Here is a 57,671-nt window from a genome sequence, read left to right on the forward strand (position 1 = left end):
ATCGACTGGCGCGCCGCCGAGGCCGCGCCGTTCTACCAGGCGACCGCGCTGAACCCGCGCGGCGTGCGCCGCCGCCGCCACCTGATGCTCTCCGGGCGCACCGTGGCAGGCATCGAGGACGACGTGCTGGACGAGACCTGGCTTGACGAGGGCCACACCCACCACGGGGAAGGCTCGCTCATGGCGGCGCTGCGCGAAAAGCGCACCGGCCGCATGGGCGACATCGTGGGCACCATCCAGGCCGAGCAGGACGCCATTATCCGCGCGCCGCTGCCCGGGGCAGTGGTGGTCCAGGGCGGGCCGGGCACCGGCAAGACCGCCGTGGCGCTGCACCGCGCCGCCTTCCTGCTCTACGAATACCGCGAACGGCTGAAGAACGCCGGCGTGCTGATCGTCGGGCCCTCGAATTCCTTCATGCGCTACATCGAGCGCGTGCTGCCCTCGCTGGGCGAGACCGGCGTGGTCATGTCCTCCGTGGGCGAGCTGTACCACGGGGTGCAGGCAGTGCCGGAAACCAACCGCACCGTGGCCCGGCTCAAGGGCCGGCCCTCCATGGCCCGGGTCATCTCCGCCGCCGTGCGCAACCGCCAGCGCGTGCTTCCCGAGGACCGCACCGTGGTGGTCGAAGGCACGCGGCTGACGTTGACCCGCAAGATGGTGCTCAACGCGCGCGAACGCGCCCGCCACACCCACAAGCCGTACAACCAGGCCCGCGAAACCTTCGTGAAGGTGCTCGTGGGGGACCTGGCCGAGCAGCTGCGCCGCAAGCTGGAGGAATCGGCCGGGCAGTCCTCGACCACCGACCGCTCCTACCTGCCGCAGGAAGTGCGCGAGTCCTGGGACGTGCGCGTGGCGCTGAACCTGTGCTGGATGCCGATGACCCCGCAGAAGCTGGTGCGCGAGCTGTTCGCCAACCCGCACCTGCTGGCCGCCGCCGCGCCGAAGCTTTCCGAAGCCGACCGCGACGCGCTCTACCGCCGCGTCGATGCGCCGTTCACCGAGGCCGACGTGCCGCTTCTTGACGAGGCCGCCGAGCTGCTGGGCGAGTTCGAGGACCCGCACGCCGCCAGCAACCAGGCCCAGTACGACCGCGACGTGGAAAACGCGCAGGCCGCGCTGGTGAACATGCATACCATGCTGGAAAACGCAGGCATCGACGGGGTGGTCACCGCGGAGCAGGTCGCCGGCGTCAACCAGGAGACCGCCGCCCGCCAGACCGCAGCCGAGCGTGCGGTCGCCGACCGCACCTGGGCCTACGGGCACATCGTGGTGGACGAGGCGCAGGAGCTCTCGCCCATGCAGTGGCGCCTGCTGCTGCGCCGCTGCCCGATCAAGTCCTTCACCATCGTGGGGGACATCGCCCAGACCTCCGCGGCCTCGGGCGCGACCAGCTGGGCGCAGGCGCTGTCGCCGTTCTTCGGCGAACGCTTCACCTTGGAGGAGCTGACGGTCAACTATCGCACGCCGGCGCAGATCGCCGACGCCGCGGTGCGCGTGGCCCAGGCCGCCGGGCTGAACATCACCACCCCGCGCGCCGTGCGCGAGGGCGACTGGCCTCCGCTGCTGACCAAGACCACGGGCGCGCAGCTGGATGACACGTTGCGCGCGGCCTTGGCCGAGGAATTGGAGTATTCCGCCGGAGGCCTGCAGGCGGTCATCGTCCCGCAGGACCAGCTGGCCCATACGCGCGACGTGATTTCCGCAGCCTACGGGGACCGTGTCGGGGAAGGCTCCGGCGGGTTGAGCCAGGACATCGTGGTGATTTCCGCCCGCGAATCCAAGGGCCTTGAATTCGACGGCGTGATCATCTTGGAACCCGAGCAGCTGGTGGCCGAGGTCGACGGGGGAGTGGGGGACCTGTACGTGGCGATGACCCGCACCACCCAGCGCTTGCGCGTGGTTTACACCGGCGAGCTGCCCGAGGGGATGGAAGCCTAGGAGCGTCGGCCGCGCGAACTGGCATACAGCCGCCGCGAACCGATAATCTAGGAAGTGCGCACGCCAGGAAACCCCAACTGGCTGCGCCGTAGTGAACTTCCGCTGGAAGCAGCGGGAGCAAAGGGGCAGAACATAGACAGAAAAATGGTCAAAGTTAGCATGTCTGAAACCAATCAGAATCCCGTTATTGCGGGACAGAGTAATGATTCCTCCTTCGCGAATGTCTGGCAGGAGCTGAAGTGGCGCGGCCTGGTGCACGTGTCCACCGACGAGGCCGAGCTGGAGCGGGCGCTGTCCGAGGAGACCATTACCTACTATTGCGGCTTTGACCCCACCGCGCCGTCGCTGCACCTAGGCAACCTGGTGCAGCTGCTGAACATGCGCCGCCTGCAGCTGGCAGGCCACAAGCCGCTGGCACTGGTGGGCGGTTCCACCGGTCTGATCGGTGATCCGCGCCAGACAGCCGAGCGCACCTTGAACACCAAGGAGACCGTCACCGAGTGGGTTGCCAAGCTGCAGGCTCAGGTCTCGCGCTTCCTGTCCAATGAGGGCGAGAACGCGGTGCGCCTGGTCAACAACCTGGACTGGACCGCGCCGCTGTCCGCTCTGGACTTCCTGCGCGACGTGGGCAAGTACTTCCGCGTGGGCACGATGATCAAGAAGGAGATCGTGGCCGCGCGCCTGAACTCCGACGAGGGCATCAGCTACACCGAGTTCTCCTACCAGGTGCTGCAGGGCTACGACTACCTGGAGCTGTACCGCCAGTACGGCTGCACCCTGCAGACTGGTGGCTCGGACCAGTGGGGCAACCTGACCAGCGGCACCGACCTGATCCGCAAGGTGGAGGGCAAGTCCGCCTACGCCTACGGTACCCCGCTGATCACCAACTCGGACGGCACCAAATTCGGCAAGTCCGAGGGCAACGCGATTTGGCTGGATGCGGAGATGTGCTCCCCGTACACCTTCTACCAGTTCTGGCTGAACACCGCCGATGCAGATGTGATCGACCGTCTGAAGGTCTTTACCTTCATGTCGCGCGAACAGATCGAGGCCTTGGCTGTGGAAGTTGCCGAGCGTCCGTTCAAGCGCCAGGCCCAGCGCGAGCTTGCCTGGCAGGTAACCAGCCTGGTGCACGGCGAAGACGCCACCACCAAGGTGATCGCTGCTTCCGCCGCGGTCTTCGGCAATGGTGAACTGGGCGAGATCGACTTGTCGACCCTGCAGGCAGTGATTGCCGAACTGCCAATCGTCCAGGTGGCGGCCGACGACCTCGGCATCCTGAACGTGCTGCACGCTTCGGGCCTCAGCGAGAGCTTGTCTGCTGCGCGACGCACCGTCGGCGAGGGCGGCGCCTACGTGAACAACGAAAAGGTCGAGGGCATCGACAGCGAACTGTCTGAAGCCGACTTCCTCCATGGCCGCTACGCCATCGTTCGCCGCGGCAAGAAGAACATGGCTGTCGTCGAACTGACTAAGTAAAAACCAAGCAAAACCGCCAAAGAATCTGTGAACCACCACACTTTTTTGGCGGTTTTGTTGTACCCGAAACATGAAATACCTAGTCAGACTGGTAAATGGGTTAGTTTCCGGGAGTACTAGGCGGATTTTGCGTGGGGGTACAGGGCGTGTAAAGTTTTATCTCGTGCCGCTGACACGGACCGAACGGAAACGGACGGGAAGTCAACGCGAAGCGAACAGGCTTGGAACGCCGAGTTGACACTGGTCAACGAGGTGGTAAGCTTGAAAAGTTGCTCCGGAGCGAAGCAGCTCGAACCCTTCGGGTTCGGGATGCGGTGTCGAGAGTGTTTGTTGTTTGAGAACTCAATAGTGTGCCAAGTTTGTTGATACCAAATTATTTTTTGTTTGGTGAATACGAAACATTTTGCTTGGGATGATGCACCCCCGTGTGTTGTTCCGAGTGTTTTTATTCGCCAGGATTTCATCACCACGTGTGGCCCCGTCTTTTTCCGGTGGGGTTGTGGTGGCTTTTTGTTTTTTATGGAGAGTTTGATCCTGGCTCAGGATGAACGCTGGCGGCGTGCTTAACACATGCAAGTCGAACGATGAAGCCCAGCTTGCTGGGTGGATTAGTGGCGAACGGGTGAGTAACACGTGAGTAACCTGCCCCTGACTCTGGGATAAGCCCGGGAAACTGGGTCTAATACCGGATATGACTTTTGACCGCATGGTTGAGGGTGGAAAGATTTATCGGTTGGGGATGGACTCGCGGCCTATCAGCTTGTTGGTGAGGTAATGGCTCACCAAGGCGACGACGGGTAGCCGGCCTGAGAGGGTGACCGGCCACACTGGGACTGAGACACGGCCCAGACTCCTACGGGAGGCAGCAGTGGGGAATATTGCACAATGGGCGCAAGCCTGATGCAGCGACGCCGCGTGAGGGATGACGGCCTTCGGGTTGTAAACCTCTTTCAGTAGGGAAGAAGCGAAAGTGACGGTACCTGCAGAAGAAGCGCCGGCTAACTACGTGCCAGCAGCCGCGGTAATACGTAGGGCGCAAGCGTTATCCGGATTTATTGGGCGTAAAGAGCTCGTAGGCGGTTTGTCGCGTCTATCGTGAAAGTCCGAGGCTCAACCTCGGATCTGCGGTGGGTACGGGCAGACTAGAGTGATGTAGGGGAGACTGGAATTCCTGGTGTAGCGGTGAAATGCGCAGATATCAGGAGGAACACCGATGGCGAAGGCAGGTCTCTGGGCATTTACTGACGCTGAGGAGCGAAAGCATGGGGAGCGAACAGGATTAGATACCCTGGTAGTCCATGCCGTAAACGTTGGGCACTAGGTGTGGGGGACATTCCACGTTTTCCGCGCCGTAGCTAACGCATTAAGTGCCCCGCCTGGGGAGTACGGCCGCAAGGCTAAAACTCAAAGGAATTGACGGGGGCCCGCACAAGCGGCGGAGCATGCGGATTAATTCGATGCAACGCGAAGAACCTTACCAAGGCTTGACATGTTCCAGATCGCCTCAGAGATGGGGTTTCCCTTCGGGGCTGGTTCACAGGTGGTGCATGGTTGTCGTCAGCTCGTGTCGTGAGATGTTGGGTTAAGTCCCGCAACGAGCGCAACCCTCGTTCCATGTTGCCAGCGGGTTATGCCGGGGACTCATGGGAGACTGCCGGGGTCAACTCGGAGGAAGGTGGGGATGACGTCAAATCATCATGCCCCTTATGTCTTGGGCTTCACGCATGCTACAATGGCCGGTACAATGGGTTGCGATACTGTGAGGTGGAGCTAATCCCTAAAAGCCGGTCTCAGTTCGGATTGGGGTCTGCAACTCGACCCCATGAAGTCGGAGTCGCTAGTAATCGCAGATCAGCAACGCTGCGGTGAATACGTTCCCGGGCCTTGTACACACCGCCCGTCAAGTCACGAAAGTTGGTAACACCCGAAGCCGATGGCCTAACCACCTTGTGTGGGGGGAGTCGTCGAAGGTGGGACTGGCGATTGGGACTAAGTCGTAACAAGGTAGCCGTACCGGAAGGTGCGGCTGGATCACCTCCTTTCTAAGGAGCTAACCAGTTTTGGTTGCCCATGTCTGTGCCCGAGTGTGGTGCAGGTGGGTTGCTCGAGGGTGGAATGTCAATGAACTCAACACTGGGAAACGGGTTTTCGAGGGCGATCGTGTGGTTGTTTTCGGGGGTTCGGGTGTTGGCATGGTTTGTGTTGTGTGGCGTGTGTGGTTTAGTACGCAGTGCCGGCCCTCTTGTGGGGTTGGTGGTGTTGGAAGGGCGCATGGGTCGTGTGATGCGAATGAGTATGTTTGGTGCACTGTTGGGTTTTGAGGCAACAAGCCTCCTGGCCGCCTGGTCCCTTTGCGGGGTTTGGTGGGTTGGGTGCTTGGTGTTTCGGTGTTTGTCCTGTGTCTGCTGGCATGGTGTCCTGGCTGGTCCTTTTGGGGCTGGTGTGTGGGGTGCTGTTGTTGGGGGTGCGGGGTTGTTGTTTGGGAACTGTATAGTGAACGCGAGCATCTTGCAGACAAGATGAGCTGTGCGTGCCTGTCCTGGGTGTGTGTGGTGTTTGAGTCTTGTTTGTAGTGATTTTGTTGATTGTTTTATAGCTCAATTTTTGAGAACTTTGTTTTGTGTTGAAGTTTTTAAGGGCGCACGGTGGATGCCTTGGCATCAAGAGCCGATGAAGGACGTGGGAATCTGCGATAAGCCTGGTGGAGTCGATAACCGGACGTTGAGGCCAGGATTTCCGAATGGGGGAACCCCGCACCATGTTATGTGGTGTGACCTGCAGCTGAATGTATAGGCTGTGTGGAGGGAACGCGGGGAAGTGAAACATCTCAGTACCCGCAGGAAGAGAAAACAATAGTGATTCCGTTAGTAGTGGCGAGCGAACGCGGATGGGGCTAAACCGGTTGGTGTGTGATAGCGGATAGGCGTTGCATCATCGGGGTTGTGGGGTCCACATGTACCAGTTCTATCTACGCTGGTGGGATGAGGTGCAGGCGTATAGGTGAATCGGTTGGAATGCCGGACCAGAGAGGGTGATAGTCCCGTAGGTGTAATGCGTGTCTGCCGTTCTTGTGTGGATGCCCGAGTAGCACGGGGCCCGTGAAACCTTGTGTGAATCTGCCAGGACCACCTGGTAAGCCTGAATACTACTTGATGACCGATAGTGAATCAGTACCGTGAGGGAATGGTGAAAAGTACCCCGGGAGGGGAGTGAAATAGTACCTGAAACCGTGCGCTTACAATCCGTTAGAGCAGCCACTTGTGGTTGTGATGGCGTGCCTTTTGAAGAATGAGCCTGCGAGTTAGTGTTACGTCGCGAGGTTAACCCGTGGGGGGAAGCCGTAGCGAAAGCGAGTCTGAATAGGGCGAGTGAGTGGCGTGATCTAGACCCGAAGCGAAGTGATCTACCCATGGCCAGGTTGAAGCGCGTGTAAGAGCGTGTGGAGGACCGAACCCACTTCAGTTGAAAATGGAGGGGATGAGCTGTGGGTAGGGGTGAAAGGCCAATCAAACTTCGTGATAGCTGGTTCTCCCCGAAATGCATTTAGGTGCAGCGTTGCGTGTTTCTTGCTGGAGGTAGAGCTACTGGATAGGCGATGGGCCCTACAAGGTTACTGACCTTAGCCAAACTCCGAATGCCGGTAAGTCAGAGCGCAGCAGTGAGACTGTGGGGGATAAGCTTCATAGTCGAGAGGGAAACAGCCCAGAACGCCAACTAAGGCCCCTAAGCGTGTGCTAAGTGGGAAAGGATGTGGAGTTGCTGTGACAACCAGGAGGTTGGCTTAGAAGCAGCCACCCTTGAAAGAGTGCGTAATAGCTCACTGGTCAAGTGATTCCGCGCCGATAATGTAGCGGGGCTCAAGCACACCGCCGAAGTTGCGTCATTCAAACATGTCATTGGCCTTTGTGGTCCAGTGGTTTGGATGGGTAGGGGAGCGTCGTGTGGACGGTGAAGTCGCGGTGGAAACCAGCGGTGGAGGCCACACGAGTGAGAATGCAGGCATGAGTAGCGAATGACGGGTGAGAAACCCGTCCGCCGAATGATCAAGGGTTCCAGGGTCAAGCTAATCTGCCCTGGGTTAGTCGGGACCTAAGGCGAGGCCGACAGGCGTAGTCGATGGACAACGGGTTGATATTCCCGTACCGGCGAAGGACCGCCCATACTGAGCAATGGATGCTAACCATGACGGATTCCAGCGTTGATGCCTTTTAGGTGTCTTGTTGGTTGGTGTGGTGGGAACCGATGTTGTGAGGTCAGCGTATTAACAGGTGTGACGCAGGAAGGTAGCCGAGCCAGGCAATGGAATTGACCTGGTCCAAGGGTGTAGGAAGAACGGTAGGCAAATCCGCTGTTCATTGTTTCTGAGACCTGATAGGCGCCCCGTTTGTGGGGTGATTCGGTGATCCTATGCTGCCTAGAAAAGCATCGGCGCGAGGTCCCAGTCCGCCCGTACCCTAAACCGACACAGGTGATCAGGTAGAGAATACTAAGGCGATCGAGAGAATCATGGTTAAGGAACTCGGCAAAATGCCCCCGTAACTTCGGAAGAAGGGGGGCCTGCCCCGTGAACCACCCTTGCGGTGGGGAGGCGGGTGTGGGCCGCAGAGACCAGGGGGAAGCGACTGTTTACTAAAAACACAGGTCCGTGCGAAGTCGCAAGACGATGTATACGGACTGACTCCTGCCCGGTGCTGGAAGGTTAAGAGGACCGGTTAGCACACTTGTGTGCGAAGCTGAGAATTTAAGCCCCAGTAAACGGCGGTGGTAACTATAACCATCCTAAGGTAGCGAAATTCCTTGTCGGGTAAGTTCCGACCTGCACGAATGGAGTAACGACTTCCCCGCTGTCTCAACCATGAACTCGGCGAAATTGCAGTACGAGTAAAGATGCTCGTTACGCGCAGCAGGACGGAAAGACCCCGAGACCTTTACTATAGTTTGGTATTGGTGTTCGGTGCAGCTTGTGTAGGATAGGTGGGAGACTGTGAAGCTCGGACGCTAGTTCGGGTGGAGTCATCGTTGAAATACCACTCTGGCTGTACCGGTCACCTAACTTCGGACCATGATCTGGTTCAGGGACAGTGCCTGATGGGTAGTTTAACTGGGGCGGTTGCCTCCTAAAATGTAACGGAGGCGCCCAAAGGTTCCCTCAGCCTGGTTGGCAATCAGGTGTTGAGTGTAAGTGCACAAGGGAGCTTGACTGTGAGAGTGACAGCTCGAGCAGGGACGAAAGTCGGGACTAGTGATCCGGCGGCACCTCGTGGAAGGGCCGTCGCTCAACGGATAAAAGGTACCTCGGGGATAACAGGCTGATCTTGCCCAAGAGTCCATATCGACGGCATGGTTTGGCACCTCGATGTCGGCTCGTCGCATCCTGGGGCTGGAGTAGGTCCCAAGGGTTGGGCTGTTCGCCCATTAAAGCGGTACGCGAGCTGGGTTTAGAACGTCGTGAGACAGTTCGGTCCCTATCCGCTGCGCGCGTTGGAAATTTGAGAAGGGCTGTCCTTAGTACGAGAGGACCGGGACGGACGAACCTCTGGTGTGTCAGTTGTACTGCCAAGTGCATCGCTGATTAGCTACGTTTGGAAGGGATAACCGCTGAAAGCATCTAAGCGGGAAGCCTGCTTCGAGATGAGATTTCCATCCACCTTGTGTGGGTGAGGCCCCCAGCTAGATTACTGGGTTGATAGGCAGGATGTGGAAGCAAGGACCAAAGACTTGTGTAGCTGACCTGTACTAATAGGCCGATGGCTTACAACACACTATCTAAACTGTGTGTCGACAAAATACGTTTTTCTGATTGTTCGCGTTCACTATGCGGTTACGAGACAACAACCTCGAACCACAAAATAAGAGACTTTGCAAGGACGAATCCACCGGACCACCATGGTTGGTTTGTGTGCTTCGTGATTGTTACGGCGGTCATAGCGTGGGGGAAACGCCCGGTCCCATACCGAACCCGGAAGCTAAGGCCCATTGCGCCGATGGTACTGCACTCGTGAGGGTGTGGGAGAGTAGGTCACCGCCGGACTTAACTTGAGAAGTGGGAGGCTCCAACAGTGTTGGGGCCTTCTGCTGTTTAACCCGGTCGGTGCTTGGGCGCCTGGCCTGGCTGGGTGGCCGCCGGGGGGAGCAGAAGCTCCCCCTTTTTTGTTTAACAGGGAAAGAAGCAACATACCTGGGCATGCGGCGGAACTCCTTGCTGCCTATTCATGAGCCTCGCCCGAATCGTGGGTGCGGATTAGTAGCTGCTTCTGGTCACATGAGTGTCTGCACACATTAGAGGCGAATCCCTATGGTAGAAGTGCTTACTCCCGTAGACTTGAACTAGACGTACATGCCATTGATGCATGGTGATTTGTAAATAGTGAAGTGTTTCGCTGAGGCGAACACGAAGGTTGCGGTATTGAGATATCCGCTGAAGGGGACATTAAATGTCTAACGATTTCCGCCGTAGTTCCGACAATGGACAGGGCGACTTCCGGAACTCAGATTCAAACCGCAACAACTCCCGCGACGGTTTCAAGCGTCGCGATGACAACAACAGCGGTTTCAAGCGCAACGATGATCGTGGCGGATTCCGTGGTGAGCGCCGTGACGACAACCGTGGCGGCGATTTCAAGCGTCGTGACGATAACCGCGGTGGCGGATTCAAGCGAAATGACGACAACCGTGGCGGCGACTTCAAGCGCCGCGATGATAACCGCGGTGGATTCCGCGGCGACCGCAACGATGACCGCGGTGGCTTCCGTGGAGAGCGCCGCGATGACAACCGTGGCGGGTTCCGCGGGGATCGCAATGAGGATCGTGGTGGGTTCCGCCGTAACGACGACAACCGCGGTGGATTCCGTGGCGACCGCAACGATGGCCGTGGTGGTTTCCGTGGCGAGCGTCGCGATGACAACCGTGGTGGCGATTTCAAGCGCCGTGACGATAACCGTGGCGGATTCCGCGGGGATCGCAATGATGATCGTGGTGGCTTCCGCCGTAATGACGACAGCCGCGGTGGCTTCCATGGCGAACGTCGCGATGACAACCGTGGTGGCGATTTCAAGCGCCGTGACGATAACCGTGGTGGATTCCGCGGGGATCGCAATGATGATCGTGGTGGCTTCCGCCGTAACGACGACAACCGTGGCGGCGATTTCAAGCGCCGCGATGACCGCAATGACGAGCGCGGTGGCTTCCGCCGTAACGACGACAGCCGCGGTGGCTTCCGTGGCGAACGTCGCGATGACAACCGTGGGGGCGACTTCAAGCGCCGTGACGATAACCGTGGCGGATTCCGCGGGGATCGCAATGATGACCGTGGTGGCTTCCGCCGTAATGACGACAACCGTGGCGGCGATTTCAAGCGCCGCGATGACCGCAATGATGATCGCGGTTTCAAGCGCAGTAACGACCGAGGCGACTTCAAGCGCCGCGATGACCGCAATGATGATCGCGGTTTCAAGCGCAGCAACGACCGAGGCGACTTCAAGCGCCGCGATGACCGCAATGATGATCGCGGTTTCAAGCGCAGCAACGACCGAGGCGACTTCAAGCGCCGCGATGACCGCAATGATGATCGCGGTTTCAAGCGCAGCAACGACCGAGGCGACTTCAAGCGCCGCGACGACAATCGTGGCGGCGATTTCAAGCGCAACGATCGTGACTTCAAGCCTCGTGGCGAGAAGAAGTTCGAAGATCCCCGTGCCCAAGAGCCGAAGGCGCACAACCCTGGTGATCTGCGTATTTCGAACCGAGCAGACCGCTCGCAGTCCCCGGAGATCGATGAGGACGTCACCGGCAAGGAACTGGACCGCGTCGCCCGCGCCCAGCTGCGCTACCTGGAAGAACGGTCCGCCAGCTGGGTTGCCAAGCACCTGGTGATGGCCGGCCGTCTGCTGGAAGAGGATCCAGAGCTGGCCTACGAGCACACCCTGGCTGCTTCCCGCCGTGGCGGACGCGTGGCGGTGGTCCGCGAGGCCGTTGGCATCGCCGCCTACCACGCAGGCAAGTACGCCGATTCGCTGCGCGAGCTGCGCACCCACCGCCGTATCTCCGGCTCGGACTACAACCTGCCGCTGATCGCTGATTCGCTGCGCGGCCTGGGCCGTGTGGAGAAGGCCATCGAGCTGGCCCAATCCGAAGAGTCCGCCAATCTGGAACCATCGGTCAAGGTCGAGATGCAGATCGTCCTGGCCGGCTGCTTCGCAGACCTCGGCAAGCTTGATGAGGCCTTGGCCGCACTGGAGTCCCTGGAGCAGCTGAACTTCAACCGCGCCTTCTCCTTCAGCCCTCGCCTGTTCGCCGTCTACGCCGAGCTGCTCGCAGCCGCCGGCCGCACCGAGGAAGCCGCCCGTTGGGAGAAGCAGGTTGCAGTAGCCGAACGTGCCCTGGGCATCGAGGAAGAGACCGAGTCCTTCATCGTCGATCTTGCTCCCGAGATGGACGAGGAGGAAGAAGAAGCTCCTCGTGCCCGTGATCTGGTCGATTCCGAGGCAGCAGCTGACTCCGACGAAACCCCTGAAGAGGGCGCTTCGTCTGGGGAAACCGCCGAATCCGACGCAGAGGACGACACCGAATCGGCCGCCGAGCAAACCGGTATCGACGAGGAAGACGGCCTGGCCGAGGTTGACGCTGATCACATCTCCGACGAGGTCTCGGAGATCACCGACGAGGACGCCGCAAAGTAGACTCGCAGTAGTACCCGTCGTTTGATGAAGTAGGAACCACCTCCCCATGCTGATCTCCGGATTTGATTCTGTCCTCTCCGACCTGGATGGCGTCGTGTACGCCGGACCGAACGCGATTCCCGACGCAGTGGAATCGCTGAACGCGCTGGCCGAGGTGAACGTGGCACACGCGTTCATCACGAACAACGCCGGACGTTCGCCCATGTCGGTCGCGGCGCACCTGCGCCAGCTGGGCGTGAAGACTAGCGCGGAACAGGTCTTCGGCTCGGCAGATGCCGGGGCGGAGATGCTGGCCCGTGAATTGAATCCCGGCAGCAGGGTGCTGGTGGTGGGCTCCCCGTATCTGCGAGAATGCATCGCGGTACGGGGCCTTGAAGTGGTCGAATCCCACAAGGACGAACCGGTAGCGGTTATCCAGGGATTCGATCCAGAGGTCTCCTGGAACGACCTGGCTGAGGCCTCCTACGCAATCCAGAACGGCGCCAAATGGGTTGCCACGAATACGGACCTGACCATTCCGCGCGCCGAGGGCATTGCCCCGGGTAACGGATCGCTGGTCCACGCGGTGAAGCTGGCCACCGGGGTAACCCCCCGTGTGGCCGGCAAACCCGAATCCTATCTCTTCTCCCGCGCCGCGGACCGCCTGGATTCCAAGCGCCCGCTGGTGCTCGGCGACCGCCTTGACACCGATATCCTCGGCGGATTCCATGCCGGATTCTCCACCGCCATGGTGCTCACGGGTGTCGATACCCCTGCCACCGCACTCGGTGCACCGGTGGAGCAACGCCCGAACTACCTAATTGCCACGCTGGCCGACATCTACCGTCCCTACCCGACCATCAAGGTGCTGGGCTACGGCGTGCAGGTCGGTGATGCGGTGGCCCGCATCGACAACGGCAAGATCGCCGTCGACGGCAACGAGTCGGATCTCAACGCCTGGCGTGCGGCCTGCCACGCCTGGTGGCTCGCGCACCCGCGCCAGAGCACCCATGAATCCCCTGAAATCGAATTCACCTCGCGCGGCTTGCAGATGCTGCGCCGCAAGAACGGTGAAAAGCAGTGAGCGATCTTCCTTCCGCGCCGACGCCGCGTCCCGGGGTCCCCGGCGCCATGCACGGCGGTGCGCCCCAGTTCGACGAGCAGGCGCTGGAAGCCGCGCTCTCCTCCCTGGCAGACCATGACGTTACCGAGCATGCGGGCATCTACGAGCAGCTGCTCGGCGGCCTGCAGCAGGAACTGAATCGATCGGAGTCAGGCTCGTGAACCGTCTGGACCAGGAGCTGGTGGTACGCGGCTTGGCGCGCTCGCGCACCGAAGCCGCCAAGCTCATCGAGGCAGGCAGGGTGCTCGTGGATGGGCTGGAAACCTCCAAGGCGTCCAAGAAGGTATCCGACTCAACGTCAGTAGTGCTCACCCAGGTCGAAGGGGAGCACTACGTTTCCCGGGCGGGGCACAAACTTGCCGGCGCCCTGGATGTATTTACCACCATTTCTCCTGAAGGTTTGCGTTGCCTTGACGCAGGGGCTTCCACCGGAGGATTCACTGACGTCTTGCTGCGGCGGGGAGCCGGCCACGTGGTCGCCGCCGATGTCGGCCATGGCCAACTCGTCGACGAAATCCGGTTTGACCCCCGCGTATCGGTCCATGAGGGGCTGAACGTCAGATACCTGACGCCGGAGGATATCGGTGGAGATGTCGACTTGGTTGTAGCGGACTTGTCCTTTATCTCGCTGCGCCTTGTGCTCGAGGCGCTGGCCGGGGCGACGCGTCCCGGCGGCTCGCTGGTGCTGATGGTCAAGCCCCAGTTCGAGGTCGGGCGCGAACACCTGAACCGCACCGGCGTTGTCACGAGCCCCCAGCTGCGCCAAGGCGCGGTGGAATCAGTGGTCGCCAAGGCCGCTGAATGCGGTCTCGCGTTGCGAGGTCTGGCGCGCAGCCCGCTGGCCGGCCAGGACGGCAACATGGAGTTTTTCCTCTGGCTCAGCGCTGCAGCGAAATCGCAGGATGATGCCGAGAAATCCGCAATGATCCATGCCGTTGACTATTCTTAGTTAAGAGATGCGGCGTTTTCCGAGAACTTAGGGAAACCGACTGCATATCGCAGAGCCAATCACTCATCACTGTTGAGAGGGGCACGCCGCCTTGCGCAAGATCCTAGTCTTCGCCCACACCGGCCGAAAAGAAGCGATCGCTGCAGCGCTGGAAACCTGCGAACTGCTTGCCGAAGCCGGAACCGTACCGGTCATGCGGGCCAAGGACCAGGAAGCGGTGATTCGCGCTGTCGGAGAGCCTGTTCCCGGTGTTGAAATCCTGCATGACGACTGCGCGGTGGAAGACATCGAGTTGGGTGTGGTCCTCGGCGGCGATGGATCGGTGCTGCGCGCCGCGGAATTGGTCCGCGCCGCCCCTTTGCCGCTGGTCGGCGTGAACCTGGGCCACGTGGGATTCTTGGCCGAAGCTGAGCGCACCGAATTGGCAGCCACCGTCAAGGCGCTGGTCGAGAAGACCTACACCGTCGAGGAGCGCATGACCATTGAGGTCAAGGTCTGGCAAGACAATATCTGCCTGGCCGAAACCTGGGCGCTGAACGAAGCAGCGGTGGAAAAGGCCAACCGTGAACGCATGGTCGAGGTGGTCATCGAGGTCGATGGCCGACCGATTTCCACCTTCGGGTGCGACGGCGTCGTCATGGCCACTCCGACTGGCTCGACGGCCTACTCCTTCTCTGCCGGCGGCCCAGTGGTCTGGCCAGACGTGGCTGCACTGATCATGGTTCCGATCTCCGCCCACGCGCTCTTCGCCAAACCCTTGGTCGTGTCGCCCGACTCGGTGATGGCCGTGGAAATGCTCACGCGCACGGATGCAGGAGCAGTGCTGTGGTGCGACGGCCGCCGCACCATCGACCTGCCGCCGGGAGCGCGTATCGAGGTCACGCGCAGCGACACGCCGGTGCGCCTTGCGCGGTTGAATACCACCCCGTTCTCCGAGCGCCTGGTGAACAAGTTCGAACTGCCGATCACCGGCTGGCGCGGGCCGGCCAAGGACGACATGCGGCGGGCCGCCACCACCGCGCTTCCGGTGATCGGTCCGGGTCTGCAGAGCGTCGAACCGCACCATAAGGACGAGCCCGGAATCCCCATGGTCGGCAGCGGGGACGAGCCTCGCCCATAGACCTTCCCTGCAGCGGAAAACGCCATAAGTTTTCCACTTCTTCGAATCTAGCTACGAAAGTGCGCTTAGAACACATATACTAATCGTGCACGTTTGAACTTGAACTCGACTTTCGGGAGCAGGCCATGATTCAGGAAATCTCGATCTCCAACCTGGGCGTCATCACCAATGCCACCCTGCCGCTCGGCCCCGGGCTGACGGTTGTCACCGGTGAAACCGGTGCAGGCAAGACGATGGTGATCACCGCGCTCTCGTTGCTGCTGGGACGCCGCGCAGATGCCGGCGCCGTGCGCACCGGGGCTGACCATGCCCTGGCGGAGGCCGTCATCCACTTGGACCCTGACCACCACGTGCTCGACGCGGCCGCCCAGGCCGGCGCCTTCATCGAACCGGCTGGCCAGTGCAGTGAACTGCTGCTCTCGCGGTCGCTGTCGGCGCAGGGGCGCTCACGGGCCACCGTAGGCGGGCGCAGCGCGCCTGTCGGCTTGCTGGCTGAACTGGGCCAGGAGCTTGTGGCCGTGCACGGCCAGTCCGACCAGATCCGCCTTAAGGAGCCCGGGGCCCAGCGTGACGCGCTCGACCGATTTGCCGGCAGCGGCGTAGCCCGTATCCTCGGCAGCTACCAGCGCAGCTACCGCCAATGGCGCGCAGCCACCAAGGAGCTGGCCTCGTTGACGCAGGATTCGCGCAACCGGGTGCGGGAGGCCGAGAACCTCCGCCTGGCACTGGATGAAATCGACTCGCTGGATCCGCAGCCCGGAGAAGACGACATGTTGCGCGAGCAGTCCATGAAGCTGGGCAATATCGAGTCCCTGCGCAACGCCAGCCTGCAGGCGCAGGCTGTCATCGACTCCGAGGACTTCGAGAGCCCTGGAATCACCACCCTTGTTGAAACAGCCAGGGGAGTGTTGGCTCAGGCGAGCGGGGACGACCCGGTGCTCTCCGGATTTGCTGAACGGGCCGCTGAACTCGGCATTCTGGCGTCGGAGCTTTCCAGCGATCTTGCCGGTTACATGGCGGATCTGGACGAGGAAGGCCCCGAGCTGCTGGCGCAGGTCGAGGCGCGCCGCGCAGACCTGGGCAAGCTGTTGCGCAAATACGCACCCAGCATCGACGAAGTCATCGAGTGGGCGCAGACCGCTCGTAAACGCCTGGAATCTCTGGGAGGGGATGACTCGCGCATCGAAGTGCTCCAAGATGAGGTCGTCGCGCTGGAACAGAAGGTCGCGGCGCTCGCCTCCGACCTTTCCGACGCCCGCCGCAAGGCCGCCAAGAAGCTGTCGACCCGAGTTTCGGCGGAGTTGACCGCACTGGCCATGCCTGATGCCAAGCTCGTCATTGAGGTCAACGAACTCGAAGAACCGGGAGCCTTCGGCCAGGATTCGATTTCCATGCTGCTCGCGCCGCATGCCGGGGCTTCTGCGCGCCCGCTGGGCAAGGGAGCCAGCGGCGGCGAGCTCTCCCGCGTCATGCTGGCCATCGAAGTGGTGCTGGCGGCCGTGGATCCCGTGCCGACGTTTGTCTTCGACGAGGTCGACCAAGGCGTCGGCGGCAAGGCGGCGGTCAGCATCGGCGAACGTTTGGCCATGCTGGCCCGTCATGTCCAGGTTATCGTCGTGACCCACCTGCCGCAGGTCGCCGCCTACGCCGACCGGCACATCCGTGTCATCAAGAATTCGGATGCTAAATCCAACGCTGGGGCCGGGTTCACCGCCAGCGACGTCGTGGCTCTCGATGAGCCAGCCCGCATCCGCGAGCTGGCGCGCATGCTTGCCGGGCAGGAAGAATCCGATACGGCGCAGGCGCATGCTGAAGAATTGCTGGCGGATGCGCAAAAATTAGTGTGTTCGCTCACCGCCAGCGAATCGAAGAAGCCTTGATTTTCAACGTCGGCGCGCAAATCTCGAAGCAAACTAGGGCTTGGCGAACCCGTGCACTACAGTGAGTGTGGATGCTTGGTAAAAGAATGGTGATAGGATGAAATCCCGTGGTGCAGCGTAATAATACTCGTGATTCTCGGTCGTCTGAAACGACAAAGCATATCTTCGTCACCGGCGGTGTGGCCTCCTCCCTGGGTAAGGGTTTGACGGCATCCAGCCTTGGACATCTTCTTCGAGCTCGTGGTCTTTCTGTGACCATGCAGAAGCTCGATCCGTACCTGAACGTCGATCCAGGTACCATGAACCCCTTCCAGCACGGTGAAGTCTTCGTTACCGATGACGGCGCCGAAACCGATCTGGATATCGGACACTACGAGCGTTTCCTGGATGAGAACCTACCGGGCAGCGCCAACGTGACCACCGGACAGGTTTACTCCACCGTCCTCGAACGCGAACGCCGCGGCGAGTACCTTGGCGACACCGTCCAGGTCATCCCTCACATCACCGACGAGATCAAGCGCCGTATGCGCTTGGCCGCCACCGAACCGGGTGAAGGCAAGTCGGCTCCCGACGTCATCATCACCGAAATCGGCGGCACCGTTGGCGATATCGAGTCCCAGCCATTCCTGGAGGCAGCACGCCAGGTACGCCAGGACATCGGCCGAAAGAACGCGTTCTTCGTCCATGTTTCCCTGGTTCCGTACATCGGCCCAAGCCAGGAACTGAAGACCAAGCCTACTCAGCACTCGGTCGCAGCCCTGCGCTCGATCGGCATTCAGCCTGACTCGCTGGTCATCCGCTCGGATCGCGAGATCCCGGACGAGATGCGCGCCAAGCTCGGCCGCACCTGCGACGTGGATACCGAAGCGGTTATCAACTGCGCCGATGCCCCGAGCATCTACGACATTCCGAAGGTCATCCACGCCCAGGGCCTGGACGCCTACATTGTGCAGACCCTTGACCTGAAGTTCCGTGATGTGGACTGGGAAGACTGGGACCGCCTGCTGGACGTGGTGCACAATCCGAAGACCGAACTGACCATCGCGCTGGTCGGCAAGTACATCGACCTGCCGGACGCCTACCTGTCCGTCACCGAAGCACTGAAGGCTGGCGGCTTCGCCAATCAGGCCAAGGTCAACATCCGTTGGGTCCCATCCGACGAATGCGCCACCGAAGCCGGTGCCAAGAAGGCGTTGGCCGGCGCGGAGGCGATCTGCGTCCCGGGCGGCTTCGGCATCCGCGGCCTTGAAGGCAAGCTCGGCGCACTGAAGTTCGCCCGCGAGAACAAGCTGCCTACTCTGGGCCTATGCCTTGGCCTGCAGTCCATGGTGATCGAGTACGCTCGCAACATGGCTGGTTTGCCGGAGGCTTCCTCGACCGAATTCGATCCAGCATCCTCGACCCCGGTCATCGCGACCATGGAAGAGCAGCTGGACATCGTCGAGGGCAAGGGCGACCTGGGCGGCACCATGCGTCTTGGCTTATACGACGCGAAGCTGCTGGAAGGCTCCGTCGTCGCCGAGACCTACGGCAAGACCGAGGTCGCAGAGCGCCACCGCCACCGCTACGAGGTCAACAATGCCTACCGCGCGCAGCTGGAGGAAGCAGGCCTGGTCTTCTCCGGAACTTCGCCGGACAACAGCCTGGTCGAGTACGTGGAACTGCCGAAGGACGTTCATCCTTACTACGTTTCCACCCAGGCCCACCCTGAGCTCTCCAGCCGCCCAACCCGCCCGCACCCGCTGTTCGCTGGTCTGGTGGAAGCGGCAATCGCTCAGCGCGACGTCTAAACAGCCACACTTCAGCCGCTGACGGCGCCTCGCAGGCAGCGTCAGAGCTGAAGCCATACGCGCCGGTCATCGTGACCGGCGCGTATGCATTTAAGCTGGACATGGAGCCAGCCGAATTTTCGGACCCGCCGTCTAGTACAGGAGAACCAAGTTTCATGAGCAAGGACCACAACGTGCAGAGCCAGCAGATCTCGGACGAACTTTCCCCGCGCACACTGGTCGCCCGCGAAACCGTGTACGAAGGCCGGATCTGGAATGTGCTGCATGATTCCGTGGAGCTGTCCGACGAAGGCGCCGTCATCGAACGCGACTACATCGAGCACCCCGGAGCGGTCACCGTGCTGGTGATCGACGAGAGCGAACGTGTGCTCATGGTCAACCAGTACCGGCACCCGGTGGGGATGCGTTTGTGGGAGCTGCCAGCCGGTCTGCTGGACATCGCGGGGGAGCCGCCACTGGACGCCGCCAAGCGCGAGCTGTGGGAAGAAGCCGACCGCACCGCGCAGCAGTGGTCGATCCTCACCGACGTGTTCCTGAGCCCGGGCTCATCCTCCGAAGCCGTGCGCATCTATCTGGCCCGCGGAGTCGAGCTGGTCCCCGAAGACCATCGCCACACCCGTACCGACGAGGAAGCAGAAATGATCACCGAATGGGTGCCGCTGGACGAAGCCATCGCCCAGGTGCTAGCCGGAAAGATCCACAACCCGACGGCGGTCATCGGCCTGCTGGCGGCCAACGCGGCCCGCGCCACTGGCTATGCCACGCTGCGCGATGCCGAGGAGCCCTTCGACGTGCACCCGGGGCTTCGCAATCAGTAAGCCAGCCGAAACCGCTTTGGGCCCCTCGCTGGCCCCCGGTTTGCGCCGTTATCTGCAGCACCTGGCGATTGAACGCGGCTTGGCCGAGAACACGCTGTCCTCGTACCGGCGGGATTTGACCCGCTATCTTGAAACGCTGGAAGAGGCCGGCGTGGGAACTCCCGACGCCATCACCGAGGCGCACGTCAACGGGTACCTGCAGCAGCTGGCTCGTGGCGACGAGGTGCACCCACCGCTCGGCGCCCGCTCGGTGGCCCGCCATACCGTGGCGGTGCGGCAGCTGCACAAGTACTGGGAACTGGAAGGCATTTGCGCCCCTAATCCGGCGCGCGAGGTGCAGCCTCCCGCGGTGGGACAATCGCTGCCCAAGGCCATTTCCATCGCCGAGGTCACGAGCATCCTCGAGTCAATCGCGGTGGACACCCCGGCCGGGCTACGCGACCGCGCAATCCTTGAATTCCTGTACTCCACCGGGGCGCGCATTTCCGAAGTGGTCGCGCTGGACGTAGACGATCTGCATTTTTCCGATGACTCGGTCGTCAGGCTGTTCGGCAAGGGCTCCAAGGAACGAGTAGTCCCCGTGGGGGCCTATGCCCAGCGCGCGGTCAGCGACTACCTGGTCCGCGCCCGTCCCGGCTTGGCGGCCAAGGGCAAAGGCACTCCCGCCTTGTTCCTGAACCAGCGCGGCGGGCGGCTCTCCAGGCAGTCCGTCTGGATGATCCTGTCCAAGGCCGCGCAGCGGGCCGGTATCAGCACCGAAGTCTCGCCGCACACCTTGCGCCATTCATTCGCCACCCACCTGCTGGAGGGCGGTGCGGACGTGCGCGTGGTGCAGGAGCTGTTGGGACACGCATCGGTGACCACCACCCAGATCTACACCAAGGTCAGCGTCGATTCACTGCGCGAGGCCTATCAGCTGGCGCACCCGCGCGTGAACTAGAGTCCCAGCAGGAGAGCAATCATGAGCGCAAACAAGACCCATCCCCAGCCGGTGGTGCTGATGCTGGTCCTGCGCGGCCAGGGCGAGCGGCAGGAGGTGCTGCTGGGCCGCAAGCTCACCGGCTTCGGAGCCGGCAACATGGTGGCCCCCGGCGGAAAAATCGAGCCGGGGGAGCAGGCCGCGGCCGCCGCGATCCGGGAGCTGGAAGAGGAGACGGGGCTGCAAGTCACAGAAAGCGCCCCGGTCCACCGAGCCACGATCCTGTTCCGTTTTCCCGTACGGCCTGCCTCGGACATGGACTGCCAAGTCTTCCTGGCCACCAGCTACCAGGGTGAGCCGGTGGCCAGCGAGGAGCTGGAACCGCGCTGGTACCCGGTGGCCAACCTGCCGGTCGATCACATGTGGCAGGACGCGGAGCACTGGCTTCCGCTCATCATCGGCGGGGAGATGTTCACCGCGACAGTAATCATGGCGCAGGACAACCTCGGCGTCGAGTCGGTGCAGATCACCCCCTGGTAGCGGGCGTGGTGTCCTGCCCGGCTTCGGCTTGGGCGGTGTCGGGTTCGTAGACGAGCAGGTCCCCGGGCTGGCAGCCCAGGACCTCGCACAACGACTGCAAGGTCGTGAAGCGGACCGCCTTGGCCCGCCCGTTCTTCAATACCGCCAGATTGGCCGGAGTGATGCCGATCCGTTCAGCCAGCTCTCCGACCGCCATCTTCCGCTTGGCGAGCATGATGTCGATATCGACACGGATGCCCATCAGATGACACCGCCGAGCTCGGTGCGCAGGGCGGCGGCCTGCGCTTCGGTCTGCGTGGCCTGGAGGAGCAGCTGGCGCAAGACGAACACGATCACCGAGATTCCGGCCAGCAGGATTCCGAAGCCGCCGATGAGCAGGACCATTCCCGGGGCGATATCCTCGCCGGGCGCCAGCAGGGCTGCAAGGGCGAAGGTGGCCAGCGATCCGGCGGCGATCGACCAGATGATCGGTCCGACGTATTTGGACGATGCAGGGTCGAACACCGTGCTGCGGGCCACGCGGGTGGCCAGCTTCCAGACGCAGACCGAGCAGATCTCGATGACGATCCCGGCCAGAACCAAGTACGCGAGCAGCGCGACCGCGGGCACATCCGGAGCTCCGGGGTGCGACACCTCGTTCACCGCGATCATCGGCACCATGACCAATTGGACAAAAAGCGTCCCGGCCAGGACCACAGCCAAAATCCCCCTGAGTGCCACAATGCTGAATCGGCTCACGGTTCACCTCACTTATCGTTTTACAGATGGTATCTATCGTTAAACGATAACTCCTGATCGTTATCTAGGCAATCCCGAGCGGAGGTGCTCGTCCGTGGGGACGTGCTGCGGACACAAAAACGCCGGCCCGGACGCGAGGTCCGGGCCGGCGGCAAGGCGCTACTTTTTACAGTGCGCGCTGCTCCGGGCCGTTGTAGGCAGAGAGCGGGCGGATCAGGGCGTTCGAGGCGCGCTGCTCCATGATGTGTGCGGTCCAGCCGGTGATGCGCGCCGCGATGAAGATCGGGGTGAACATCTCGGTGTCGAAGCCCATCAGGTGGTAGGTCGGGCCTGCCGGGTAGTCCAGATTCGGCTTGATGGCTTTGGCCTCGTCCATGGCAGCTTCCAGGCCGTCGTAGAGGCCCAGCATTTCGTGGCGGCCGTAGTGCTCGATCATGCGATCCAGTGCGGCCTTCATGGTCGGAACGCGGGAGTCGCCGTGCTTGTAGACGCGGTGGCCGAAGCCCATGACCTTCTTCTTGGCTGCCAGGGCCTCTTCCATCCAGGCCTTGGCGCGCTTGGCGGCGTTCTCGCGGGACTCGTCCTTGTCGATGCCGATCTCGGTGAAGGTGTGCATGACGGCCTCGTTGGCGCCGCCGTGCAGCGGGCCCTTCAGGGCGCCGATGGCGCCGGTGACTGCCGAGTGCAGGTCCGACAGGGTCGAGGTGATCACGCGAGCGGTGAAGGTCGACGCGTTGAACGAGTGCTCCGCGTACAGCACCATGGAGACGCGGAAAGCGTCGACAACCTCAGGCGCTGCTTCTTCGCCGAAGGTCATCCACAGGAAGTTGGCTGCGTAATCCAGATCGTCGCGCGGCGGGACGACGTCCAGGCCGCGGCGGCGGCGCTGGTCGTAGGCCACGACAGCAGGGAAGGCCGCGAACAGCTCCTTGGACTTCAGTAGCTCGGCTTCGACGGAGGAGTTCTCCGACTGCGAGTGGTTGGCGCCGATCACGGAGACCGCGGTGCGGCCCACGTCCATCGGGTGGCAGTCGGCCGGCAACAGGTCGATGGCGGCCTTGACGGCCGGATCCAGCGTGCGGTTGGCGCGCTCGAAGGCTGTGAATTCGGTCAGTTCGCTCTGGGACGGCAGTTCGCCGTTCCACAGCAGCAGGGCAACCTCTTCGAAGGACTTGGATGCTGCAAGGTCCTGTACCGGGTAGCCGCGGTAGAGCAGGGAGTTGGTCTCTGGGTTGACCTTGGATACGGCGGTGTAGTCGACGACGACTCCAGCCAGACCCTTCTTGATGTCTTCGGTGCTCGTGCTCATGGTCGTACTCCTCCTGAATTGTCTTTCAAGACTTTTAGGCCGGTAGCGCGGGCCGTCGAAGAATTCAGACGGCCCGCGCAACCGGACGCTGCCACAGTGCGGTGGCTCCTGTTTAGAGATTCGCGCTGTTGGAATCGATGTCCAGGGTTGGGACCTGGAAGTTGAAGATTCCGGTGTCGAACCGGTTGTAGGCTTCGTAGTCCACCAGCTCGTACAGACGTGACCTGGTTAACATGTTATCCACTTCGCGCTGCTGGGTGCCGTCTTCGCTGATCGCGTCCAGCACCCGCTCCGCCGCGCCCATGGCGCTGCGCAGGAGGGTGACCGGGTAGATGATCAGCGCGACGCCGGCATCTGCCAGTTCCTGGCGGTTGAACAGCTCGGACTTGCCGAACTCGGTCATGTTGGCCAGCACCGGCACGTCCACCGCATTGCAGATCGCCTCGAACTCGGCGACGTTCTTCATGGCCTCCGGGAAGATCGCGTCCGCGCCGGCATCCACCATGGCCTTGGCGCGGTCCACGGCCGAAGCCAGGCCCTCGACCGCACGGATGTCCGTGCGGGCCATGATCAGGAAGTTCTCGTCGATGCGCGCGTCGGCGGCGGCAGCGATGCGCTTGAGCATGGTTTCGGTATCCACCACGTTCTTGCCATCCAGGTGCCCGCAGCGCTTCGGGTTGAACTGGTCCTCGATGTGGCAACCGGCCAGGCCGGCGTATTCCAGCTCCTGGATGGTGCGGGCCACGTTCATCGGCTCGCCGAAGCCGGTGTCGGCGTCAACGATCGACGGGAGGTCGGTCATGCGGGCGATCTGCCCGGCGCGGGTGGCGACCTCGGTCAGCGAGGTCAGGCCGATGTCCGGCAGGCCCAGGTCATTGGCCAGCACCGCACCGGAGATGTAGACGCCGTCGAAGTTCTTCTCGCTGATCAGCTTGGCCGAGAGCGGGTTGAAGGCTCCGGGGAACTGGCGGGCAGCTCCCGGGGTCAGCATTTCGCGCAGCGCTACGCGCTTCGCGGCTGGGGTCTTGGTTGAGTACAACATGATTAGAACAGTCCCTTAGGTGCGGTTTCCAGGTTGATGACACCGTCGGCGGCCTGGATGTTCAGCTGGTCCAGCTCGCCGGCTGCAAGGTTCTCCAGGTTCTCGGCGGCGGCGATGAAGCGGTTGATCTCCGCCTCGTCGACCAGGCCCTCGGCCAGGGTGCGGAACTTGTTGATGTACTGCTCGCGGGCGAACGGACGTGCGCCCAGCGGGTGCGCGTCGGCGACGGCGATCTCATCGGTGATCACGGTACCGTCGTTCAGGGTGATTTCCACCGAACCGCCGAAGGCCTTCTCTGCGATGTCCAGCGAGTGGTAGCGGCGGGTCCACTCGGCGTCTTCCTCGGTGGTCACCTTGTTCCACAGCTCAACGGTGTCGGCGCGGCCGGCACGCTCAGGGGAGTAGGAATCCACGTGGTGCCATGCGCCGTCCTGCAGTGCAACGGTGAAGATGTACGGGATCGAGTGGTCCAGGGTCTCGCGCGAAGCGGTCGGATCGTACTTCTGCGGGTCGTTGGCGCCGGAGCCGATGACGTAGTGGGTATGGTGGCTGGTCTTGATCAGCACCGACTTCACGTTCTTCGGGTCCGCGGCTTCCGGGTGCTCGCCGTGCAGCTTGCGGGCCAGGTCGATCCAGGCCTGCGCCTGGTACTCGGCCGAGTGCTCCTTGGTGTAGGTGTCGAGGATGGCGCGCTTGGCTTCGCCGGCCTCAGGCAGCGGAACCTCGTAGGCTGCGTCCGGCCCGTCCAGCATCCAGGCGATGACGCCGTCTTCGCCTTCGTAGATCGGCACTGGGGAGGTCTGGCCGCGCATGGCGCGGTCGGCTGCCTCAACTGCCATCTTGCCGGCGAAGGCCGGGGCGTGGGCCTTCCAGGTGGAGATTTCGCCCTTGCGCGACTGGCGGGTGGCGGTGGTCGTGTGCAGGCCCTGGCCAACGGCCTGGAAGATTGTCTCGACGTCCAGGCCCAGCAGGGTGCCGATGCCGGCTGCGGCCGATGGTCCCAGGTGCGCCACGTGGTCGATCTTGTGCTTGTGCAGGCAGATGGCCTTGACCAGGTCGACCTGGATCTCGTAGCCGGTGGCGATGCCGCGGATCAGGTCCTTGCCCGAAGCGCCGGTGTGCTGCGCCACGGCCAGGATCGGCGGGATGTTGTCGCCCGGGTGGGAGTACTCGGCGGCCAGGAAGGTGTCATGGTAGTCGAGCTCGCGCACAGCCACGCCGTTGGCCCAGGCAGCCCACTCGGGGGAGACCTTCTCGGAGATGCCGAACACCGACGCGCCCTGGCCGCCGGTGGAGGGCGCGTGGGTCAGCGCCTGGGCGCGGGCCGCGACGATCGGGCCGCGGTTCAGCGACGCGATGGCCACCGAGGCGTTGTCGATGATGCGGTTGATGATCATCTCGGTGACTTCGCTGGTGACCTCGACCGGGTCGGCGGCGACGGTGGCGATCTTGTGGGCCAGCTGGTCTTCGCGGGCCAGGTTTTCCTCGGAGCGGTATACGCGTACTGGGTGGTTGATCATGGAGATGCTACCTTTCGGATCCAACTGTGTATGTCTTGATGTGTGTAAAAGATTTGTGGAGGTGAACGGTGGTGGCGGCCGCCGCCACCTCTGCGTTCCCCTCGGCAATCGCCCAGGCGATGGCCGCGTGTTCGCGGGCCGAGTCGCGCAGCCTGTCGGGATTGTCCTTGGCCAGCCGGCGCACCCGTTGCAGATGCACGCGCAGGGTGCGCAGCGCGGTGGCCAGGTACGGGTTGTTGGCCGCGTCGTCGACCATCTCGTCGAGTCGGGCGACCAGCTGGTAGTAGTCGTCGCGGGCCCCGGAGAGATCCGCCAGATGCACCGACCGGTCGAAATCCTCGGCCAGGGATGCGAACTGAGCACGGTTTTCCGACAAGGCGGCCTGCCTGGCGCTGGTGATTTCCAGTGCGCGGCGCAGCACGAAGAGATCTTCCAGATGGTCTTCGCTGACCTCTGAAACCACCACTCCGCGGCCCCGCTGAGGAACCGCCAATCCGTCGGCCACCAATCGGGCCAGGGCTTCGCGTACCGGAGTGCGGGAAACACCTAGTCGTTCCGACTGTTCAACCTCGGCAAGCACGGTTCCCGGGTGCAAGCGCCACTCGACGATGTCGGTGCGCAGGCTCTCGTAGACCTTGTCACTTGCTCTCATGCTTCGAGTGTATACACAAACCGAGTCAAATGGGGCAAAGCTCGGAAAATATTTTAGAAAAGTACGAAATATGTATACATGAATGTTGTGATTGTGTGACTGTAGTCATAGGCTTATGTATACGAGGACGAGTCGAGATATTTAACAGGACGCCGGGCAGCGACGCCCGACGCCGGAGGAGAACACCATGGCGCAGACCTACCGCCAGGCCTTTGATCAAGCGAGCACTGATCCGGAGACATTCTGGCTTGAGGCCGCCAAGGATATCCAATGGGATACGGTGCCGTCATCAGCCGTCGATGCTTCGCGCAAGCCGCTGTACAGCTGGTTCCCCGACGGCATGCTGAACCTGTCGGTCAATGCGCTGGATCGCCACGTGGCCGCCGGACGCGGCGACCAGGCCGCATTGATCTACGATTCGGCCATGCTCGGGACAGTCCAGACCTATACCTATGCGCAGCTGCTGCGCGAGGTCGAGATCTTCGCCGGCGTGCTGCTCGCACGCGGAGTCAAGACCGGGGACCGCGTGCTGATCTACATGCCGATGGTTCCGCAGGCCCTGGTTTCCATGCTTGCCTGCGCCCGCATCGGCGCGGTGCACTCGGTGGTCTTCGGCGGCTTCGCCCCCAAGGAACTGGCAGCGCGCATCACCGACTGCGCGCCGGTGGCCATCGTGGCAGCGACCGGCGGCATCGAGCCTTCGCGCCGCATCGAGTACCTGCCGGCCGTCGCCGAGGCGCTGAGCCTCGCCGAGCCTGCGGTCAAGGACGTCATCGTCGCGCACCGCGACGGCTTCGCCCACTCGATCGAGGAATACCACGGCAAGCCGATCAACGGGCAGGACATCAACTGGCTTGACTGGGACCAGCTGGCTGAAACCGCGCAGCCTGCCGCGCCGGTCTCGGTGCCGTCCACCCACCCGCTGTACGTGCTGTACACCTCCGGAACCACCGGCGCCCCCAAGGGCGTGGTGCGCGACACGGGCGGCTACGCCACCGCGCTGCAGTTCTCCATGAACGCCATCTACGACGTGCACCCGGGGGACACCATGTTCACCGCCTCGGACGTGGGCTGGGTCGTGGGACACTCCTACATCGTCTACGCGCCGCTGATCGCCGGCGCCACCACGGTGCTCTACGAGGGCAAGCCGGTGGGCACCCCGGATGCCGGCGTGTTCGGCCGCATCATCGCAGACCACAAGGTCACCACCATGTTCACCGCCCCGACCGCGCTGCGCGCGGTGCGCAAGGCGGATCCGACCGGCGGGTTGATGACCTCCCACGACCTGTCCAGCCTGCGGGCGCTGTTCGTGGCCGGCGAACGCCTTGACCCGGACACCTACCACTTCACCTCCGAGCTGCTGAACATCCCGGTGGTGGACAACTGGTGGCAGACCGAAACCGGCTGGCCGATCGCCTCCAACCCGCTGGGCCTGGAACAGCTTCCCGCCAAGGCCGGCAGCCCCACCACCCCGGTGCCGGGCTTCGACGTGCAGATCCGCGACGCCCTGGGCGAGGAGGTGCCCACCGGCGAGGAAGGCAACATCGTGGTTCGCCTGCCGCTGCCTCCGGGCGCCCTGGTCACCCTGTGGGGCGACGACCAGCGTTTCATCGACACCTACCTGAGCCAGCTGGAAGGCTACTACCTCACCGGCGACTCGGGTTTCCTGGACGAGGACGGCTACCTGTTCGTAATGGGCCGCACCGACGACGTGATCAACGTGTCGGGCCACCGGCTGTCCACCGGCGCCATGGAGCAGGTGCTCTCCAGCCACCCGGCCGTGGCCGAATGCGCGGTCATCGGCCTGGCCGACGCGCTCAAGGGCCAGCGGGCCAGCGGCTACGTGGTGCTCAAGTCCGGCGTCGAAGCCGACGAGGAAGCGCTGAAGAAGGAAATCGTGGCCCTGGTGCGCCAGCACATCGGCCCGGTGGCCGACTTCCGCGAGGTCACCGTGGTCGCCGCGCTGCCCAAGACCCGCTCGGGCAAGATCCTGCGCAAGACCATGCGCCAGATTGCCGACGGCAAGGAATACACCGTGCCTTCGACCATCGAGGACATCGCGGTGCTCGATGACCTGATGCCGCTGCTGCGTCCGGAAGCCTAGAGCCCGGCGACCCCGAAGCACCCGTGCCCTGCGTGCGAATCGTCGCAGGCAGGGCACGGGTGTTTAATCGGGGCGGAAGCCTCAGCTGACCGCGACGCCGAAGAGCAGGCCGATCAGGTAGGTGGCGGCCATGGTGGCCGAACCCATCAGGACATTGCGCACGATGGCCGGAACCAGCGGGGCGCCGCCCAGCCGCGCGCTGATCCAGCCGGTGAGGAACAGTCCCAGCACCACAGCCAACGCGGTGTTGATGATTTCGCTGCCGAAGGGCAGCAGGATCATGGCCAGCGGGATCAGCGCGCCGACGGTGAAGGCGATGAAGGAGGACAGCGCGGCATGCCACGGGCTGGTCAGCTCCTGCGGGTCGATGCCCAGCTCTACCTCCGCGTGCGCCGCCAACGCGTTGTGGCTGGTCAGCTCCCGGGCGACCTGCAGGGCCAGCTCTTCGGACAGCCCGCGCTGGCGGTACAGCCCGGCGAGCTCCTGAAGTTCCTCCTCCGGCTGCTCGCGCAGCTCGCGTTGTTCCTTGGCCAGCAGAGCGCGCTCGGTGTCCCGCTGGGTGCTGACCGAGACGTATTCGCCCCCGGCCATGGAGAAGGCGCCGGCGACCAGGGCCGCGATGCCAGCTGTGGCGATGGCTGCCAGATTGTTCGGGGTGGCCGCGGCGACACCCACCACCACGCCGGCCACTGACACGATGCCGTCGTTGGCGCCGAGCACTCCGGCGCGCAGCCAGTTCAGCCGCTGGCCCACGTTCTGCTCGCCGTGGGCTTCGCCGGGGTGCTGGATCGCGGAGATGATCTCCTGGTTTTCATTGCTCATACTGCCATCATGCGCCGTGGATCGAGCGCTGACAAGGATGGTTTGGCTTGGGTAAGTTTGGTATGGGTTACCTGCCGGAGAACGCGGACGCGGCCCTGTACTCGTATTCCGGGCGTCCGCGGGTGCCGTGCCGGGGCTGCTTGACCGCGGCCTTCGACTCGGCCAGGTGTTCCAGGTAGCGGCGGGCGGTGACCCGGGACATGCCCAGCTGGTCGGCCAGCTCGGTGGCGGAGAAGGCTGTGCCGGCGCTCGCATTCAGATGCTCGCTGATCTGCGCCAGGGTTTCGGGGATCAGCCCCTTGGGCAGCGTGGTGGAGGCGCTCGAAGTGCGCAGCGCGGAGAAGGCGGTGTCCAGGGCCGCCTGGCTGGCGTCCGGCCCGGTGGAGCGCATGGAGGCGATGAAGCGGCGGTGGTTTTCCAGCTTTTCGGCGAACACCGCGAAGGTGAAGGGCTTGATCAGGTACTGGGTGATGCCGGTGGCCACCGCCGAGCGCACCACCGCCAGGTCGCGCACCGCGGTGATGGCGATGATGTCGGTGGTCAGCCCGCGCCCGCGCATGCGCTTGGCCACGTCGATGCCGTGCAGGTCGGGCAGCGTCATGTCCAGCAGCACCAGGTCGAAGGGCTCGCCGGCCTGCACCGCGTCGGCCAGCAGGCTCAGCGCCTGCTGTCCGTTGCCCGCCACCGCTGCCGCGGTGAAGCCCTCGATGCGGTTGACGAAGGCCGCGTGGGCGGCGGCGGTGTCGGGTTCGTCGTCGACGACCAGCACCCGCAGCGGGTGCAGGGTTCCCGGCCCGGGGGTGTTCGCGGTCTGCATGGTGCCCATCGGCTCCTCCCGAAATCGTTGTGCCCTCGGCGCGGGCTAGCTGCGCGGGGTGAAGGGCAAGGTCACCGTGAAGATCGCCCCGGCGTCGTTGTCCACATTCATTGTGCCATCCAGGCGCAGCACCGCCTGCTGGACCAGGGCCAGCCCGAGCCCGCGCGGCTGCGCCCCGGACTTGGTGCTGACCCCGAAGCGCAGCAGGTTCTCCAGGAACTCGGGCTCGATGCCAGGTCCGGAGTCGGCCACCGAAATGATCAGCTCGTCGTCCAGTGCGGTGACCTCCACCCAGACCGTGGCATCCTCGGTGCCTACCGAGACGTCCAGCGCGTTGTCCAGCAGGTTGCCGACTATGGTGACGATGTCGGTGGCGGCGAACGCGTCGGTGGGCATCACGCCCTGCGCGCTGATGTCCAGCTGGATGCCGCGTTCATGGGCCTGGGCGGCCTTGGCCACGAGCAGGCTGGAGAGGTAGACGTCGTCGATGCTGTGCACGATCGCGTCGGTCAGCTGCTGCGAGTGCTGCCGGTCGTCCACCGCGAAGGCCAGCGCCTGGTCGACCTTGCCGTTCTCGATCAGCGTGGCGATGGTGTGCAGCCGGTTGGCGTGCTCGTGGGTCTGGGCGCGCAACGCGGTGGAGAAGGTCTTCAGCGACTGCAGCTCGCCGGCCAGTTCCTGCACCTCGGTCAGGTCGCGCAGCGTGAGCACCTGCCCGGTCAGCGGCTGGATGCCGAACCAGCCGCGCCAGGAACCGCCCACGCGCGGCAGGTTCGTATTGGTCAGCTTCGCCGGGCCTTGGGAAACTGACAGCACGGTGTGGGCGCCCAGATGGATTTCGTCCTTGCAGCTGCGCCCGGTGACCATCAGCTCGCGCAGGGTCTCGGGCATCTGCACTTCCTGCGGATCCATGCCCTCGCCGGGGACTTCTTCGGGCAAGCCCAGCAGCCGGGCCGCTTCCTGGTTGTACAGCACGATGCGGTGCCGACGGTCCAGCAGCACCAGCCCCTCGCGCACCGAGTGCAGGGCGGAGAAGTAGAACGCGTACAGCCGGCGCAGCCCGTGCGGGCCGAAACCCAGGGTGGCCTGGTTGACGTAACGGGAGAAGAACCAGGCGCTGAAGCCTGCCAGCAGCAGGGTCAGCGCGGAGACCAGCAGGATCTGCGGGATTTCGCTGCGGTAGATCAGCTGCAGGTTGTGCAGCGTGATGCCGGTGGACACCATGCCCACGAGCCTGCCCTGGTGGTAGACCGGGGCGATGGTGCGTACCGAGTTGCCCAGCGTGCCCACGGCCTGCTCGTTGTAGACCTCACCGTGCAGCGCCTGGCTGGTGGAGCCGGAATAGGGTCTGCCGATCTGCTCCGGGTCGGGGTGGGTGACGCGGATCCGGTCGGGGGTCATGATCGTGATGAAGTCCACCACCGGGGCGCGGTTCAGGATCTCGTTCGCATAGGGCTGCAGCTGTTCGGTGGGGTTCTTGCCCGCCAGGGCCTGGCTGACGAACGGGTCGTTGGCCAGGGTGATGGAGATGGCCGCCACCGTTGACTGCTTGTCCTCCAAGATTACCCGGTTCTGCTGCTGGTAGGTGGCGATCGCCAGCCCGGCGACCACCAGCAGCACCACGAGCATCTGCGCCGAGAAGATCAGCACCGCGAAGGACCAGCCGTCGCGGGTCAGCGGGGCCGGGTCGTTGCGGGAATCCAGCGGGCGGGGCAAGGGGTGATCGGCGAAATGATCGGTCAAGGCTTCCCCCTTCGCGTGGCCGCCGCGCGGCCGGCCGGCCGTGGCTGCACTGGTGTGCGTGACCAATATGAACTCAACGGAGATGAAAATCACGAAGGCGCGCACGATGGACATAACGATTCTACGGAATGCCGTCCGGCAACGACGCCGTCGCGGTTCCCACTCACAAGACAGGTCACTTTCATGGCTATCACCGAGCACGATTCGGCGGCATCCGATGCGCCGCAGCAGGCAAATAAGAAGGACCGGACGCACTGGCTCTACATCTCGGTGATCGCCGCGGTGGTGCTCGGCGCCATCATCGGCCTGGCCGCCCCTGATCTGGGCAAGGCCCTGAAGCCGCTGGGCGACGGGTTCGTCGCCCTGATCAAGATGATCATCGCCCCGGTGATCTTCTGCACCATCGTGCTCGGCATCGGTTCCATCGCCAAGGCTGCGACCGTGGGCAAGGTCGGCGGCTTGGCGCTGCTGTACTTCATCGGCATGTCCACCTTCGCGCTGGCCCTGGGCCTGGTCGTGGGCAACATCATCCACCCGGGCGAGGGCCTTGATTTGCAGCCCTACGATCCGAACAAGCCGAAGACCGAAAACGGCACCGTCGACTTCTTCATGTCGCTGATCCCGGGATCCCTGCCGGTGCTGCCGACCCTGGTGGTCGCACTGTTCGTAGGTTTCGCGCTGCAGGGCATGGGCAAGAGCGGCGAACCGGTGCTGCACGGCATCCAGGCCATCCAGAAGGTCGTCTTCCGCATCATGATGATGATCATGTGGGTTGCGCCGATCGGTGCCTTCGGCGCCATCGCCGCCGTCGTGGGCGCCACCGGCTGGGCCGCCATCGGTTCCATGGCCATCCTCATGGGCGCGTTCTACCTGACCTGCATCATCTTCATCGTCTTCGTGCTGGGCACCATGCTGCGCCTGGTCACCGGTCTGAACATCTTCCTGCTGCTGAAGTACCTGGCCCGCGAGTACCTGCTGATCTTCTCGACCTCCTCCTCCGAGTCGGCCCTGCCGCGCCTGATCGCCAAGATGGAGCACGTGGGTGTCTCGAAGCCGGTGGTCGGCATCACCGTCCCGACCGGCTACTCGTTCAACCTCGACGGCACTGCCATCTACCTGACCATGTCGGCGCTGTTCGTCTCGACGGCCATGGGCATGCCGATGAACCTCGGTGAGCAGATCGGCCTGCTGGTCTTCATGATCATCGCCTCGAAGGGCGCAGCCGGCGTGACCGGCGCCGGCCTGGCCACCTTGGCCGCTGGCCTGCAGGCGCACCGTCCGGAGCTGCTCGGCGGCATGGGCGTGATCGTGGGCATCGACAAGTTCATGTCCGAGGCCCGCGCGCTGACCAACTTCACCGGTAACGCGGTGGCCACCTTGCTGATCGGCAAGTGGACCCACGAGGTCGACCTGGACCAGGCCAAGGCAGTGCTCTCCGGACAGCGCCCGTTCGACGAGGCGCTCATGGAAGAAAGCATGCACTAGCCTCCAGCCGGCCACCAGCCTCGCAAGCATCCGCCCTCCCGCACCCAGCGGGAGGGCGGATGTTTCTCATTAACCGCCACTGGAACGCCGCTCTGCACAGGCCACGGGTTATGCACGGTGTAGAACTGAGATTGGCCGTGCGTTCACTCGCCGGGGTCCGGAATGACGCCGGGGCCGGCGATGACTATCCGATTGCCATCGGGATCTGCCAGCTGCAGGATCCGTGCCCCACCGCCCTGTTCCGGTCCGCCATGGACGAATCCCGCCTTGGATAGCCGAAGTGCCTCCGAATCGAGATTGGAAACTTCCAACACGACCGTAGAGCGGCCTGCGCGTTCAGGCTCATGCCAGACTTGAAGCCCGAACCCGTGACCGAGGTGCCATTCCAGCAGCCCATCCATCGGGCGGCGGTCCGGCTCGCGGGAAAGCAGTCTCATGTACCACTGCTCGGCGCGTTTTAGATCCGAAACCGTGCAATTGGCAAGCAAGCTTTTGAACATCCCAATCTCCTTTTGCGATGCGGCCATAGTGCAGTCTCCAATGATTCGAGCACTCGGGTACGTTGTCCGCAACGGTCCGTGCCCTCGCGAGGACCCCGAGTCCGGGGTTCGCTGCCTTTCGGAGCGTCGTAGAAAATACCCAGCGTCCATACAACATTTGAGTTAAGGTTCAAGGTAAAGGCTCGCCGTGAAAAAGTTGAAAATACGCCGAATGTCCCTCCCGCCCGATAACCTTTAAAAGAGCCGAAAGCTCGAAGTTTTTGTCAGGAATAACGGGAAGTGTGGTTGACCCATCGTGAGCGAGGAACAGGCAAGCAAGGTCCGCGGCGCCGGGATGCTCAAGGAGCCCCGCCCGGTGGGCCCCACCGGCAAACCACTCTCGGAATTCCCCGTACCCGCCGCCCTGCCGTCCCACGGCCCGGCACGCGTCATCGCCATGGTGAACCAGAAGGGCGGGGTGGGCAAAACCACCTCGACCATCAACCTGGCCGCGGCGCTCGCCGAGTACGGCCGCAAGGTGCTGCTGGTGGACTTCGACCCGCAGGGCGCGCTGTCCGCGGGCTTCGGCACCAACCCGCATGAAATGGACGTCACCGTCTACAACGTGCTGATGGACCGCAATGTGAAGATCACCGACGCGATCCGCCAGACCGATGTGGAGAACATCGACCTGCTCCCGGCGAACATCGACCTGTCCGCCGCCGAGGTGCAGCTGGTCAACGAGGTCGCCCGCGAGCAGGTGCTCGAACGCGCGCTGCGCCACGTGATCGACGACTACGACGTGGTGCTCATCGACTGCCAGCCATCCCTCGGCCTGCTGACCATCAACGCGCTGACCGCCGCCCACGGCGTGATCATCCCGCTGACCGCCGAATTCTTCGCCCTGCGCGCCGTGGCCCTGCTGATGGAAACCATCGACAAGGTCAAGGACCGCCTGAACCAGGTGCTGGAACTCGACGGCGTGCTGGCCACCATGTACGACGCCCGCACCCTGCACAGCCGCGAGGTCATCACCCGCCTGGATGAGGCTTTCGGCGACAAGCTCTTCGAAACCGTCATCAAGCGCACCATCAAGTTCGCCGACGCGAACGTGGCCGCAGAGCCGATCACCTCCTACGCCGCCAACCACCCCGGCGCGGAGGCCTACCGCAACCTGGCCCGCGAGCTGATCTGGCGTGGTGGTGCCCCGTAATGAGCACCATGCTCAGCGAGGACCAACGCGAACAAACCGCCACCGGCACCCCCGACGAAAGCCCCGACACGGGCCAGGGGGAATCGGCTGGCGGTTTTCGCCTTGCCCTGGCAAATTTCAACGGGCCCTTCGACGTCCTGCTGCACCTGATCACCAAACGCGAACTGGACATCACCGAGGTGGCGCTCGCCGAAGTGACGGACGAATTCATCGCCTACCTGCGCGAGCTGCAGGACAGCAGCCGCGAAGCCGGCAGCGACGGGATGAAGATCCTGGATGAAACTACCGAATTCCTGGTCGTCGCCTCCACGCTGCTCGATCTGAAGGCCGCCCGGCTGCTGCCGCGTGGGGAAATGGCCGACGAGGAGGACTTCGAGCTGCTCGAAGCCAGGGACCTGCTGTTTGCGCGGCTGCTGCAGTACAAGGCGTTCAAGCACGCCGCCGCCTTCCTGGCGGAGCGCTACGAGTCCGAAGGCTCGCGCCGTCCGCGCGAGGTGGCGCTGGAGCCGGAATTCGCCGCGCTGCTGCCCGAGCTGATCTTCTCGATCGGCCCCGAACGCTTCGCCCAGATCGCCGCCGGCGCGCTGGCGCCGAAGCCCGAGCCGATCACCGAAGTGGGGCTCGGCCACCTGCATGGAGCGAACGTCACCATCGCCGCCGAGGCGGAGTCCATCGCGGAACTGCTGGCCGCGCACGGGGCCATGGACTTCACCGCGCTGGTCGCCGACGCCGCCGAGCATCTGGTGGTCGTGGTGCGTTTTCTGGCATTGTTGGAGATGTTCAGGCAAAAGGTCATCAGCTTCGAGCAGCTGGACCCGCTCGGCCCGCTGCAGATCAGCCTGGCCGGGGAGTCTGACTTCGACGCCGACGCGGTGCAGGACGACTACGAGGGGAGTGGTGAGGCGGATCATGAGTGAGATTGCACCCATTGACCAGCTTCCCGGAGGCCTGGAATCGGGGCTCGAAGCGGTGCTGATGGTCGCAGATACCCCCGTATCCTCGGCGCGTTTGGCCGAAATCTTCGAGGTGCCGGTACCCCGGATCGCTGCCGCCTTGGAGAACCTGGCGAACGAGTATGATAGTAAGGATCGCCCGCGCGGATTTGAACTGCGACGCGTCGCCTCCGGGTGGCGCTTCTATTCGCGGGCCGATTATGCCGATTTCGTCTCCAGTTATGTGCTCGACGGGCAAACAGCACGCCTGTCACAGGCCGCCCTAGAAACCCTGGCTGTCATCGCTTACCGACAGCCGGTCTCGCGTGGACGTATTTCGGCGATTCGAGGTGTCAACGTCGATTCGGTGGTGCGCACACTGCTCACCCGCGGATTGATCACGGAGTATCCGGAGATGGGCGATGGTGGAGCGACGCTCTACCAAACGACCGAATACTTCCTGGAACGACTGGGACTGGGCTCGCTCCAGGAGCTGCCCGCGCTGTCCCCGTATCTGCCCGGGGTGGCCGATCTCGAATCGCTGGATTCGGCAACCTACGACGACTAGGCAATGCAGCTGTGCAGCATTGCCCGACAGGACCAACGACGCCTGGGCCCACCGGCCGCAGGCGCGCGAATACGTAACAGCAAGGGACAAGTCTTAGCATGAGCAGGGGATCCTCCTCCGGCCGCAACCCACGCGGCAACAATTCAAACTTCGGCAAGCCAGCCGGTTCCCGTTCGGGACAGGGCGGCAAGCCCGGCGCCGGCGGCAAGTCCTTCGGCAAGACCGGTGGACGCCCGGGCTCCGGCCCGGCCAAGCCCTACGGCAAGCCGGCCGACTCCAAGCCCTACGGCAAGTCCGCGGGCGCCAAGTCCGTCGGATCCAAGCAGGCCGGCGGCTCGGCCAAGCGCAACACCTCGGCGGCGCGCAAGAACTCCGAGCGCGCCTTCTCCAAGGAGCGCTTCGGCAACTCGGTGCCGACCAACTACGCCCGCCCGACCCAGCGCGCCCGCGCCCAGGCCCGCGCCGAGAGCCAGGCCGCCCGCGCCCAGTACGGCGAGTTGATGGACGGCGTGCGCCTGCAGAAGGCCATGGCCAACGCCGGGGTCGCTTCGCGCCGCGTCTGCGAGGAGATGATCCTCGAAGGCCGCGTGGAGGTCAACGGCAACCTGGTCGTCGAGCTGGGCACCCGCATTGACCCGGCGAAGGACTCCATCCACGTGGACGGCATGCGCATCCAGCTGAACAAGGCCGCCCGCTACTACGTCTTCAACAAACCCAAGCACGTCATGTGCACCATGGACGACCCCGAGGGCCGCCGCACCATTGCGGACTACTTCAAGAACGAGCACCTCTCCCAGCGCCTGTTCCACGTCGGCCGCCTGGACTACAAGACCGAGGGCCTGCTCATCCTGACCAACGACGGGGAGCTGGCCAACCGCCTGCAGCACCCGAAGTACGAGGTCCCCAAGACCTACCTGGTGCAGGTCCCCGGCCCGCTGCCGCGCTCCGTGGGCAAGCAGCTGCGCGACGGCGTCAAGCTGGAGGACGGCTGGATCAAGGTCGACGACTTCAAGCTGATCGACCAGTCCCCGAAGCACGTGATGGTGGAAGTGACCCTGCACTCGGGCCGCAACCGCATCGTGCGCCGCATGTTCGACGCCGTGGGCCACCCGGTCGAGCGCCTGGTGCGCGTGGCCATCGGCCCGATCCAGCTCGGCGACCAGAAGCAGGGCGTCATCCGCTCCCTGGGCAACCAGGAAGTCGGCCACCTGATGAAAATGGTGGGGATGTAGCCCATGGCCACCTCACACCTCGCCGGGCCGGTGCTGGTCATCGGCACCGGACTGCTGGGCACCTCCGTGGGACTGGGGCTGCGCGCCAAGGGCGTGAGCGTCTACCTGCAGGACATTTCGCCGACCGCCCAGGGCGTGGCCCAGGACATCGGCGCCGGCGTGGTGCTGCACGGGGAGAAGATCGCCCCGGAGCTCGTGGTCATCGGCGCCCCGCCGGACGTCACCGCCCGTCTGGTCGGCGACGCCCTGCTGGCCTACCCGAACGCCACCGTGGTGGACATCGCCAGCGTCAAGGGCTCGATCCTGGACGCGGTGCTTGCCGACGAGCGGCTGGGCGAGGCGGAAACCTCGCGCTACGTGGGCACCCACCCGATGGCCGGACGCGAGAAGTCGGGCCCGGCCGCCGCCCGCGGCGAGCTGTTCACCGCCATGCCGTGGGTCATCTGCGCACACCAGAACGCGCAGCCGGACCGCGTCATTGCCGCCGAATCGCTGGCCATCGACCTGGGCGCGACCATGCACCGCATGTCGGTGACCGAGCACGACGAATCGGTGGCGCTGATCAGCCACTTCCCGCAGGCCGCCAGTTCGATGATCGCCTCCCGGCTGCTGAACGCCGAGGGCCACCAGCTGGCCCTGGCCGGCAATGGGCTGCGCGACACCACGCGCATCGCCGCCAGCGACGAGAAGCTGTGGATCCAGATCTTCGCGCACAACTCCAAGGCGCTGATCCCGATCCTGACCGGCATGAAGGAAGACCTGGACCGGCTGATCAACACCCTGCAGCACCCGGAGGAACCCGGCGCGCTGCTTGACCTCTCGCAGCTGATGACCGAGGGCAACGCCGGCCGCGCCCGCATCCCGGGCAAGCACGGCGCCCCGCCGCAGGCCTTCGCCCTGGTCACCGTGGTCGTGGATGACAAGCCCGGGCAGATCGCCGCGCTGCTGGCGCAGATCGGCGAGGCCGGGATCAACATCGAGGACCTGCGCATGGAGCACTCCGCGGGCCATCAGGTCGGACTGGTGGACGTCTCGGTGCTGCCGGGGCGCCGAGACGAACTGATAAACGCATTGATTTTCAACGGATGGAAGGTTGCCCAGTGAGCATCGAGAACAACCAGGACCTCGCGGACGCCAAGCTCGTCGTCGCCATCGACGGACCCAGCGGTTCGGGCAAGTCCTCGGTGTCCAAGGCAGTGGCCCGCAAGCTGGGCGCTGCCTACCTTGACACCGGAGCGATGTACCGGGCGATCACCTACTCGGTGCTCGCCGACGGCACCGACCTGGCTGACGCCGCCGCCGTGGCCCAGGCAGTGCGCGACGCCAAGCTGAGCATCTCGGTGGACCCGGACGCCGAACTGGTGGTCATCGGGGACACCGACGTGACCGCCGCCATCCGCGAACCGCGCATCTCCGAGCAGGTCTCCACGGTTGCCACCAACTTGGAGGCCCGCGCCGAACTGGTGCGCCGCCAGCAGGAGATCATCGCTGCGAACACCCGCATCGTGGCCGAAGGCCGCGACATCACCACCGTGGTCGCCCCCCACGCCCACGCCCGCATCCTGCTCACCGCGTCCGAGGAGGCGCGCCTGCGCCGCCGCGGACTGCAGCTGGGCGGCACCCAGAACGACGCGCAGCTGGCCACCCAGGTGCTGGCGCGCGACGCCAAGGACTCGACCGTGGTGAACTTCACCCAGGCCGCGGACGGCGTGATGACCGTGGATTCCTCGGACCTGGATTTCGAACAGACCATTGCCGCCGTGCTCGACGCCGTCGAGACCGCCACCACCAACTAGCCACGAGCTGGTGCCCATCCTCGGCGAGAGCCGATGAAGATTACCGATCGCTGTGAAGGGAAAATCATGAGCGAGAACAACTCCACCCACGACGAGGAATACATCCCCGTTGGAGACGACGATATCGCCGAGCGCCTTGCCGAACTGAGCGAAGAAGACGCCGCGATTCGCACCCAGGCCCTGCTTTCGGGCCTGGACGACTACGACCTGGACGACGAGGACGCCGCGCTGCTCGCGGGCCTGGACGAGTACGAAGAGGATGAGAAGGACGTTGTCATCCCGCCGGTGCTCGCCGTCATCGGGCGCCCTAACGTGGGCAAGTCCACCCTGGTCAATCGCATTATCGGCCGCCGCGAAGCGGTCGTCGAAGACACCCCGGGCGTGACCCGCGACCGCGTGTCCTACTCCGCCGAGTGGATGGGACGCCCGTTCACCATTGTGGACACCGGTGGCTGGGAGCACGATGCCAAGGGCATCCACGCCTCCGTGGCCGAGCAGGCCGAGATCGCCGCCGACGTGGCCGACGCCATCATGTTTGTGGTCGACTCCCATGTGGGGGCCACCGCCACCGACGAGGCAGTGGTGAAGATGCTGCGCCGCAAAGGCAAGCCGGTCTTCCTCGTGGCCAACAAGGTCGACGACTTCAACCAGGAAGCCGAGGCCGCAGTGCTCTGGGGCCTGGGCTTCGGCCAGCCGTGGCCGGTTTCCGCGCTGCACGGCCGCGGCACCGCAGACCTGCTGGACGCGGTCATGGAGAAGCTGCCCACCCACTCGGCCTACGGGGGAGTCATCCCCTCCGGCGGCCCGCGCCGCATCGCGCTGATCGGCCGCCCGAACGTGGGCAAGAGCTCGCTGCTGAACAAGCTCGCAGGCTCGCAGCGCGTGGTGGTCGACGACTACGCGGGCACCACCCGCGACCCGGTGGACGAACTGGTCGAACTGGGCGGGGAAGTCTGGCGCTTCGTGGACACCGCGGGCATCCGCCGCCGTCAGCACATGGCCGTCGGCTCGGACTACTACGCCTCGCTGCGCACCCAGTCGGCCCTGGAGAAGGCCGAGGTCGCCGTGGTGCTGCTGGCCGCGAACGAAACCGTGTCCGAGCAGGACGTGCGCATCATCCAGCTGGCCATCGAGGCCGGCCGCGCGCTGGTGGTGGTCTTCAACAAGTGGGACGAGGTGGATGAGGACCGCCGCTACTACCTGGAGCAGGAAATCGACCGCGACCTGGCCCACATCCACTGGGCGCCGCGGGTGAACATGTCGGCCAAGACCGGCTGGCACAAGGACAAGATGATCCCGGCGCTGCACACCGCGCTGGAATCCTGGGACAAGCGCATCCCGACCGGCAAGCTCAACGCCTTCCTGGGCGAGCTCGTCGCGGCCCACCCGCACCCGGTGCGCGGCGGCAAGCAGCCACGCATCCTGTTCGGCACCCAGGCCTCGGCCCGCCCGCCGAAGTTCGTGCTGTTCACCACCGGATTCCTGGATCCGGGCTACCGCCGCTTCATCACCCGCCGCCTGCGTGAGACCTTCGGTTTCGACGGCAGCCCGATCGAAGTATCGATGCGAATCCGCGAACGCCGCGGCCGCAACAGGTAACGGTTCGAAAAGTCCACGCGACTTGGTGTAGGCTTATCTAGGAGCTTTTCGCAGACGGCACCCTTGGTTCTCACGACTTGGGGATAACGGCTGCGAAGGCATCGGGCTATGGCGCAGCTTGGTAGCGCGCCTGACTGGGGGTCAGGAGGTCGCAAGTTCAAATCTTGTTAGCCCGACCAGCGGATCAACCCCGGCGAGATTCTCGCCGGGGTTTTTCATGCCCGAAAACCGCCCGCCGAGCAAGGGAAAACGATGCGCCGCAGATTCATGCAGGTCGACGTGTTCAGCCGAGACCCGTACAAGGGCAACCCGCTGGGGGTCGTGCTGGACGGCGAAGGGCTGGACACCGCGCAGATGCAGGACTACTCCAGCTGGTCCAACCTCTCCGAGGTCACCTTCGTGCTGCCGCCCAGCGACGGGCGCGCGGATTTCCGTTTCAGGATCTTCGCCGGCGAGCAGGAGTTCCCCTTCGCCGGACACCCCACCCTGGGCACGGTGAAAGCCTGGCTGGCCGCCGGCGGGAGACCGCAAAACGCTGCCGAGGTGATCGCCGAATGCCAGACGGGCCCGCTTCCCGTGCGGGTGCAGGACGAGCTGCTGTTCTTCCAGAGCCCTGCGTTGCTGCGCTCCGAGGCGCTGGAGGAGGCAGAAGTCCGGAAGATCAGCGAGATCCTGGGCATTGACGCCGAGGCGATCACCGCCGCCTTCTGGGCAGACAACGGTCCGGGGTGGCGCGCGGTGCTGTTGGAGGACGCCGACGCGGTGCTGGCGCTGGCGCCGGATGCGTCGCGCCATCCCGGCATGTGGAAGATCGGGGTGCTGGGACCGCTGGAGTCCGGTGGCTTCGAGGTCCGCGCGCTGAAATTCGCCGACGGCGTCTTGCGCGAAGACCCGGTCACCGGCAGCCTGAACGCCGCCGCGGCCGAGTGGCTCGTCGCGCACCAGCTGGCCGAAGCCCCGTTCTGCAACCGCCAGGGCACCGTGCTGGGCCGTCGCGGACTGGTTCGATTCCAGCAGGAGGACGGAGCCTTGTGGACCGGAGGCACAACCCACGTGCTGATCGACGGCCATATAGAGCTCTGAGCACCGCGGCGGCAGTCCTGCCGGATTCAGGCCTGGCTGGTGTCAAGCTCCTCGGTTCTGGCCACCACACTCACCTCGGTACCCAGCACGGACACCGTCACGGACTTCAGCGACGGATCGCCAAACTCTTCCAGCAGCCGCAGCGCGAAATATTTCAGATCCCGATCCGTGGTGGGTTCCGAGCCGTTCACACTCAGTTCCAGCTCGCCGGGCTTCGAGGCTCCCCAGCTGACGATCTGGCGTTCGGCGGTCCCCGGCATCCACAGCTGCACCGAGGAATCATCGCGCAGCCAATAGGCTTCCATCAGCTGGTCCGCCCAGCGTTGGCCCTCAACGGCTTCGCCGCGTTTCCGCTCCAGCTCGGTCTGCTCTTTGGGGGATACCGCCGGGGCCGTGGGCGAACTCGGCTCGAACTCCAGCGGCGCGCAACCAACCAGGGCGCAGACGAGCAGCAGGACGCTGGGAACTGCGAGCCTGCGCATTGAACCTCCTGGATTGCCGCACTCTGAATTCTAGTTGCCGCACGCTCTCATTGCCCGCGCCAGCGGCTGAGAGTAGGCTGAATCCATGGGTACGTTGCATCATTAAGACTGCCGCCGCGTTGAGCCGTGCTCCGCGATGGACAGTTCCGATCCGCCGCAGGTCACCTGCGGCGGCACCCTTGAACGTACCGGTTCCGCCTGATTCGCGGGCCGCCAGCAGATGACGGATGGCCATGACCCGACAACACGACCCCTCGAATATCCCTGCGGCTGAGCAGGCCGCGGTGCCCTCAGCGGAATTCACCTGCCAACTTCTGGACCTGAGCGTGAGCTTCGGCGACCGCGACGTCCTGGAAAACATCGACTTGGCGATCGGACCGGCCGATCGGATCGCGGTGCTCGGTGACAACGGCTCGGGAAAATCAACGCTCCTGCGTGTATTGTCAGGCACGCTTGCGCCTGACCGCGGTGAGCGGCGCGCCACCGTGCCCGGCGCCATCGCCTACGCCGCGCAGAATCCGCAATTCCCTGGCACCGCCAGCATCGCCGAGGTCATCGACTCTTACCATCACCGGCTGCGGCAGCTGGAAGAACTGATCGGCGCCATCGGGGCCCGGCTCGCGCAAGCCGAAGACGCCGAGGCTGAACGGCTGCTGGCCCAGCTCCAGCTGGTGACCGACCTGTACGAGGCGGCCGACGGATACTCCGTCGGTCCGCGGCTGGACAGTTCGTTGCAGCAGCTCGGGCTCGGAGGCATTCCCCGCGGGACGCCGGTTGGCACGTTGTCCGGGGGCCAGCGCTCGCGGTTGGCGCTGGCCTGCGTGCTCAGCTCCGGTGCGCAACTGCTGCTGCTCGACGAACCGACCAACGACCTCGATGACACCGCGCTGCACTGGCTGGAAACCACGCTCCGGCGGCACCGCGGCGCACTGGTGCTCGTCAGCCACGATCGAGTCTTCCTGGAGCGTTTCGCCCGGCGCATCATCCTGGTCGAAAACCGCGGCCTGACAGCCTACGGCGACGGCTACCGGGGATTCCTGCGGGCCAAGGCCGCCGAACGGGCCGCCGCCATCGCCGCCTTCGACAGCTGGCGCGACGAGCTTGAACGCTCCGAAACCCTGGTCGCGAAGAACGCCGCACGCGTGGCGGCCATCCCGCGAAAGCAGGACAAAGCTGGTTTTGGGCACGGCTCCTTCAGGCTGCGCAGCAGGGACCACGGATCAACCAGCAGGATCCGGCAGGCAAAATCCCGGATCGAAGAACTTGAGTCAAACCCCGCGCCCAGGCCGGCGGAACAACTCGAATTCAGGATGCCGCACGGCGGGGACACCCCCGAAGAACCGCGGCAGCCCTTGCTACACTCCACCGGTGCGGCGCGGCGGGGAGTCCCGCGGCTCGTTCTTGGCGAAATGACGCTGGCCGCGGGGGACCGCTGGCTTGTGGGCGGACCCAACGGCGCCGGCAAAACCACGCTGCTGAAGGTGCTGGCCGGAGAGCTGCCCGTAGAGCGAGGCCTGGTCAGCCGCCGGGAAGGGCTGCGCATCGGATGGCTGCGGCAGGAACTCGGCAAGCTGCCCGGGGAAACCGTGATCGAGGCGTTCGCCGCCGCGCTGGGGATCTACCAGGACGAGGCGGTGTCGCGGATTTTCACGCTCGGGCTCTTCGCCCCGCGCGATCTCTTTGTGCACCCCAGGGCGCTGTCAGCCGGACAACGCCGCCGGCTCGAACTGGCCATCGCGGTCAGCCGGGAAGCGGACCTGCTGCTGTTGGACGAGCCGACCAACCACCTTTCTCCGGACCTGGTCGAGCAGTTGGAAGATGCGGTGGCGGATTATCCCGGAGCCGTTGTCACAGTGACCCACGACCGACGCTGGAGGGAAAAGCAAGGTGTGCATCGCGGTGTCCGGTTCCTTGAAGTCAAGCAGGGACGGGTGCGCTTCGACCGATGAACCGCTGGTGCCTGCATGGCGCCCGCCTTTTGTGAAGTGTCTTGTTGTGCCTTGGTTCACGCCTCGGCTACAGTAATAGTGCGATATGAGAACGTCGCGTTCGATTATTGAACATATGATTTGCTCGACTCAGCTGAATGGGGAGAAACAGTGCAGTTTCATCACAATGGATACGTCTCGGAAGATCCGCGCATCAAGCCTGCGGCGGGGACCGGAATTGACCGGCCCGTCGATCTTCCCGACACCATGGACGTGCTCATTGTGGGTGCAGGCCCGGCCGGCATCATCACCGCAGCCCAGCTCTCCCAGTTCCCGGACGTGCACACCCGCATCATCGACCGCCGTCCGCACCGCCTGCAGATCGGCCAGGCCGACGGCATCCAGTCGCGCACAGTAGAGACGTTCCAGGCCTTCGGCTTCGCTGAGAGCATCACCGCCGAAGCCTACCGCATCACCGAAACCACCTTCTGGAACCCGGACCCGCAGAACCCAAAGCACATCATCCGCACCGACCGCACCCCGGACGACGCGAGCGGTGTCAGCGAATTCCCCCACCTGGTGGTGAACCAGGCTCGCGTCATCGACTACTTCGCCGACTTCGCCCGGAACTCATCCGCGCGCATCGAACCGGACTACGGCTGGGACTTCGAGACCCTGGTGATTGAAGACGAGGGGGAGTACCCGGTCAAGGTCACCGTCACCGGAACCGGAGAGAACAACCTCGGGCAAAGCCGCGAGGTCCGCGCCAAGTACGTGGTCGGTGCGGACGGCGCCCGCAGCGGGGTGCGCCGTTCCATCGGCGCGACCTTGTCGGGCGACAAGGCGAATCACGCGTGGGGCGTCATGGACACCTTGGCCCTGACCGATTTCCCGGACGTGCGCACCAAGTCGGCCATTCATTCGAGCAACGGGTCGATCCTGCTGATCCCGCGCGAGGGCGGCCAGCTGTTCCGCCTCTACGTCGACCTGGGCGAGGTAGCGGAAGACGACAACGGAAAGGTGCGGCAGACCTCGCTGGATGAGATCATCCAGCGCGCGCGGGCGATTCTGCAGCCCTACACGCTGGACGTGAAGAACGTTGCCTGGCACAGCGTTTACGAGGTCGGCCACCGGCTCACCGACCACTTCGACGATGTGCCGCTGGAGGAGATCGGAATGCGGGATCCCCGGGTCTTCATTACCGGCGACGCCTGCCACACGCACTCGGCCAAGGCGGGCCAAGGCATGAACGTGTCCATGCAGGACGGCTTCAACCTGGCCTGGAAACTGGGCTACGTGCTCAGCGGACGGTCCCCGCAAAGCTTGCTGTCCACGTATTCCGCCGAGCGCAAGGTCATCGCCAAGGACCTGATCGATTTCGACAAGAAGTGGTCCTCGCTGATGGCCGCAAAGCCCCAGGAGCTCGAAGGCGAGGAAGGCGTCGCCGAATTCTACGTCCGCACCGCTGAATTCCCGGCCGGCTTCATGACCGAATACCAGCCGTCGGAGCTGACTGCCGTGAACGAGTTCCAGCACCTGGCCACGGGATTCCCGGTGGGCAAGCGCTTCAAGTCGGCCGAGGTCATGCGGCTTGGTGACAACAACCCGGTGCACCTGGGCCACCACCACCGCGCCGACGGCCGCTACCGCATCTACGTCTTCGCCGACCAGGCGGCGGCCGGTGCCGTATCGGCCGTGGCGAAACTGTCGGACTGGCTGCTGGACTCGGAGGATTCGCCCTTGCGACGCTTCACTCCGGCCGGCGCCGACATAGATTCGATTTTCGACGTCAAGGTCATCTACCGCCAGGACTACACCACCATCAACCTCAATGACGCGCCAGCGGTCTTCCGCCCGCACTGCGGCCAGTTCGGCCTGATGGACTACCAGAAGGTGTACACGGCGCTGGAAGGCAACAGCATCTTCGCCCAGCGCGGCATCGCCGACGAGGGAGCCATCGTGATCGTGCGACCCGACATGTACGTGGCCAACATCCTGCCGCTGCAGGCAACCGGCCAGCTGCGCGACTTCTTCACCCCTGTGCTGCGCGAACAGCGCTAGGTCAGAAGCGGGCCAGCGGGTGCCTCAGGGCTCCCGAGGGCCCGCTTGGGAATTTTTACTCCCGGCCGGGAGTTGATTCTTGACGAAGGCAATCCATCAAGGGGAAACATGAGCCAGGAATTTTCGTTCAACCTGCAGAACGTCGTCGAATCGGACATGGCCTGCGTCGACGGCGTGTGCTTTGTACCCGCTGCTACGACTGGAGCTGCGGAAGAAGATAGTCCCGCAGCACCACCGCGTGATTGACCTCTTCGTTTTTCGCTCCGTAAACAAACGTCACCGTCGGGTGCTGCGCTAGCAGCTCCAGGAATTCGTCCACCGCAGGATTCTGGTTCAGCTCCTGCCGGTAGTGTTCGGCGAACTCGGAGAACCGCTCAGGGTCGTGGTGCCAGGCCTTGCGCAGCTCCGAGCTCGGAGTCACCGCCTTGGCCCATTTCTCGATTTCCAGTTGCTGCTTGGTCAAACCACGAGGCCAGAGGCGATCCACCAGAATCCGGTAGCCATCTGAATCCGAAGGATCCGCATAGGCACGCTTCAGGAGAATCCTGGTCATGACGCTCACCCTTTCACTACGCACCACGGGGCCCGCGGATGTTTTGGACCCCGAACCATCTCCAATACTTGCATGATCCCACGAATGAGCATGGGGGGAGCTGGAAATATCGGCTTTTCTGTTATCGCCGACCTCTTGAGTAGGCTAATCTGGAAATAGTTTGGTAGAGCGTATCGAACTAATGTTGATTCAAGGTCGTCTTGCACGAACTTAACGCAGAACTTCTGGAGGACCACAAATGTCGGAAAATGGGCCGGTAACCCCGCACAACGAGTCTGCGTCCGAGACGACCAATATTTCGCTTCCCTCGTTCCAGAGCTCCTCCGAGCCTGCCGTCATCTACACGCTGAGCGAGGATGAAAAGCGCGCCGTCGCCGCGCTCCCGTCCGGCTCCGCACTGCTGGTAGCCCACACCGGACCGAACAAGGGCGCCCGCTTCCTGCTGGACACCGACGAAAGCATCGCCGGCCGCCACCCGAACGCTGACATCTTCCTTGACGACGTCACGGTCTCGCGCCGCCACGCCAAGTTCACCCGCACCGAGAAGGGCTTCACGCTGACCGATATCGGTTCGCTGAACGGCACCTACATCAACGGCGACCGCATCGACTCCATTACCCTGACCAACGGTGTCCAGGTTCAGATCGGGAAGTTCCGACTCAATTTCTACCAAAGCGTGCCTAACCTTTAAACTGGTTCAGTTAGAGGTCTTGTTGCCTGCATCGATCGCGCCGGCAACCACGTAATCACCGAGGTGTTAGTTCTTTGCCGATGTTCAATGCAGCCAGTAGCCCACGACTCGAGGCGATCCGTCACGAGGGCGTGCGGCAGGCTGCGCTCAACATCGGCGAGGTGCTGGCCGAGCTCAAGGATGAATTTCCGCGGGTCACCGCCTCGAAGATCCGCTTCCTCGAAGACAAGGGCCTGATCATCCCGCAGCGCACCTCGGCGGGCTACCGCAAGTACAGCGCTAGCGATGTCAGCAGGCTGCGCTTCATCCTGTCCGTACAGCGCGACCAGTACCTGCCATTGAAGGTCATCAAGGACCATCTGGACGCCCTGGACCGCGGCGAAGCCCCGGCAGCACTGCCAGGCGGCGCTCCGGTGGCGCCGGTCGCCGTCGGCAAGGACATGGCCGAAGCCGTGGAAAACCATTCCCGCTCGGTATCCATGGCGGAATTGCAAGGAATCACCGGTGCCAGCGAGACACTCATCCACGACCTGATGAAGTTCGGGCTGATCGAGACGCAGGGCGGACTGTTCGATTCCAACGGCATCCGCATCACCAAGTCTGCAGTCCAGCTTTCCAACCACGGCATCGAGCCGCGCCACCTGCGCCAGTTCCGCACCGCTGCTGAACGCGAATTCTCGCTGATCGAATCGATCGTGGGCAACGAGCTACGCAAGCCCGAAGTATCCGCCAGGGCGCGGGCTGCCGAAGAAGCCCAGGAAATTTCACGCCAGTGCCTGGAGCTGCATGAAGCTCTGGTGCAGCGTGCTATTTCCCAGATCGATCGCTAAGCTGAAGTCAGCAACGAGTTTTCAACCCTCAGGGGGCTATCATGCTGGATCTGGAGTTTGCGGGAATCCGCATTCAACTGCCGGCGAATCAACCGCTGCTGCTGCTTAAGCAACACGAAAAAGAACTTTATCTGCCGTTGTGGATCGGTGCACCCGAAGCATCGGCCATCGCGATGTCGGAGCAGGGGCTGACCCCTCCGCGCCCCATGACCCACGATTTGATGATCAACGTCTTCGAAGCGCTGGGCATCACCCTGGACCGGGTTGAAATCATTTCGGTCCAGAACGCCGTCTTCGCCGCCGAACTCGTGCTCTCCAACGGCAAGCGCGTGGACTCCCGATCTTCCGACGCGGTAGCCCTGGCAGTGCGCGTGCAGTGCCCCATCAAGTGCACCGAAGAGGTCATGCAGGAAGCCGGAGTCATCATCGAAGGGGCCGCAGAAGACGAAGAAGCCCCGGAAGAGCAGATGCGCGAGTTCCGTGAATTCCTCGACAACATCGACCCGGAAGACTTCTCCTCCTAGCCCGCCAGACCGACTTTGCCGCTTGGCATCCGGACTGCTGTGCTGCGGGAGGTCGCCGGTAAATTCCGACACGCCTTAAAGTTAAACTTGAAGGTCTTTGACCCGGGTTGAATATGGCCGTACCGTCATTGCATAGGGATATTTTTCGCTCACCCGGTTTCGTGGTCGTTCATCACTCGCACCCTGCCGGACGGCGAATATTTTGACACTCGCAAACGGTACGTGCTTACACGCAAGGAGCAATTGGATGGAGACAAGCCAGACAGGCCCACATCACGGGGCTCGCGGCGGCGTTCAGCGATCCAATGCCCAAGGCCTGCTCTTCACGGATGACCTGCCGCAACTGGACGAGCACGCGGGCTACCGCGGGCCAATCGTCTGCAAGGCCGCAGGAATCACCTACCGGCAGCTCGACTACTGGGCCCGCACCGGGCTCGTCGAGCCAGCCGTGAGGGGCGCCAAGGGATCGGGCAGCCATCGGCTGTATTCGTTCCGCGACATCCTAGTCCTAAAGGTCGTCAAGCGCCTGCTGGACACCGGGGTATCACTGCAGCAGATCCGCACTGCGGTCCTTCACTTGCGTGAACGCGGTGTTGAAGATCTTGCACAGATCACCCTGATGAGCGATGGTGCCTCGGTCTACGAGTGCACCAGCGCCGACGAGGTCATCGACCTCGTCCAGAAGGGGCAGGGCGTCTTCGGTATTGCGGTAGGCCGAGTTTGGCGCGAGGTTGAAGGTTCGCTGGCGCAGCTTCCCTCGGAGAACTCCGAGCAGCAAGCGCCGGAAGATGAGCTGGCAGCACGCCGCGCAGCCAAGGCGGCTCGCCAGGTCGGCTAGCAGGTGCGCCAGGCTAATAGACATTAAAGGCATGGTCCGGACTTCCCTCGGGAAGTCCGGACCATGCCTTTTTGTTTGACGTCTGGCTTCGAGCCCATTAGGAGTTCGGCAGGGCAGCCTTCTCCATGACGTCCTTGAGCAGGGCGTCGAACTGCGTGAGCATCGGTGCGGTGGTCTTGGAAGGCCATTGATGCACCGAGTACGCTGCACCCTGGATCTGCTGCCATTCCGGGTGTTCGGGGATTTCAGGCTTGACCATGGAATCGCCGAACATCTGGCGCATTTCAGACAGGCGGAAGGTGTGCTCGGCGGAGTCCTTGCGCACACGGTTGGCGACAACGCTCACGGGGCCCAGCGACGGGGCGAACTCGCGGCGGAACAGTTCCAGGGCACGCTGGGTGCGTTCGGTTCCGGCAACGGAGAACAGGCTCGGTTCGGCTACGAGGACCAGCTGATCCGAGGCGCTCCATGCCATGCGGGTCAAGCCGTTCAGCGATGGCGGGCAGTCAATGAGGACCAGCTGGTAGCCGCTAGTGCGGCTGAGCAGCTGGGTGAGGCGTCGAAGATCCCTGGTTCGCAGGTCCGGTCGGTCGTAGATCCCAGTGAACGCGTCACCCACCGCAACGTCCAGAACTGGAATGCGGGTACGGGACTTCTTTTCAGCGGCCTTCGACTGCCAGGCGGACGCAACCACGTTGTCCTGCAGCCGCACGCGCCGGGCGTTCTTCAGCATCTGCCCGATAGGCTGCTTGCCGTTGGCGCGCACACCAAGACCGGTGCTTGCGTCTGCATGCGGGTCGAGATCGATTACGAGGGTCGGAATCCCTGCGGCCAGTGCTGCCGAAGCCAAACCGAGTGTTACGGAGGTCTTTCCTACACCACCCTTGAGGCTGCTGATGCTCACTACGTGCACGGACCAGACCACGCCTTTCGCTGTTCGATTCTTGAACGTCCCGCCGAATATTTTAGTCTCTCCTCATCATAGTGTGCCCGGCGTGGATTCCCCGACTTTGCAACGGTCGATTTCGAGGTTTGACATAACTTAGTGATTAAAACTTCAGCACCGGTCAATGTTTCCTATGGTCAGACCACAGGGAGAAATGTTTGGGTGATCTAGGCCTCGTCCGTGTAGGGTGATTGAAGAACGTGCTCGAACGAGCATTTTTGAGAGACCCGACACACCGGTCTCGGGCCATCGAAGTTCCGGGAGTTGCCTTCCGAAACGCGGCCCGGACCCATGTGTGCTGATTCGATGTAGGGACACTATGTTTGAAAAAATCTTGGTCGCCAACCGCGGGGAAATCGCAATCCGCGCTTTCCGTGCAGGCTACGAACTAGGCGCAAAAACCGTTGCAGTCTACCCGCACGAAGACCGCAACTCCGTTCACCGCCAGAAGGCCGACGAGGCCTACCAGATCGGCGAAGAGGGCCATCCGGTCCGCGCCTACCTGAATATTGACGAGATCATCCGCGTCGCCAAGGAAGCCGGCGCAGATGCAATCTACCCAGGCTACGGCTTCATGTCGGAAAACCCCGACCTGGCCCGCGCCGCTGCCGAGAACGGCATTAAGTTCGTTGGCCCGAAGGCCGAAATTCTTGAACTTGCAGGCAACAAGGTTGCAGCACTGAAGGCCGCCAAGGCTGCCGGCATTCCGGTGCTTGCCTCCTCCGAGCCCAGCGACGATGCTGAGCTGCTCATTGCCGAAGCTGACAAGATCGGGTTCCCGATCTTCGTCAAGGCCGTTGCAGGCGGCGGCGGACGCGGCATGCGCCGCGTCGACAAGCGCGAAGACCTGCCCGAGGCGCTGGGCGCCGCCATGCGCGAAGCCGGCACCGCCTTCGGCGACTCGACCGTCTTCCTGGAGCAGGCAGTGCTGCGCCCGCGCCACATCGAGGTGCAGATCCTGGCCGACGAGCAGGGCAACATCGTGCACCTGCACGAGCGCGACTGCTCGCTGCAGCGCCGCCACCAGAAGGTCGTGGAGATCGCGCCGGCGCCGAACCTGGATGAGAGCATCCGCCAGGCGCTGTTCCGCGACGCCGTGAAGTTCGCCGAGGCCCTGGGCTACCAGAACGCCGGCACCGTCGAGTTCCTGGTCGACACCGTGGGCGAGCGAGCCGGGCAGCACGTGTTCATCGAGATGAACCCTCGCATCCAGGTGGAGCACACCGTGACCGAGGAAGTCACCGACATCGACCTGGTGCAGGCGCAGATGCGCATCGCCTCGGGTGAATCGCTGGCCGATCTGGGCATCTCCCAGGACTCCATCCAGGTCCGCGGCTGGGCCCTGCAGTCCCGCATCACCACGGAGGATCCGGCCAACGGCTTCCGCCCGGACGTCGGAACCATCACCGTGTACCGCTCCGCCGGCGGTTCGGGCGTGCGCCTGGACGGCGGCACCATCTACACCGGCGCCGAGGTCTCCCCGCACTTCGACTCGATGCTGGTGAAGCTGACCTGCCGCGGCCGCGACTACGCCACCGCCGTGGCCCGCGCCCGCCGCGCACTGGCCGAATTCCGCGTCCGCGGCGTGGCCACCAACATCCCGTTCATCCAGAACGTGCTCAACGACCCGCAGTTCATCGCCGGCGACGTCGCCACCGACTTCATCGACTCGCGCCCGGACCTGCTGACCGGCAACGAGTCCCAGGACCGCGGCACCAAGGCGCTGAACTACCTGGCGCACGTGACCGTGAACCAGCCCAACGGGGCGCGCATCGAAGGCATCGACCCGCGCAAGAAGCTGCCGACCTTCCCGGGCGACAAGTCCGACGAGCCGGAGCGCTCGCCGTTCGACGGCCCGTCGAAGACCGCGCACCCGGCCGACGGCTGGCGCCAGAAGCTGCTGGAGCTGGGTCCGGAAGGGTTCGCCAAGGCGCTTCGCGAGTCCACCGCCGTGGGCATCACCGACACCACGTTCCGCGACGCGCACCAGTCGCTGCTGGCCACCCGCGTGCGTACCCGGGACCTGCTGGCCGCCGCGCCCGCCTACGCGCACACCGTGCCGCAGCTGTTCTCCATGGAGGTCTGGGGCGGTGCGACCTACGACGTGTCGCTGCGCTTCCTGGGCGAGGATCCGTGGAAGCGCCTTGAGCTGCTGCGCGCCGAGCTGCCGAACATCCCGCTGCAGATGCTGCTGCGCGGCCGCAACACCGTGGGCTACACCCCGTACCCGACCGAGGTGACCGACGCCTTCGTGAAGGAGGCCGCCGCCGCGGGCATCGACATCTTCCGCATCTTCGACGCGCTGAACGACGTGTCCCAGATGGCCCCGGCCATCAAGGCAGTGCGCGAGACCGGCACCGCGGTCGCGGAGGTGGCCCTGTGCTACACCGGCAACCTGCTGGATGCCAACGAGAAGCTCTACACCCTGGACTACTACCTGGACCTGGCGCAGCAGATCGTCGACGCCGGCGCCCACATCATCGCGATCAAGGACATGGCAGGCCTGCTGCGCCCGGCCGCGGCGGCCAAGCTGGTCACCGCGCTGCGCGAGCGCTTCGACCTGCCGGTGCACCTGCACACCCACGACACCTCCGGCGGTCAGATGGCCACCTTGATGGCAGCCATCAACGCCGGCGTGGACGCAGTGGACGTGGCCAGCGCCGCCATGGCCGGCACCACCTCCCAGCCTTCGGCCTCCGCGCTGATTGCCGCGCTGGAGAACACCGAACGCGACCCGGGCCTGTCCCTGGACGCCGTCGCCTCGCTGGAACCGTACTGGGAAGCCGTGCGCGCCATGTACAAGCCGTTCGAGTCGGGCCTGCCGGCGCCGACCGGCCGCGTGTACCAGCACGAAATCCCCGGCGGCCAGCTCTCGAACCTGCGCCAGCAGGCCATCGCACTGGGCCTGGGCGAGCGCTTCGAGGCCATTGAATCGATGTACGCCGCAGTCAACGAAATGCTGGGCAACGTGGTCAAGGTGACCCCGTCCTCCAAGGTGGTCGGCGACCTGGCGCTGCAGCTGGTCGGCTCCGGCGTTCCGGCCGCGGACTTCGAGGCCAACCCGCAGAACTACGACATCCCGGATTCGGTCATCCAGTTCCTCTCGGGCGAGCTGGGCAACCCTCCAGGCGGCTGGCCTGAGCCGTTCCGCACCAAGGCGCTGCAGGGCCGCAACGTGAAGTCCCACATCGAGGACCTGAGCCCAGAGGATGCCGCGGCGCTGACCAGCGACTCGGACACCATCCGCGGAACCCTGAACCGCCTGCTGTTCGCCGGCCCGACCCGCGACTTCGCGGCCTCGGTGGAGAACTACGGCGACCTGTCGGTGCTGCACACCCGCGACTACCTCTTCGGCCTGGTCCGCGGCCACGAGCACGTCATCTCGCTGGGCACCGGCGTGCGCCTGCTGGTCAAGCTGGTCTCCGTCTCGGAAGCCGACGAAAAGGGCATGCGCACCGTTGTGGTCACGCTCAACGGCCAGTCCCGCCAGATCAAGGTCCGCGACGAGTCGGTGGAATCCACCGTCAAGTCCGCACCGAAGGCCGACCCGAACAACGCCGGCCACGTGGCCGCGCCGTTCGCCGGCGCCGTGACCGTCAACGTCCAGGTCGGCGACCTGATCGAAGCCGGCCAGTCGGTGGCGACCATCGAGGCGATGAAGATGGAAGCAGGCATCACCGCCAACGCTTCCGGCGTCGTCACCCAGATCACCCTGAACGGCACCAGCCAGGTCCAAGGCGGGGATCTGCTGGTGGTCATCGAACCGAAGTAGCATCTTAGGCAACGCGAACCTGCCGCGAACAAGCCGTGGGCCCACGACGAAAGTCGTGGGCCACGACTTGTTTATGGCACGATCATGGAGGCGGCACCCCACCCGGCGCCGGCCACGAACTACCCAGGAGGGAATATGAAAGCTGGCAGGAACACTTCCGACGGCGTCCCTGCCGCGCGGCAGCAGCAGGCCAAGGAGGTCGCCGCCCTGCGCGCCGAACTGGGCGTGCTGCTGTTCACCCTGGACCCGGCCCTGCCGCTGGCGGAGCTCGCCGAGCAGCTGGCCGAGCAATTTGCCGAACTGCAGCTGCCCTCCCGAGTCGCCGCCGCAGGACCGCAGCGGGTTGCCGCAGTCATGGACGGCAAGTTCACCGGAATCGACGTGCTGGTGGTGCTGGGGGACGCGAGCGCCGAGACCGAGGACCGGCTCATGGATCTGGTTGAATGGCTGCTGGCCAACGGGCGCCGCGCGCTGGCCGAGAACCTCGTCTTCGCCCAGCTGGGCCACCAGCCCAAGAACCGCCCGGCGCCGGCCTTCGCCCGTGTGGTGCTTGAGCGGAATTTCGCCGCCGAGGCACGGAAAAGCGGCCTCAGGTTTCCCTGGGCCGCTTCCTCCCGCGCATCGTGGGAACTTGCCGGAGCCGTGCTGGACTATGCCACGGGCTTGGGTGCCGAGTAGATGTCCTCGATCAGCGCATCGTAGTCGCTGAGGACCACGGCGCGCTTGATCTTCATCGACGGGGTCAGGTGTCCGGAGGACTCGGTGAAGTCCTCGGAGACGACGCGGAACGCGCGGATGGACTCAGCCCGGCTGACCGAGGTGTTCGCCTTGTCGATGATCTTCTGGATGGCCTGCAGCACCTCGGGGTGCGTGGACAGCTCGTCCATGGACAGGTTCTTGTCCAGGTGGTGGCGTTCCAGCCAGCCCGGCACCGCCTCGGGATCCAGCGTGACCAGGGCCGAGATGAACGGGCGCCCCTCGCCGACGACGACGCACTGGGAAACCAGCGCATCGGCGCGGATCTGGTCCTCGAGCATTGCGGGGATGACGTTCTTGCCGCTGGCGGTGACGATGATTTCCTTCTTGCGGCCGGTGATCTTCAAGAACCCGTCCGAATCGAGCTCGCCAATGTCTCCGGTATGCAGCCAGCCGTCGGTGAAGGTCTCGGCTTCCAGGTCGGGGCGGTTGCGGTAGCCGCGCATGACGCACACGCCCTTGGCCAGGATCTCCCCGTCCTCGGCGATGCGCACCGCGTTGCCCGGCAACGGCTTGCCCACGGTGCCGATCTTGATGCGGTCCAGGGTGTTCACGGTGACCGGGGCGGTGGTCTCGGTCAGGCCGTAGCCTTCGAGCACCGTGACGCCGATGCCATTGAAGAAGTGGCCCAGGCGCTCTCCCAGCGGCCCGCCGCCGGAAACCGCGTGGCGGATGTTGCCGCCCATGGCCCCGCGCAGCTTCTTGTAGAGCAGTGCGTCGAAGAGCTTGTGCTTCAAGTTGAGGCCCAGCGGAATCTTGCCGGACTGTTCGGCCCGCGAGTACTTCACCGCGACATCCACGCCCGCGTGGAAGATCTTGGACTTGCCGCCATCCTCGGCCTTGAGCATGGCCGAGTTGTAGACCTTCTCGAACACGCGCGGCACGGCCAGGATGAAGTTCGGCTTGAAGGACTGAAGGTCTTCGAGCAGGTGCTTGACGTCAGGGGTGTGGCCGGTGCGGCAGCCTGCGGCCACGTTGACCACCGAAATGAAGCGCGCGAAGACGTGGGCCAGCGGCAGGAACATGATGGTGGAAGCGCCGGGATACACGGCCGCCGGCAGTTCAGCCACCGCGTTCTCCGCGAGCTCGACGAAATTGGAGTGGGTCAGTTCGCAGCCCTTGGGCCGTCCGGTGGTGCCCGAGGTGTAGATGATGGTCGCGATGTCCTGCAGGTTCGCCGAGGAACGTCGCTGCTCCAGCTCTTCGTCGCTGACGTCCTTGCCGTCCTCGGTCAACTGGGCCAGGCCCTCGTCGAACTGCCAGACGTGGTCCAGGCATTCGAGCTGCTCCTGGTGGGCGGCTTCGCGGACCACCGCTTCGTGGGCGGGGCTTTCCACGACCACTGCCACGGTTTCGGAATCCGCGGCGATCCAGGCGACCTGGCTAGGGGAGGAGGTCTCGTAGATCGGGACGGTGACGCAGCCCGCGTACCAGATCGCGAAGTCGACGAGCGTCCATTCGTAGCGGGTACGCGCCATCAGGGCGATGCGGTCGCCGGCCTTGATGCCGTTGGCGATGAAGCCCTTGGCGATGGCTGCGGCCTCCGCGGCGAATTGCGAGGCGGTGACGTCCTGCCAGGTGCCGCCGGGAGCCGGTTTGGAGAAGAGCGCCGGATTAGCAGCTGAATTCGCGTGGCGCAGCAGCAGGTCGGTGATGTTCGACTCTGCCGGCGAGTGGATGCGTAGCGGAGTGCTGTATTCGCGCATCTGTGTCTCATCTCCTGAACTCGGTGTGACCCGGTGGGCAATGCGGGGTAATCCGCATCACATTGTTATTACTCTACAGTAACCTAGCGTTCCTCGGGTTCAAAGTCGATCAGACCCTTGCTCCATCATCTCCCGGATCGCGTTCGGTAGGTAGCCTTCTGAGTAGGTAGATCACGCCGATGATCGACAGCGCGACCAGGCCGATGTAGACGAAGGCCGGGGCCGAGCGGAAAAAGA

Annotated in this window: 45 protein-coding genes, 1 tRNA gene and 3 rRNA genes (2 of these 49 only partly in view); 34 read left to right on the forward strand and 15 right to left on the reverse strand. The window is 63.9% G+C overall.

Translation table 11 applies throughout. From position 1 onward, the window contains the following. The 15 genes from ACTX90_RS06000 to ACTX90_RS06075 all read left to right on the forward strand — a co-directional run. A protein-coding gene (locus tag ACTX90_RS06000) for a HelD family protein (protein ID WP_443443477.1) crosses the window boundary here: on the forward strand, positions 1–1,938 show its 3' portion. It extends 342 nt beyond the left edge of the window; 1,938 of the gene's 2,280 nt are visible here — the last part of the coding sequence; the start codon falls outside the window, past its left edge; it ends in the stop codon at positions 1,936–1,938. 159 nt (positions 1,939–2,097) lie between these two features. Beyond that, complete coding sequence (tyrS, locus tag ACTX90_RS06005; protein WP_047121191.1) at positions 2,098–3,417, forward strand: tyrosine--tRNA ligase; 1,320 nt, start codon at positions 2,098–2,100, stop codon at positions 3,415–3,417. A 516-nt stretch (positions 3,418–3,933) separates the two neighbouring features. After that, positions 3,934–5,459, forward strand: a 16S ribosomal RNA gene (locus ACTX90_RS06010). A 580-nt stretch (positions 5,460–6,039) separates the two neighbouring features. After that, positions 6,040–9,178, forward strand: a 23S ribosomal RNA gene (locus ACTX90_RS06015). Between the two features lie 153 nt (positions 9,179–9,331). Then, positions 9,332–9,448: ribosomal RNA gene (rrf, locus tag ACTX90_RS06020) — 5S ribosomal RNA — on the forward strand. The 16S, 23S and 5S rRNA genes sit together here, the layout of an rRNA operon. Positions 9,449–9,851: 403 nt before the next feature. Next, on the forward strand, positions 9,852–12,095 hold the full coding sequence (locus ACTX90_RS18650; protein WP_504434246.1) for a hypothetical protein: 2,244 nt from the start codon (positions 9,852–9,854) through the stop codon (positions 12,093–12,095). 46 nt (positions 12,096–12,141) lie between these two features. After that, positions 12,142–13,158 carry an HAD-IIA family hydrolase gene (locus tag ACTX90_RS06035; protein WP_047118649.1) on the forward strand — a complete coding sequence of 339 codons (1,017 nt, stop codon included), beginning with the start codon at positions 12,142–12,144 and terminating at the stop codon, positions 13,156–13,158. Continuing rightward, entirely contained in the window at positions 13,155–13,358 is a 204-nt protein-coding gene (locus ACTX90_RS06040; RefSeq protein ID WP_047118650.1) for a hypothetical protein, read from the forward strand. The genes ACTX90_RS06035 and ACTX90_RS06040 overlap by 4 nt, the downstream gene beginning before the upstream one ends. Further along, positions 13,355–14,146: a TlyA family RNA methyltransferase gene (locus ACTX90_RS06045; RefSeq protein WP_113607890.1), complete on the forward strand. Its 792-nt coding sequence runs from the start codon at positions 13,355–13,357 to the stop codon at positions 14,144–14,146. Before ACTX90_RS06040 ends, ACTX90_RS06045 begins: the two co-directional genes overlap by 4 nt. A 91-nt stretch (positions 14,147–14,237) precedes the next feature. Further along, positions 14,238–15,266 (forward strand): NAD kinase, encoded by a 1,029-nt coding sequence (locus tag ACTX90_RS06050; protein WP_047118652.1) that lies wholly within the window; start codon positions 14,238–14,240, stop codon positions 15,264–15,266. Between the two features lie 125 nt (positions 15,267–15,391). Continuing rightward, entirely contained in the window at positions 15,392–17,146 is a 1,755-nt protein-coding gene (recN, locus tag ACTX90_RS06055; protein ID WP_443443478.1) for a DNA repair protein RecN, read from the forward strand. A gap of 107 nt (positions 17,147–17,253) precedes the next feature. After that, on the forward strand, positions 17,254–18,936 hold the full coding sequence (pyrG, locus tag ACTX90_RS06060) for a CTP synthase (protein WP_047118654.1): 1,683 nt from the start codon (positions 17,254–17,256) through the stop codon (positions 18,934–18,936). Positions 18,937–19,091: 155 nt separating this feature from the next. Further along, positions 19,092–19,754 carry an NUDIX domain-containing protein gene (locus tag ACTX90_RS06065; RefSeq protein ID WP_053797744.1) on the forward strand — a complete coding sequence of 221 codons (663 nt, stop codon included), beginning with the start codon at positions 19,092–19,094 and terminating at the stop codon, positions 19,752–19,754. Continuing rightward, on the forward strand, positions 19,708–20,694 hold the full coding sequence (xerD, locus tag ACTX90_RS06070; protein ID WP_053797745.1) for a site-specific tyrosine recombinase XerD: 987 nt from the start codon (positions 19,708–19,710) through the stop codon (positions 20,692–20,694). The genes ACTX90_RS06065 and xerD overlap by 47 nt, the downstream gene beginning before the upstream one ends. Positions 20,695–20,715: 21 nt before the next feature. Continuing rightward, the gene (locus tag ACTX90_RS06075) at positions 20,716–21,213 is read left to right on the forward strand and encodes an 8-oxo-dGTP diphosphatase (protein WP_053797746.1); all 498 of its coding nucleotides are present in this window, start codon (positions 20,716–20,718) and stop codon (positions 21,211–21,213) included. On the opposite strand, the gene ACTX90_RS06080 is transcribed toward ACTX90_RS06075, so the two are convergent. The 6 genes from ACTX90_RS06080 to ACTX90_RS06105 all read right to left on the reverse strand — a co-directional run bounded on the left by ACTX90_RS06080 (position 21,200) and on the right by ACTX90_RS06105 (position 26,474). Then, a complete protein-coding gene (locus ACTX90_RS06080) occupies positions 21,200–21,454 on the reverse strand; it encodes a helix-turn-helix domain-containing protein (RefSeq protein WP_443443481.1) in 255 nt (84 codons plus the stop codon). The two genes, ACTX90_RS06075 and ACTX90_RS06080, sit on opposite strands and share 14 nt — an antisense overlap. Then, a complete protein-coding gene (locus tag ACTX90_RS06085) occupies positions 21,454–21,951 on the reverse strand; it encodes a DUF2975 domain-containing protein (protein ID WP_146956135.1) in 498 nt (165 codons plus the stop codon). The genes ACTX90_RS06080 and ACTX90_RS06085 overlap by 1 nt, the downstream gene beginning before the upstream one ends. A 166-nt stretch (positions 21,952–22,117) precedes the next feature. Continuing rightward, on the reverse strand, positions 22,118–23,260 hold the full coding sequence (locus tag ACTX90_RS06090; protein WP_113607893.1) for a bifunctional 2-methylcitrate synthase/citrate synthase: 1,143 nt from the start codon (positions 23,258–23,260) through the stop codon (positions 22,118–22,120). 112 nt (positions 23,261–23,372) lie between these two features. Further along, positions 23,373–24,302 (reverse strand): methylisocitrate lyase, encoded by a 930-nt coding sequence (gene prpB / locus ACTX90_RS06095; RefSeq protein ID WP_053797750.1) that lies wholly within the window; start codon positions 24,300–24,302, stop codon positions 23,373–23,375. A gap of 2 nt (positions 24,303–24,304) precedes the next feature. Further along, positions 24,305–25,822 (reverse strand): MmgE/PrpD family protein, encoded by a 1,518-nt coding sequence (locus ACTX90_RS06100; protein WP_047118662.1) that lies wholly within the window; start codon positions 25,820–25,822, stop codon positions 24,305–24,307. A gap of 7 nt (positions 25,823–25,829) precedes the next feature. Continuing rightward, positions 25,830–26,474, reverse strand: coding sequence for a GntR family transcriptional regulator (locus tag ACTX90_RS06105; protein WP_047118663.1), 645 nt, complete (start codon positions 26,472–26,474; stop codon positions 25,830–25,832). A gap of 187 nt (positions 26,475–26,661) precedes the next feature. Between ACTX90_RS06105 and ACTX90_RS06110 the strand changes: the two genes are divergently transcribed. Beyond that, positions 26,662–28,578, forward strand: coding sequence for an AMP-binding protein (locus ACTX90_RS06110; protein ID WP_443443484.1), 1,917 nt, complete (start codon positions 26,662–26,664; stop codon positions 28,576–28,578). 81 nt (positions 28,579–28,659) lie between these two features. On the opposite strand, the gene ACTX90_RS06115 is transcribed toward ACTX90_RS06110, so the two are convergent. The 3 genes from ACTX90_RS06115 to ACTX90_RS06125 form a co-directional block, all read right to left on the reverse strand. Next, positions 28,660–29,400 carry a VIT1/CCC1 transporter family protein gene (locus ACTX90_RS06115; RefSeq protein WP_053797753.1) on the reverse strand — a complete coding sequence of 247 codons (741 nt, stop codon included), beginning with the start codon at positions 29,398–29,400 and terminating at the stop codon, positions 28,660–28,662. 67 nt (positions 29,401–29,467) lie between these two features. Beyond that, the gene (locus ACTX90_RS06120; protein WP_425323572.1) at positions 29,468–30,226 is read right to left on the reverse strand and encodes a response regulator; all 759 of its coding nucleotides are present in this window, start codon (positions 30,224–30,226) and stop codon (positions 29,468–29,470) included. A gap of 36 nt (positions 30,227–30,262) precedes the next feature. Further along, positions 30,263–32,074: a sensor histidine kinase gene (locus ACTX90_RS06125; protein WP_052772298.1), complete on the reverse strand. Its 1,812-nt coding sequence runs from the start codon at positions 32,072–32,074 to the stop codon at positions 30,263–30,265. A gap of 69 nt (positions 32,075–32,143) precedes the next feature. On the opposite strand from ACTX90_RS06125, the gene ACTX90_RS06130 reads away from it, so the two are divergent. Continuing rightward, on the forward strand, positions 32,144–33,445 hold the full coding sequence (locus tag ACTX90_RS06130; RefSeq protein WP_443443487.1) for a cation:dicarboxylate symporter family transporter: 1,302 nt from the start codon (positions 32,144–32,146) through the stop codon (positions 33,443–33,445). Positions 33,446–33,588: 143 nt separating this feature from the next. Here ACTX90_RS06130 and ACTX90_RS06135 read toward each other — a convergent pair whose 3' ends face one another. Further along, positions 33,589–33,972, reverse strand: coding sequence for a VOC family protein (locus ACTX90_RS06135; protein WP_286163534.1), 384 nt, complete (start codon positions 33,970–33,972; stop codon positions 33,589–33,591). A 307-nt stretch (positions 33,973–34,279) separates the two neighbouring features. On the opposite strand from ACTX90_RS06135, the gene ACTX90_RS06140 reads away from it, so the two are divergent. From ACTX90_RS06140 to ACTX90_RS06180, 9 genes are all read left to right on the forward strand, one after another. Next, the gene (locus tag ACTX90_RS06140) at positions 34,280–35,137 is read left to right on the forward strand and encodes a ParA family protein (protein WP_047120632.1); all 858 of its coding nucleotides are present in this window, start codon (positions 34,280–34,282) and stop codon (positions 35,135–35,137) included. Further along, positions 35,137–36,054: a segregation and condensation protein A gene (locus ACTX90_RS06145; protein WP_443443489.1), complete on the forward strand. Its 918-nt coding sequence runs from the start codon at positions 35,137–35,139 to the stop codon at positions 36,052–36,054. Before ACTX90_RS06140 ends, ACTX90_RS06145 begins: the two co-directional genes overlap by 1 nt. Continuing rightward, entirely contained in the window at positions 36,047–36,637 is a 591-nt protein-coding gene (gene scpB / locus ACTX90_RS06150; protein ID WP_047118668.1) for an SMC-Scp complex subunit ScpB, read from the forward strand. The genes ACTX90_RS06145 and scpB overlap by 8 nt, the downstream gene beginning before the upstream one ends. Positions 36,638–36,735: 98 nt before the next feature. Further along, the gene (locus ACTX90_RS06155) at positions 36,736–37,869 is read left to right on the forward strand and encodes a pseudouridine synthase (protein WP_443443492.1); all 1,134 of its coding nucleotides are present in this window, start codon (positions 36,736–36,738) and stop codon (positions 37,867–37,869) included. 3 nt (positions 37,870–37,872) lie between these two features. After that, on the forward strand, positions 37,873–38,973 hold the full coding sequence (locus ACTX90_RS06160; RefSeq protein WP_047118670.1) for a prephenate dehydrogenase: 1,101 nt from the start codon (positions 37,873–37,875) through the stop codon (positions 38,971–38,973). Then, positions 38,970–39,665 carry a (d)CMP kinase gene (cmk, locus tag ACTX90_RS06165; RefSeq protein ID WP_231735975.1) on the forward strand — a complete coding sequence of 232 codons (696 nt, stop codon included), beginning with the start codon at positions 38,970–38,972 and terminating at the stop codon, positions 39,663–39,665. Before ACTX90_RS06160 ends, cmk begins: the two co-directional genes overlap by 4 nt. A gap of 66 nt (positions 39,666–39,731) precedes the next feature. Next, positions 39,732–41,264 (forward strand): ribosome biogenesis GTPase Der, encoded by a 1,533-nt coding sequence (gene der, locus ACTX90_RS06170; protein ID WP_443443494.1) that lies wholly within the window; start codon positions 39,732–39,734, stop codon positions 41,262–41,264. Between the two features lie 102 nt (positions 41,265–41,366). Then, a tRNA-Pro gene (locus ACTX90_RS06175) sits at positions 41,367–41,443 on the forward strand. A 73-nt stretch (positions 41,444–41,516) separates the two neighbouring features. Next, on the forward strand, positions 41,517–42,347 hold the full coding sequence (locus ACTX90_RS06180) for a PhzF family phenazine biosynthesis protein (protein ID WP_443443496.1): 831 nt from the start codon (positions 41,517–41,519) through the stop codon (positions 42,345–42,347). A 26-nt stretch (positions 42,348–42,373) separates the two neighbouring features. Here the strand turns inward: ACTX90_RS06180 and ACTX90_RS06185 are convergent, their stop codons facing one another. After that, entirely contained in the window at positions 42,374–42,829 is a 456-nt protein-coding gene (locus ACTX90_RS06185) for a hypothetical protein (RefSeq protein WP_047118674.1), read from the reverse strand. 233 nt (positions 42,830–43,062) lie between these two features. On the opposite strand from ACTX90_RS06185, the gene ACTX90_RS06190 reads away from it, so the two are divergent. Both ACTX90_RS06190 and ACTX90_RS06195 read left to right on the forward strand, forming a co-directional pair. Then, the gene (locus ACTX90_RS06190; RefSeq protein WP_443443499.1) at positions 43,063–44,778 is read left to right on the forward strand and encodes an ABC-F family ATP-binding cassette domain-containing protein; all 1,716 of its coding nucleotides are present in this window, start codon (positions 43,063–43,065) and stop codon (positions 44,776–44,778) included. Positions 44,779–44,928: 150 nt separating this feature from the next. Beyond that, a complete protein-coding gene (locus ACTX90_RS06195) occupies positions 44,929–46,818 on the forward strand; it encodes an FAD-binding monooxygenase (RefSeq protein ID WP_443443501.1) in 1,890 nt (629 codons plus the stop codon). A gap of 193 nt (positions 46,819–47,011) precedes the next feature. Here ACTX90_RS06195 and ACTX90_RS06200 read toward each other — a convergent pair whose 3' ends face one another. After that, positions 47,012–47,371, reverse strand: a complete 360-nt coding sequence (locus ACTX90_RS06200) for a DUF488 domain-containing protein (protein ID WP_047118676.1) — start codon at positions 47,369–47,371, stop codon at positions 47,012–47,014. A 238-nt stretch (positions 47,372–47,609) separates the two neighbouring features. Here ACTX90_RS06200 and ACTX90_RS06205 point away from each other — a divergent pair, with 238 nt between their 5' ends. The 4 genes from ACTX90_RS06205 to ACTX90_RS06220 all read left to right on the forward strand — a co-directional run bounded on the left by ACTX90_RS06205 (position 47,610) and on the right by ACTX90_RS06220 (position 50,254). Beyond that, positions 47,610–48,062 carry an FHA domain-containing protein gene (locus ACTX90_RS06205; RefSeq protein ID WP_047118677.1) on the forward strand — a complete coding sequence of 151 codons (453 nt, stop codon included), beginning with the start codon at positions 47,610–47,612 and terminating at the stop codon, positions 48,060–48,062. A 74-nt stretch (positions 48,063–48,136) separates the two neighbouring features. After that, positions 48,137–48,892 carry a transcriptional regulator FtsR gene (gene ftsR, locus ACTX90_RS06210; RefSeq protein ID WP_244910926.1) on the forward strand — a complete coding sequence of 252 codons (756 nt, stop codon included), beginning with the start codon at positions 48,137–48,139 and terminating at the stop codon, positions 48,890–48,892. Between the two features lie 41 nt (positions 48,893–48,933). Then, on the forward strand, positions 48,934–49,416 hold the full coding sequence (locus tag ACTX90_RS06215) for a bifunctional nuclease family protein (RefSeq protein WP_113607901.1): 483 nt from the start codon (positions 48,934–48,936) through the stop codon (positions 49,414–49,416). Between the two features lie 247 nt (positions 49,417–49,663). Continuing rightward, positions 49,664–50,254, forward strand: coding sequence for a MerR family transcriptional regulator (locus tag ACTX90_RS06220; protein ID WP_047118679.1), 591 nt, complete (start codon positions 49,664–49,666; stop codon positions 50,252–50,254). Positions 50,255–50,351: 97 nt separating this feature from the next. On the opposite strand, the gene ACTX90_RS06225 is transcribed toward ACTX90_RS06220, so the two are convergent. Beyond that, positions 50,352–51,167, reverse strand: a complete 816-nt coding sequence (locus ACTX90_RS06225; RefSeq protein ID WP_047120635.1) for a ParA family protein — start codon at positions 51,165–51,167, stop codon at positions 50,352–50,354. Between the two features lie 352 nt (positions 51,168–51,519). Between ACTX90_RS06225 and ACTX90_RS06230 the strand changes: the two genes are divergently transcribed. After that, positions 51,520–54,972 carry a pyruvate carboxylase gene (locus ACTX90_RS06230; protein ID WP_047118680.1) on the forward strand — a complete coding sequence of 1,151 codons (3,453 nt, stop codon included), beginning with the start codon at positions 51,520–51,522 and terminating at the stop codon, positions 54,970–54,972. A gap of 135 nt (positions 54,973–55,107) precedes the next feature. After that, a complete protein-coding gene (locus tag ACTX90_RS06235) occupies positions 55,108–55,650 on the forward strand; it encodes a hypothetical protein (protein ID WP_424572137.1) in 543 nt (180 codons plus the stop codon). Here the strand turns inward: ACTX90_RS06235 and ACTX90_RS06240 are convergent. Together ACTX90_RS06240 and ACTX90_RS06245 are read right to left on the reverse strand one after the other, a co-directional pair. Next, entirely contained in the window at positions 55,623–57,434 is a 1,812-nt protein-coding gene (locus tag ACTX90_RS06240) for an AMP-dependent synthetase/ligase (protein ID WP_424572138.1), read from the reverse strand. The genes ACTX90_RS06235 and ACTX90_RS06240 overlap by 28 nt on opposite strands. A gap of 109 nt (positions 57,435–57,543) precedes the next feature. Beyond that, positions 57,544–57,671 carry the end of a hypothetical protein gene (locus tag ACTX90_RS06245; RefSeq protein WP_443443506.1) on the reverse strand. The gene runs 307 nt beyond the window's last position, so 128 of the gene's 435 nt are visible here — the last part of the coding sequence; its start codon lies beyond the right edge, outside the window; it ends in the stop codon at positions 57,544–57,546.

The sequence above is a fragment of the Glutamicibacter soli genome (assembly GCF_052322135.1).
Classification (GTDB): Bacteria; Actinomycetota; Actinomycetes; order Actinomycetales; family Micrococcaceae; genus Glutamicibacter; species Glutamicibacter soli.

Bases quoted from the DNA above. Each gene is read 5' to 3' on its own strand.
- tyrS (WP_047121191.1), top strand. From the start codon at position 2,098: ATGTCTGAAACCAATCAGAATCCCGTTATTGCGGGACAGAGTAATGAT.
- ACTX90_RS18650 (WP_504434246.1), top strand. From the start codon at position 9,852: ATGTCTAACGATTTCCGCCGTAGTTCCGACAATGGACAGGGCGACTTC.
- ACTX90_RS06035 (WP_047118649.1), top strand. From the start codon at position 12,142: ATGCTGATCTCCGGATTTGATTCTGTCCTCTCCGACCTGGATGGCGTC.
- recN (WP_443443478.1), top strand. From the start codon at position 15,392: ATGATTCAGGAAATCTCGATCTCCAACCTGGGCGTCATCACCAATGCC.
- ACTX90_RS06065 (WP_053797744.1), top strand. From the start codon at position 19,092: ATGAGCAAGGACCACAACGTGCAGAGCCAGCAGATCTCGGACGAACTT.
- xerD (WP_053797745.1), top strand. From the start codon at position 19,708: ATGCCGAGGAGCCCTTCGACGTGCACCCGGGGCTTCGCAATCAGTAAG.
- ACTX90_RS06075 (WP_053797746.1), top strand. From the start codon at position 20,716: ATGAGCGCAAACAAGACCCATCCCCAGCCGGTGGTGCTGATGCTGGTC.
- ACTX90_RS06080 (WP_443443481.1), bottom strand. From the start codon at position 21,454: ATGGGCATCCGTGTCGATATCGACATCATGCTCGCCAAGCGGAAGATG.
- ACTX90_RS06090 (WP_113607893.1), bottom strand. From the start codon at position 23,260: ATGAGCACGAGCACCGAAGACATCAAGAAGGGTCTGGCTGGAGTCGTC.
- prpB (WP_053797750.1), bottom strand. From the start codon at position 24,302: ATGTTGTACTCAACCAAGACCCCAGCCGCGAAGCGCGTAGCGCTGCGC.
- ACTX90_RS06100 (WP_047118662.1), bottom strand. From the start codon at position 25,822: ATGATCAACCACCCAGTACGCGTATACCGCTCCGAGGAAAACCTGGCC.
- ACTX90_RS06105 (WP_047118663.1), bottom strand. From the start codon at position 26,474: ATGAGAGCAAGTGACAAGGTCTACGAGAGCCTGCGCACCGACATCGTC.
- ACTX90_RS06110 (WP_443443484.1), top strand. From the start codon at position 26,662: ATGGCGCAGACCTACCGCCAGGCCTTTGATCAAGCGAGCACTGATCCG.
- ACTX90_RS06115 (WP_053797753.1), bottom strand. From the start codon at position 29,400: ATGAGCAATGAAAACCAGGAGATCATCTCCGCGATCCAGCACCCCGGC.
- ACTX90_RS06120 (WP_425323572.1), bottom strand. From the start codon at position 30,226: ATGGGCACCATGCAGACCGCGAACACCCCCGGGCCGGGAACCCTGCAC.
- ACTX90_RS06125 (WP_052772298.1), bottom strand. From the start codon at position 32,074: ATGTCCATCGTGCGCGCCTTCGTGATTTTCATCTCCGTTGAGTTCATA.
- ACTX90_RS06130 (WP_443443487.1), top strand. From the start codon at position 32,144: ATGGCTATCACCGAGCACGATTCGGCGGCATCCGATGCGCCGCAGCAG.
- ACTX90_RS06135 (WP_286163534.1), bottom strand. From the start codon at position 33,972: ATGGCCGCATCGCAAAAGGAGATTGGGATGTTCAAAAGCTTGCTTGCC.
- ACTX90_RS06140 (WP_047120632.1), top strand. From the start codon at position 34,280: ATGCTCAAGGAGCCCCGCCCGGTGGGCCCCACCGGCAAACCACTCTCG.
- ACTX90_RS06145 (WP_443443489.1), top strand. From the start codon at position 35,137: ATGAGCACCATGCTCAGCGAGGACCAACGCGAACAAACCGCCACCGGC.
- scpB (WP_047118668.1), top strand. From the start codon at position 36,047: ATGAGTGAGATTGCACCCATTGACCAGCTTCCCGGAGGCCTGGAATCG.
- ACTX90_RS06155 (WP_443443492.1), top strand. From the start codon at position 36,736: ATGAGCAGGGGATCCTCCTCCGGCCGCAACCCACGCGGCAACAATTCA.
- ACTX90_RS06160 (WP_047118670.1), top strand. From the start codon at position 37,873: ATGGCCACCTCACACCTCGCCGGGCCGGTGCTGGTCATCGGCACCGGA.
- der (WP_443443494.1), top strand. From the start codon at position 39,732: ATGAGCGAGAACAACTCCACCCACGACGAGGAATACATCCCCGTTGGA.
- ACTX90_RS06180 (WP_443443496.1), top strand. From the start codon at position 41,517: ATGCGCCGCAGATTCATGCAGGTCGACGTGTTCAGCCGAGACCCGTAC.
- ACTX90_RS06185 (WP_047118674.1), bottom strand. From the start codon at position 42,829: ATGCGCAGGCTCGCAGTTCCCAGCGTCCTGCTGCTCGTCTGCGCCCTG.
- ACTX90_RS06190 (WP_443443499.1), top strand. From the start codon at position 43,063: ATGACCCGACAACACGACCCCTCGAATATCCCTGCGGCTGAGCAGGCC.
- ACTX90_RS06200 (WP_047118676.1), bottom strand. From the start codon at position 47,371: ATGACCAGGATTCTCCTGAAGCGTGCCTATGCGGATCCTTCGGATTCA.
- ACTX90_RS06205 (WP_047118677.1), top strand. From the start codon at position 47,610: ATGTCGGAAAATGGGCCGGTAACCCCGCACAACGAGTCTGCGTCCGAG.
- ACTX90_RS06215 (WP_113607901.1), top strand. From the start codon at position 48,934: ATGCTGGATCTGGAGTTTGCGGGAATCCGCATTCAACTGCCGGCGAAT.
- ACTX90_RS06220 (WP_047118679.1), top strand. From the start codon at position 49,664: ATGGAGACAAGCCAGACAGGCCCACATCACGGGGCTCGCGGCGGCGTT.
- ACTX90_RS06230 (WP_047118680.1), top strand. From the start codon at position 51,520: ATGTTTGAAAAAATCTTGGTCGCCAACCGCGGGGAAATCGCAATCCGC.
- ACTX90_RS06235 (WP_424572137.1), top strand. From the start codon at position 55,108: ATGAAAGCTGGCAGGAACACTTCCGACGGCGTCCCTGCCGCGCGGCAG.
- ACTX90_RS06240 (WP_424572138.1), bottom strand. From the start codon at position 57,434: ATGCGCGAATACAGCACTCCGCTACGCATCCACTCGCCGGCAGAGTCG.